Here is a 55610-nt window from a genome sequence, read left to right as displayed (position 1 = left end):
TCGAGATTGTAGACCAGCATCATCACGCGTGAGCCCTCGCCGCCGAAATCCCAGCCCAGCGACGGGCCTTGCCAGAACACTTTGTGATCGCCGGCATTCTTGGTGTAGAGCGTGCCCTCGCCATAGGTCAGGCCGCCGATCAGCGCACCGGATCCCTCTTCGCCGAGCAGATAGCCATTGGGCAGACCGTAGGAGGCGAAAATCTTCTCCACCACGGTGGCCAACCCGCCCGACGTCGCGCCGAAGAACTTGTGGCCGGAATCGACAATTTCCTGAGCGGTGTACTCCTGGGCCCGCAAGGGCGATGTCGTGAAAACGAGAACGCCCATGAGCGTGATCGCCATTGAAAGGACGCGGAGAAGACTCCGGTCATAGAATCGGGAAAACATGCTTCCAATCTCCGTCATGAAGCACTTTCGCCGACGCCTCGCATCCGTACGGCTCTTTAGGCGGCCGTTAAGGATGACTGTTAGGGGCAAACTATGCCGTAATCCTTTTTCAACCATTAAACTTCCACAGGAAGATGGCGGTTCGAAGGCTGTTTAGGGATCGCTACGGGCTGGCAGCCTGCCCGAACACGCCATTTGCCCCGACGACAATTTTCGATTTGTTGCTGTACGTACGAGTGCTGTGTATTCAGAAGGCCTCGGGTTGGAACGTGATTCGTGCGGGCAGGCGCGATGACAGGTCGCCCGGTCACGACTAGTGGAATTTGCAGGGATTTTCACCGATGGCCGATCTGTTCACCCTCTCCGCTCCCGATCTGGCGGCGCTTTTGTGTAGCCGTGTCTGCCACGACATCATCTCGCCGGTCGGCGCGATCAACAACGGGCTTGAACTGCTCGACGAGGGTGGGGCCGACGAAGACGCCATGCGGCTCATCCGCCAAAGTGCAAGGAACGCTTCCGCTCGGTTGCAGTTCGCCAGGATCGCCTTCGGCGCCGCCGGCTCGGCCGGCATGATGATCGATACCGGAGATGCCGAGGCCGTCGCCATCGCCTTTCTGAAGAACGAAAAGCCGGAATTGGTCTGGAACGGAATCCGCGCGCTGCTCCCCAAGAACAAGGTCAAGCTGCTGCTCAACCTGCTCCTGGTCGCCAATGCCGCCATTCCGCGCGGCGGAAAACTAGTCGCGACCCTCGAGAATCTCGAAACCGAGCCACGTTTTTCGCTTTCGGCAAGCGGGCCGATGCTGCGTGTGCCGCCGAAATTCCTCGAACTGCATTCCGGCCACAAGCCGGAGGAGCCGATCGACGCGCATTCGGTGCAGCCCTACTACACGCTGCTGCTGGCCCGCGAGGCCAACATGACGATTTCGATCCATGCGACGGCTGAAGAAATCGTCCTTTCAGCGGCCTGAGATCGGCGCTGGCAGCGCGACTGAACAAAGTATTTCAATCTGAAATATTTCATTGACGCCCCAATCGGGGTGCGATGAACTTTGCCCGCCCGGCAAACACGCAAGCATCCGCAAGGAAAAGCCCGCCGAACGGGATCTTTGCAAAAATTTTACCTAACGGCTTTTCGGCTTCTTTACCAGATCGGCCTAGGCTACGCCTCAGATGCCCGCACGACCGGATTGCCCAAGGGCAAAGAGGATCCCGGAAATGAAACGCTGCATGTTCGTCGACGGTTCAAGCGTCATCAGGAAGGTTGCAAAACGCATCCTGGGCGGTTCCGACATGATGGTCATCGAGGCAGCCAGTGGGCTTGACGCACTGGAGATGTGCGCCGCAGACATGCCCGACATCATCGTCGTCGACGGCGCCCTTCCGGACGTGCAGGCGGTCGACCTCATCCGCCGCGTGCGCGCCATGGAAAGCCCGATCAGGCCGCAGATCCTGATCTCGCTGGTCGAGCTCGATATCGCCTCGATCATGCGGGCCAAGCGCGCCGGCGCCCAGGGCTATCTGTTGAAGCCCTTCAATCGCCCGCAATTGCTCGAACGCTTTCGCGCCTTGAAGATCGCACCTGATTCGGCGCTGACGAGCAGTTCCAGGAAAAGTGCCTGACGGTGCCGCTTGGAATTGCGTAGAACCGGATAGTTACCAGCCCATCACGCAAAAAACCCGGCCGTAGCCGGGTTTTTGTTGAAAGAAATTCGGACGGTGCTCGTCGCTCAGGCGCTGACGCGGATGTCTTCCGGTTCGCGCAGCACATAGCCGCGGCCCCAGACGGTCTCGATGTAGTTCTGGCCACCGGACGCGGCGTCAAGCTTCTTGCGCAGCTTGCAGATGAAGACGTCGATGATCTTCAGTTCCGGCTCGTCCATGCCGCCGTAGAGGTGGTTGAGGAACATTTCCTTGGTCAGCGTGGTGCCCTTGCGCAGCGAGAGCAGCTCCAGCATCTGATATTCCTTGCCGGTGAGGTGCACGCGCTGGCCACCGACCTCGACGGTCTTGGCATCGAGGTTGACCACCAGGTCGCCCGTGGTGATGACCGACTGGGCGTGGCCCTTCGAGCGGCGCACGATGGCATGAATGCGCGCCACCAGCTCGTCCTTGTGGAACGGCTTGGTCATGTAGTCGTCAGCGCCGAAGCCGAGGCCACGTACCTTGTCCTCGATGCCGGCCATGCCGGAGAGGATGAGGATGGGCGTCTTTACCTTGGAGAGGCGAAGCGTTCTCAAGACCTCGTAGCCGGACATGTCGGGCAGGTTGAGGTCGAGAAGGATGATGTCGTAGTCGTAGAGTTTGCCCAGATCGACACCCTCTTCACCGAGGTCCGTCGTATAGACGTTGAAGCTTTCCGATTTCAGCATCAACTCGATGCTTTGTGCGGTTGCACTGTCATCTTCTATCAGCAGAACACGCATTTCATTCCCCTTTTCTGCTGCCGGACCATTTCACGACCCGTCCTGCCCCGGAGCAGTGGTTGCCTTGTAGAGAGGCTGCCATCGAATGGTTAACAAAACCTAATTTCCCGTCCAATACGGTATCAGATTTTTTAACCCCTTTCTACACCCTCTTGAATCTAATAACGAATCACAGGCCAAAATTCCTAATGCGACACATTAATAACCTGGACTAAGTGACTCCAGGGACTCATCGACGCGGCTTCGCTTCGGCGGCTGGAATTTTTACCCGGCCTTAAGCCCTGACCCGTATGATTAACAATGCCCGTAAACGAATGGTTACCGTCCGCAAAAAACTTTAGGGTTTTGTTTCCTATAGTGCGGGGAAAGCCGGTGGATACGGGCAGCGCTTGGGCCTTTCCAAGGGGTTTGGACGATATGTGCGGGTGTGCGTTTCCGGGAGTACCGAATCATGAAGTCACGTGAAAACCTCGTACGGCTGAAACAGTTTCAGGTGAATGAGAAGCGTCGCCAGCTGCTGCAGCTCGACATGATGATCGCCGAGTTCGAACGCATGGCGGTCGAACTGGAGCTTCAGATCACTGCCGAGGAAAAGAAAGCCGGCATCACCGATATCAACCATTTCGCCTATCCGACCTTCGCCAAGGCGGCGCGCCTGCGCCGCGACAATCTCAGGAACTCGCAAGGCGATCTCGCCCATCAGCGAAGCGCCGCCGAATCATTACTCGGCGAAGCTGAAGCGGAGCTTTCCAAGGCCGAGATGCTGGAATCGCGCGATACCAAGATTCGCGAGACCGAAACCGGTGGCCGCAGCGCCATGATCGGCTGAACCGGCCGACATCGACACTATTCGGCGCGCGCACAGGCGCGCAACCTGTCGGGCGACGGCCTGAATCCCGCGCCGGCGGCCGCCGCGAAAACGCTGGTGGCACGCAAGACCTAAGCCGCCCAGTCCCCCTCATTTCCGGCCATCGCCCTCGCCCGGGCATCCTTGATATCGGGCGCATGCTGCTCCGCCCATGACCTGATCTGGGTAAGCAGTCCCGCTAGGTTCTGGCCGAGCTCGATCAGTTCATATTCGACGCGTGGCGGAATGACCGGATAGACCTCTCGCCGCACCAGGCCATCACGTTCCAGCACGCGCAAGGTCCCGACGCAGTCCAGGGTCGAACGCATGTCGGTCGTGCCCGACCGCGAAGCCTGCTTGAACTCGCCGGGTTGATCGACGCGCAAAAGCTTGCCGTTCCGCTTGACCAGGCGAGAGCCGCTCACGCCTTTCTCGCCACTAAGCCGATCGGCAAGGTAGTGACGGATCTGAGCGATGACACCGAAAGCAAAGGGCGCGGCATGCCGCGCCCTTTGATTGTGATGAAACCGGCCTAGTGCCGGTATTGCTGGATACGCGTGGTGCGCAGCCCGGCAAGGCCGTATTCGTCGATCGACGCTTGCCAGGACAGGAATTCCTCCGTGGTCAGCTTGTAGCGCTGGCATGCCTCTTCAAGGCTCAAAAGTCCGCCGCGCACCGCTGCAACCACTTCCGCCTTGCGCCGGATAACCCAGCGACGCGTGTTCGTCGGCGGCAGATCGGCAATCGTGAGAGGGCTGCCGTCAGGCCCGATAACATATTTGACTCTAGGTCTAACCAGATCGGTCATCGTACTCTCTACAAAAAACTCAAAGACCCAATCCCCGCCACGTTACCGCCACAGCTTTAAAAATTGCCTAAGCAGACCCTAATGACTAGGTAAGGATCGTGAACGCCGCGTTAGTCTTTTGGCGGGCATTTGAAATATCCGGCTGGAAGCCCTGTCTTAGCCCGGAGAAATGTATCCGTTGACAGCGTCCGCGACGCGCAACCAGTCGCCCTGCAAGCTGGCGCAGCAGGAAAGCTTGACCTATATTCTCGACATTGGCATTCAGACGCCGCGTTAGAACGAAAGCACCATGAACAGCCTCGACCTTCCCGGACGCCCCGAAAACACCCGCATCGTCGTCGCCATGTCGGGCGGCGTCGATTCATCCGTGGTCGCCGGCCTGCTGAAGCGTGAGGGCTACGATGTCGTCGGCGTCACCTTGCAGCTCTATGATCATGGTGCGGCAACGCATCGAGCCGGATCATGCTGCGCCGGCCAGGACATCGACGATGCCCGCCGCGTCTCCGAGACGCTGGGCATTCCCCACTATGTGCTCGATTATGAGGAGCGGTTCCGCAAGGCGGTTATCGACCCCTTCGCCGAGAGCTATGTCGCCGGCGAAACGCCCATTCCTTGCGTTTCCTGCAACCAGACGGTCAAGTTCGCCGATCTCCTGGCCACGGCCAAGGATCTCGGCGCCGATGCGCTCGCCACCGGCCACTACATCCGCTCCGGCGCCAATGGTGGCCACCGCGCCCTCTACAGGCCGGTCGACGCCGACCGTGACCAGAGCTATTTCCTGTTCGCCACCACGCAGGCGCAGATCGACTATCTGCGCTTTCCGCTTGGCGGCCTGTCGAAGCCACAGGTTCGCGCCATCGCCGAGGAGATGGGGTTGACGGTCGCCGCCAAGCAGGACAGCCAGGACATCTGCTTCGTGCCGCAGGGCAAATATTCCGACATCATCGCCAAGCTGAAGCCGGCCGCCGCCAACCCAGGCGACATCGTCCATATCGACGGCCGCGTGCTCGGCCGCCACGAGGGCATTCTGCGCTACACGATCGGCCAGCGCCGTGGCATCGGCATCGCGTCCGGCGAGCCGCTCTATGTCGTCCATCTCGACGCCGAGCGCGCCCGTGTCGTGGTCGGCCCGCGCGAGGCGCTGGAGACGCACAAGATCTATCTGCGCAACATGAACTGGCTGGGAGACGGCGCCCTCGCCGATGTGCCCGCCGGCGGCATCGAGCTGTTCGCCAAGGTGCGCTCGACAAGGCCGCCACGGCCGGCCGTTCTGCGCCACGAGGCTGGCGTGACGTCGGTGGAACTGGCTGATGGCGAGTCGGGCATCGCACCCGGACAGGCCTGCGTGCTCTATTCCGACGACGGCAACGAGGCCCGTGTCTTCGGCGGCGGCTTCATCGGGCGCTCCGAGCGCGGCGCCGAGGCCGAAGCGATGCTGAGCCGGCTGGCCGCGAAGCCGTCGCAGGTTCCCGCCGAGTAGCTCTCGCTCCCCGTCGCACCAGCTGTCAGCGTCCGTGAGCACCGGAAGCGCAGAAAACGCCATCAGATGGCCGTCAGAGTAGAATTTCCAAACAGTGTCAGGATTTGGTGTGGGTGACGGTGCCGGCCGTCAGGATGCGCAGCACCCTGATCGCTTCCTCGCCGCTGGTGCGCGGTTCGGCGCGCGTCTCGATACACTGGATGAAATGCTCCAGCTCGCGCGTCAGCGGCATGCCCTGGGCAACCGCGACATAGGACGGCTCGTTGGTGGTGAACGCCCACTGGCCGCTGTCCTGCCACACCGCGTGGCGGTAGACGGCAAGCTTGCGCTCCCATGGCTCGACATCGTCGAACACCGCCATCGCCTTGGTGCCGACCACCGTCAGCCGCCGCTCGCGATACGGGTTGAGCCGCGACGTGAAAAGATGGCTCCGCAGCCCGTTGGGAAAGCGCATGTGCAGATGCGCGAAATCGCTGAGATTGTCGAGGAGTGCCGCCCCCTCGCCGCGCACCTCGATCGGCTCGGTGCCGGTGATGGCCAGGATCATCGACAGATCGTGCGGCGCCAGGTCCCATAGCGCATCGTTCTCGGTATGGAACTTGCCGAGCCCCAGCCGGTGCGAATGGATGTAGCGGACCTCGCCGAGCTCGCCCTTGTCGATCAGCCCTTTCAGCGTCTCGAAGGCGGGATGGAAGCGCAGGACATGGCCGACCATGAACACGCGGCCATTGTCCTTGGCCGCCTGCACCGAGCGCTCGGCATCCGGCACCGTCAGCGCGATCGGCTTTTCTACCAGCACGTCCTTGCCGTTCTCGACGGCGCGCACGGCAAGATCGGCATGGAACTGCGGCGGCAAGGCCATGATGATGGCGTCGATGTCGTCGCGGACGAACAGCTGGTCCGGCTCGATCGCCAGGCAGTCCTGTTCGCTGGCGAAACCTTCGGCGCGGGCACGATTGGTGTCGGAAACCGCGTGCAATGCGCCGAGCGCCTTGAGGGTGCGGATGTGGTTGGAGCCCCAGTATCCGCAACCGAGGACTGCAATGCGCGGCTTCATCTGTTTCAAACTCTAAAAACTCGTGGCCGAGACATAGCGACGTGCCCCGTCGAACTCAACCCCAGCGGCTGCAACCAGGCTGTTCGCGGCAAAGCTTTTCGCCAATGGGAATATGCGCCGATATCGAATGCATCGAAGCTTGACAGGCTCGCCCTCCCAACCTTATATCCGCGCGACCTTGGCGAACGCCTAGAAATGCCTTTCGATTTGAGGCGGATTTCGGGCCTGTCGCCGCCCTGGCGGGGTAGCTCAGTTGGTTAGAGCACGGGAATCATAATCCTGGGGTCGGGGGTTCAAGTCCCTCTCCCGCTACCACCTTTCCCCCACTCCTTTGACACCGGTGGGGAAGGCACCCTCTCCCAAGAGTGCCGTTAGCCTCCCAGCGATTTCGACTTCGATCCCGCCGATCCTTGATGGATCTCGAAACACCGTGACAGGTTCGCCAATGCGGCTACAAGAACCCGTTCCACTTCTCGCGGCAGATATCCGAACAGTTCGGCATGTCGCCGCGCGGCGTGCGCGCTAACAAAGGCTACAGGCTGACCAGCGACATAGCCGAAGGCGCGGCCGACACCGCCTATGGGATGGCCTTGCCGGACTCAAACTCGATCCTGACGGAGTGAGCGGCCCCTGGCATGCTCCTACTTGGCCAGGCGCGCGGCGTGCCACTTCAAATGGTCGCCCATGAAGGTCGAGATGAAATTGTAGGAATGATCGTAGCCTTCCTGCATGCGCAAGGTCAGCGCGATGCCGGACTTCTTGCAGGCGTCGTCCAGAAGCCATGGCCGCAGGCCGTCCTTGAGGAAGCCGTCGGCGGTGCCCTGATCGACCAGGAATTCGCCGAAGCGGTGCCCGTCTTCGATCAACGCCGTGGCGTCGTAGGCGCGCCAGGATTTCTCGTCCTTGCCGAGATATTTTTCCAGGGCCGGCCGCGACCAGTCTGCCGTCATCGGCTGAACGATCGGTGAGAAGGCCGAGCAGCTCCTGAAGTGCTCGGAGTTCTTCAGCGCGATGGTCAGCGCACCATGCCCACCCATGGAATGGCCAAAAATCGACTGGCGCGCCATGTCGGCGGGGAACCGACCGGCGATCAGGGCCGGCAGCTCGTCGACGATATAGGAGTACATCCGGTAGTTCCTGGCGAAGGGCTCCTGCGTCGCGTCGACATAGAAGCCGGCGCCCGAGCCGAACTGCCAATTGTCCTTTTCGTCGGCGACACCCTCGCCGCGTGGGCTGGTGTCGGGGCAGACCACGATCAGGCCGAGCTCGGCCGCCAGGCGCCGGTATTCGCCCTTGTCCTGACATTGGCATGGGTGCAGGTGAGGCCCGACAGATACCAAAGCACCGGCACCGGGCCATCCTTGGCCTGCGGCGGCACGAAGACGGCAAAGGTCATGTCGCAGGCGCAGGCTTCGGAGGCGTGCGCATAAACACCTTGCACACCGCCATGCGACTTGGACGTGGAAACGACTTTCATCTGCTCTGCCTTCTCGTCAGGAAATCCCGGCCCGGCATAGCGGCCGGATGCATCGCTCGCAACCGCGTGTCGCACAAACAGTCCCGGCGCCGTTATCGAGGTGCACCCCGATAACGCCGCCGGGAGACGCCAGGCTTTGGGAACACGTTGACCTGGCCGGGAGGCTGGAGGCCAACGAAAAGCCAGACGTTCCGTGGCCGGCAATTTTTGGCTGGATCGCGCTGGCGCTGGTGGTCTTCGCCACATGGCGGCCGCTGCGCATCCTGCTTGGCGCCTGGCTGTTCGGCGGCATCACGATCCTGCAGCTGCAGGGCCAGGCTTTGGGATTGGAAGTGCCGTCGGAGTTGCTGTCGGCCCTGCCCTACCTGGCGACCATCATCGTGTTGGTGCTCATCTCACGGAATCGCCAGATGCTGGCGCTGCACTTCCCGGCATCGCTTGCAAAGCCCTTCCGCCCTGCCGGTTAGTCCGGCGGAAGGCAGGTACCTGCCCGGCGTCGATCCCAGCGAAAAAGGGGGATCGCGCCGGGGCAAGGTCTCGCCGGCCTACTGAAGCTTTGCCTGCAGCGCGTTGACGTCGTCGGTGGTCATCTCACCGTCGGTGGTCACCTTTCCGTCAACGATCTTCCACAGCCGGAACGGGCCGGTGATGTCGCCAAATTTGTCGAAGGCGACAGGGCCGATGACGCCTTCGTAACGGATCGGCTTGCCGTCCTTGATCAGGCCGAGCGCCTTGGCGAATTCTTCCTTGCCGGCATAGATCGGCGTGCCGGCCGGATCGACCGCCTTGTACATGGCGTCCTTGATCTTGGCCGGGTCCTCGGACCCGGCAATCGCGATGGCGAGCCCGACAATGGCGCCGGCATCATAGGAGCGGTCGGCCGCGGGATTTGACGGCTCGATGCCGGAAAACGCCTTGTAGTTCTTCATGAAGTAGTCGGTGGAAGCCGTCGGGCTGGTGCCGGAGGACGTGCCATAGGCATCCTTCAGATAGTCGGCGCCGACTGACTCGATGAAGTCAGGGCTGTTCATGCCGTCATTGAGCAGGAATTTCTGCACGCCGCCTTGCGAAATCCAGGTGCGGGCGATGGTAGCGCCATCGACTGGCGTGCTGACTAGATAGAGCCCATCGGGCTCTCCCCCCATCGCCGCCGTCACCTCCGAGGCATAGCTCGACTGCTTCTCATTATAGGGCGTATCGGAAACGATGGTGCCGCCGAGCGCCTTATAGGCGCGCGAGAACTCAGTCACCATGTTGACGCCGAAATCGTTGTTGACGTGGATGATCGACAGCTTCTTGAAGCCCCTGTCGATGGCGTATTTGGCGGCAGCCACGCCCTGCAGCGCGTCCGAGGTGATGGTGCGGAAGAAGATGCCGTTGGTCTTGCCCTCGCGGCCGAGTGCGGTCAGCGTCGGCGAGGATGAAGCGGGCGACACCTGGACGATCTTGGCCGGTGCCGTAACCGACGTAAGGATCGGGATCGACACCGATGAGATGATACCGCCGATGATGACCGGCACCTTCTTGACCTGCACCAGCTGGGTTGCGGCGTCGACCGCGATGTTGCCCTGGCTCTGGCTGTCGCGCGTATCGGTGACGAGGTCGCAGCCGCGCACGCCACCGGCTTCGTTGATGTCGCGGAAGGCCATTTCGACCGACTTGGCGCCAGCCTGGCCGTATTCGCCGGCCGGGCCGGTCAGTTCCATGACAAGGCCGACGGTGATCTTGCAGTCGGCGGCGTGTGCAGCACCTGCCATCGTCACGAGAGCAAGCGCGGTGGTGAGTTGTAGCATCGTCTTTCTCATTGTTGTTCCCCTTGAGTTACACGAACTGGTTTGACGTCTGGAAAGTGTCAGTGTTCCGGCACCTGCAGCCAGGTTTCATGCAGATGTCGCCATTCGACGCCGTTGGGCGCCGATGTACTGGTGGTGAAGACGGCACTCGACTGGCGACGACTGCGCTTGCCGCCGCGCAGCTGCGCCTCGACGTAGAGGACGACGATCGTATCGGCGGTCTGCCAACCGGGCCGGATATCCTCGATCGAGATGGCAAAGCCGTCGTCGCAGGTGGCGCGGCTGGAGCGGACGTGATCGACGACCGCATCACGATCAAGGACATGGCCGTCCGGCGGAACCATGCTGAAGCCGTCACCCATGGCGGTTTCGAAGCGACGGAAATCGACTTTGTCGGCGCGCGCGGCGACGAACCAGTCGACGAAGAACCGATGCAGATCCATGACCTCGGCACTGGCCCTTGAAAACAGCGTCGTGTTGATGGCGCTCATGTCCGGCCTGCATTCAGATTGTAGTGCATGATCGAGCCGTGGCGGCCATGGCGGTCACGCTCCAGCGTGTAGACGTCGCCCTCGGGGCCGTGGCTTTGCGCGATCACGGCGGCGATCTTGGCCCGGTCTCCGGCATCAAGTTCGACGGCCATGATTTTCGCATTGGCCAGCGCATGGGCCTGGTTGCGGGCGCCGACAATGACGGCCGCCACTTGCGGTTGCTCCAGCACCCAGGCGCTGGCGATGGTGGCGACGTCGACTCCGTGGCGGTCGCCGACAGCCTTCAGTGCCCAAAGCAGCTGCTGGAACAGGTCCCAGCCGCCGAAATCGTCGATGATCAGCTTGTATTTGACCAGCGAGCGGTTTTCGAGCGGTGTAGCGGGTTCGGCCACGCCGAGCCATTTGTCGCTGAGGAAGCCACCGGCCACCGAGCCGTAGCAGAGGAAGCTGACGCCGTTTTTCGCGGCGAGTGCGGCAAGGCTGTTCGCAGGGCGTTGGTCAAGCACTGAATATTGCAGTTGCTGGCTGACCAGCGGGATGCCGGCGGCCAGGATTTCGGCAAGCCGAGGCGTGTCGAAATTGGTGGTGCCGAGATTGCGCACCTTGCCCTCGAGCCGAAGCTCGTTGAGCCAGCCCATCGCCTCGACATAGCCGGCCATCGCATAATCCCACCAGTGGAACTGCACGAGGTCGAGCCGCTCGGTCTTCAGCCGCCGCAGCGACTGGTCGACAATGCCTCTGATGTAATCGCGGCTGATGGTGGCCAGCCGCTCGAGGTCGGGCACCAGCTTGGTGTGCACCTTCATTTTGGCCGCGGCATCGAGGCCGCGTTCGTTCGCCAGCCGCAGGCGTGCCGCGCCGATCAGTTCCTCTACGCCGGTGTAGATGTCGGCACAATCATAGGTCCAGATGCCGGCATCGAAGGTGGCGATCAGGTCGGTCACCGCTTGGCTGCGATCGATGGCGCCATGGCCGCCGGCCAGTTGCCAGCCTCCGCGGATGACGCGCGAGATGGTGTAGCCGGGGCCGAGCTCGAAGGTCTTGGCGGTCATCTCTCGTCATTCTCCTCCGGCAGCGGCACGGCCGTGGTTTCGGCATGGCTGAACCGCCGCTTGGCCAACCTGACGATCCGCAGCCGGCTGGCGCAATTGGGATCGGGACAGGCGATCTCGGCGTCCGATGTCATCCAGTCGTTGCGGTCTGTCGAGCGCTGCTTTGCAGGCAGCAGCGGCAACACGGCGGCAAGCGAGTAGATCGAAAACCCCTGCCCGGCAGGCATCGACAGCATCTCACCCCTGAGCTCGAAATAATCGCCGGCCTTGGCGCCGCAATAGATCGGCTTGCCGTCGGGGATGACCGCCTCGACGCGAAGATCGAAAAGCTCGAAACTGTCGTCAGCCATTTGAGGCCTCCACCAGGCTGAAGGTGATGTCGCAGGCGCCGTTGCGGCGGATCACCCCGCATGCGGCGGCGAACTGATCGCGCTCCTCGGCAACCACCTGCGCCACCACGCTGCCGGCCAGCCAACCGATCGGGAACAGTAGCCGCGCCCCTTGCCCGTAGAACAGGCCGATGTCGAAAATGGCATTGGGATTGCCGCCCCACATGCGCTGCGGCACGTAGGATAGCCCGATATCGCCGGGCTGCGGCGTCAGCGTCGCGTTTTCCGCCGGCAACGGCCTGGCATAGGTTTGGCCTTCAAGATCGGCGGCGGGAACCGGACAGGAAATCTCAGGTCCCGTCCACATGGCGTGGATGCCGGGGACCACGCGTGGCGTAGCTAGATATGCCGTGAGAAAGGCAGCGTTTTCTGGTGCCTTCTCTGGCAGCAACAGCGCCGTGACGGAGAGCTTCGAGCGCGGTTCGCTGATCCTGATGGAGGTCATGTCTGGTCTCTCGCGGCGGCGGTTTGCAGCTTGCTGCGCAGGAAGGTGAAGGGCCGGCTGATGTCGGCGACCAGCGCTTCGCGCGCCGCCTGCGCGTCCTGTGTGGCCAGCGCCTCGACGATGCGGCGGTGATACTGCGCGGTGTCGACCTCGCCGGCTTCCGAGAAGGCGTATATGGCGACGCGAATGCAAGGCCCCGATTGCAGCCACAGGCTCTCGATCATCGGGATCAGAACGGCCGAGCCGCAGGAGCGATAGATCTCGAAGTGAAAACTCTGGTTGAGCGTCACTTCGCGGTCGACATCCTTCTTGTGTTTCAGCGCCCGCATCTCGTCCCATTCGGCCAGAATGGTCTCGATGGTCGCGATCTGGCGCGACCCCATGCGCGCGGCGGCAAGCGCGATCGCTTCGCCCTCGATCAGGATGCGGGCCCGCAAGAGATCGTCGAGGCGTTCCAGCGTGATCGGCGGCACGCGCACAGACCGGTTGGGCAGCGCCTCCAGGGCCTTTTCGGTGATCAGCCGTCCCAGCGCCTCGCGTACCGGCATGGTCGAGGTGACCAGCGCATCCGCAAGGCCACGGATCGTCAGCACCTGGCTCGGCTCGAACAGGCCGCCGATCAAGGCGCGCCGCAATTCGGAATAGACGCGATCCTGCACCGTTTCGCGGCCGACCGGCGCAAGCTGGGCGGCGATCGCCTCGTTGTTCTTTTCGATGGCAGCCTTTTGCATGGAATTCCGTCGTTGGCGGGTTTTCGGCTTGCGGTCGGAATTAAAGCCGAATAGCGTGATCAAAGCAAGTGTGATCACAAATCAAAAATCAGGAGGCGACGATGATCGTCTTCGACCCGAGGGTTTGATGAGCGAGGCAGCGGAAAGGCAGGGGAAGGAGACCCGTGCGCCGGTTCTGACGGCACGCAATGTCGTCAGGCGTTTCGGCGGCCTTGTCGCCGTCAACGATGTCTCGTTCGATGTCAAAGCGGGCGAAATCCTTGGCCTGATCGGACCGAACGGCGCCGGCAAGACGACAATGTTCGACCTACTCGCCGGCAGCATCCTGCCCACCGGCGGCGAGATTCTTCTCAATGGCGTGCGCGTCTCCGGCGAGGCCGCCCATCTGCGCATCGGCCGCGGCCTTGGCCGCACCTTCCAGATTCCGCGCCCGCTACCCAATCTGACGCTGATCGAAAACATCATGCTTGCGGCACAGGGCCAGGCCGGCGAAAGGCTGCTCGCCAATTTCGTCACGCCATGGCGGGTGGCGGCGCAGGAAAGAGCCGCCCGGACAAAGGCGCTCGAACTGCTGGAACTCGTCACGCTCACCCATCTCGCCCATGAGCCGGCACGCGTGCTGTCCGGCGGCCAGCGCAAGCTGCTCGAGCTCGCCCGCGTCATGATGGCCAACCCGGCGATCATCCTGCTCGACGAACCGGCAGCCGGCGTCAACGCGACGCTGCTCGAAGTCATCATCGACCGCATCCGCGAGATCAACGCGCTCGGCATCACCTTCCTGCTGATCGAGCACAACATCGACATGGTGACGCGGCTCTGCCATCGCGTCCTCGTCATGGCGAGCGGCCAGTTGCTGAGCGAAGGCACAGCCGAGGAGGTCGCCCGCGATCCGCGCGTCATCGAGGCCTATCTCGGAGGCACCGCATGAGCGAGACCGTCCTCGACGTCCGCAATCTCGAAGCCGGTTATGAACCTGGCGTGCCGATCGTGCGTGGCGCCTCGATCACGGTCAGAAAAGGTGAGATCGTCGTCGTCCTCGGTCCCAACGGCGCTGGCAAGTCGAGCTTCATCAAGGCGATCGCCGGCCTTGTCCCGATCACCGGCGGCACGGTGTTCCTGGACGGCAAGGACATCACCGCCGCGCCGGCCCACACCATGGTGCGGCTTGGCCTCGCCTTCGTGCCGCAGACCGAGAACATCTTTCCGCTGATGTCGGTCGAGGACAATCTCAGGGTCGCTTGCGGCATTCTCGATCGCCGCGATATCCCCGGTCGCATCGAGGAGATGTACGCCGCCTTCCCCGACCTCGTCCGCCAGCGGCGCACGGCAGCCGGCAATCTGTCGGGAGGCCAGCGGCAGATGCTTGCCGTCGCACGGGCGCTGATCGTCCACCCCAAGGTGCTGGTGCTCGACGAACCGTCGGCCGGCCTGTCGCCAAAGTTCGTCTCGATGGTGTTCGAGATGCTGGCCGGCATCCGCAAGTCCGGCGTCACAATCCTGCTGGTCGAGCAGAACGCTAAGGCAGCGCTTGCCATCGGTGACCGTGCCTACGTGCTGGTCGAAGGCAAGGACCGGCACCAGGGCATCGCCTCCGAACTGTGGAACGACCCGATCGTCGCCGAACTCTATCTCGGTCAGCGCCCCCAGCATCGGAAGGGAGGCATGGCATGAGCCTGCAATTCATCGTCGACGGATTGCTGACGGGCTCGATGATCGGCCTCGGCGCCATCGGCGTGACGCTCACCTATTCGATCCTGCGCTTCTCGAACTTCGCGCATGGCGACTTCATGGCCTGGGGCACCTATGCGACATTGGCCGTCGTCAGCACCATCGGCGCGACATTCGGCAAGGTAGCCCCGATCGCGCCGCTGTCCTTCGGTTGGCCGCTTCTTGTTGCGCTGGTCGTCGGCATGGTATTCACCGCTTTGCTGGCGCTGCTGCTCGACAAGGTGCTGTTTTCGCGGCTGCGGTCGCAAGGCCAGGCGATCATCGTGGTGATGGCGAGTTTCGGCGCCTCGATGGCGCTCAGGAGCCTGCTCGAATTCACTTTCACCTCGCGGCCGACCTATTTCAGCCGGGCGATCCAGATCGCCATGCCGGTCGGCTTCGGGATCCGCGTCACACCTGACCAGATCGCCCTGTTGCTGCTGACCGCCATACTCGTGCTCGGCGTGCATCTGCTGATGACACGCACGCAGACCGGCCGCTCCATGCAGGCGCTGAGCCAGAACGCGGCACTGGCCCGCATCGTCGGCATCGACGTCGCCAGCGTGGTCTGTGTCACCTGGATCGTCGGCGGCGCATTGGCCTGCGTGGCCGGCGTGATGATCGGCATCCTGGTGCAGATCCGCCCGTTCATGGGCTTCGACATGCTGCTGCCGATGTTCGCAGCCGCCATTTTGGGCGGCATCGGCAGCATCCCAGGTGCGGTGCTCGGTGGCCTGATCATCGGGCTCGCCGAAGCCGGCGCGGTGCAACTGATCGGCGCCGAATGGCGCGCCGCCGTTTCCTTCATCATCTTGATGGCGGTGCTGTTCGTGCGGCCGATCGGCCTTTTCGGAGTTCGGGAGAGATGATCGATCTCATCGGCTATGGCGCCTTCTTTCTGACCACGGCGCTGATCTTCTCGCTGGTCACGCTGGGGCTCAATTTGCAATGGGGACTGACCGGCCTGTTCAATGTCGGCCTCGCTGGTTTTGTCGCCATCGGCGCCTATACCTCGGCGCTGCTGACGACCCCGGACGACCCCGCAAGGCTGGGCGGCTTCGGCCTGCCGATCCTCATCGGCTGGGCGGGTGCCATGGTGGTTGGCGGCATTGCCGCGGCACTTACCGGCATGGCCACACTGCGCCTCCGATCCGATTATCTGGCGATCACCACATTCGGCGTCGCCGTGGTCGTGCAACTGGTTGCGCTCAACGCGCAGAAGCTGACCGGCGGCCCGTTCGGCATAGGCTTCATCCCGCGCCCGTTCGGCAGCCTTGCGGAGACGCCGCTGCTGTTCAATCTGTCGAACCTTGCCGTTGTTTGCGCTGTGGCGCTGGTCGCCTATCTCGCCTTGGAACATCTGTCGCGCAGCCCCTGGGGCCGTGTGCTGAAGGCATTGCGGGAGGATGAGCGGGCGGCGATATCGCTCGGCAAGAGCGCGCGCTTCTACCGCGTCCAGGCCTTTGCCGTCGGCGGCGCCATCATGGCTCTGGCCGGTGCGCTGCAGGCGCACTTCACCGGCTTCATCGCGCCGGACAATTACCTGCCGATCCTGACCTTTCAGGTCTGGGTGATGCTGATTGTCGGCGGCTCTGGCAGCAATCTTGGCGCCGTCATCGGCAGCATACTGGTCTGGGCGATCTGGGCAGGGTCGGGCACGCTGACCAGCATGCTGTTTGCGCCCGAGCAGCAGGCACGCGCCGCCTCGCTGCAGATCGTCGCGATCGGCGTCATGCTCTGCGTCATTCTGCTGATCCGGCCAAATGGATTGTTCGGCGACATGCCGCGGCGACCACGCCTGGGCAAGCGGGCGAAGGCGGTCGCGGCCAAGAGCGGTTCCGGGTCATGAACGCAGTGGTCCGGCAAGAGGCGCATGACGCTTCGCTCTGGCACGCCGTCAGCCGCAACCGCCGCGACCGGCCGGCGCTGCAAGGGGGCTTGGATGTCGACTTAGCCATCGTCGGCGGCGGCTTTGTCGGCCTCTCAACGGCACTGCACGCAGCTGGGAGAGGATTGTCCGTCGCCGTCCTCGAAGCCGAAATCATCGCCTGGGGCGCGACCGGGCGGAACGCCGGTTTCGTCGTGCCGAACTTCGCCAAGATGGACCCGGACAGCATCCTTGCACATCTCGGCCCCGAGCGCGGCGAACGTCTGATCGATTTTGCCGCCGGCAGCGCCGACCTCGTATTCGAGCTGATCCGGCGGCACGGCATCGATTGCGACGCCGTGCGGAACGGATGGATCCAGCCGGCGCATTCGCCCGCCGCCTTCGAGAAGGTCAAATCGCGAGCCGGGCAATGGGCACGGCGCGGCCGGCCGGCTGTCATGCTGGATCGGCACGACGTCGAGGCTCTGACGGGCGCGCGCGGCTATGTCGGCGGCTGGATGGACCGTTCGGCCGGCGTACTCAATCCGGTAGCCTACGCACGAGGTTTGGCCGATGCGGCGGAGAAGGCCGGCGCACGCATCTTCGAACGGACGCGCGTCACATCGATCGATCGCGCGGCCGATGGTTGGTCACTGAAAACGCCCTCGGGTGCGGTGCGTGCGGCCAAGGTACTGGTCGCCACCAACGCCTATGGCGGACCGCTCAGCCCGACGCTGCGGCGAACTTATTTTCCGCTGAAGATCTTCCAGATCGCGACCGCGCCGCTGCCGCGCGACATCCGCAGCCGCCTCCTGCCCGGCGGGCAAGGCGTCGGCGACACCAGACGCAATCTTTTCACCTTCCGCTTCGACGCCGACAACCGGCTGATCAGCGGCGGCATGCATATTTTCGAGCCCGGCGCTGATGCGCGGGTGCCGCAAGCGATCCGGCGGCGCCTTGCCCGGCATCTCGACCTGCCCGACCTGCCGGCGCTTGCCTTTAGCTGGTCGGGGATAGCAGCCGTTGATCCAGATTTCCTGCCGCGCCTCGTCGACCTCGGGGCAGGCTTGATCGCCGGCTTTGCCTGCAATGGGCGCGGCATCGCTATGACCACGGCGATGGGCAAGGTGCTGGCGGACTGGGCAAGCGGGGCGAATGCCCGAGACTTGCCGCTTCCCTTCGGTCCGCCGTCGCCGATCCCGCTGCACAGCGTGGTCCGCTATGCGCCGAACATGCTGCTCCCCTGGAGCATGCTGCGCGACCGGCTCGACCATGCAAGCAAAGGTTAGTTCGGTAGCGGGCCGGGGAAAAGTGCTGCCGCCAAAGCGCATGGAAGGTGCGTGTGACGCCTGTATCAACAGCAACAATCCCACTCGAGTTTTTTTCACCCGGGCAGCTAAAGCAAAGGCCGAGCGGGACAGCATTGAAGCGCACATTGCCGCCGAAACCACTCTGTCGCGGCTGGTTTCTCGCCTTGGAGCAGACGACAAGCGCTCATCTCCGCTCGATGTTAATCAGTCGAAGAACCCGGCATCCTCCGCCAGCAAATATTTCTTGGCGCCTTGGGCGTCGATGTCTAGGCCGAGCCCAGGGGCTTCGAGCACATCGATCATCGAATCCTTAACGATCTGCTTGGGCAGGCCGATGACGATGTCGTTCCACCAGGGGTCCGAGGCGCTGGGATATTCGAACGCCACGTAGTTGGCGGGCAAGGTGGCACAGACATTGATCAGCGCGCCGAGGCCGAGGAGCCCGTTCGCAGTGCCGTGCGGCGCCATCAGGATCGAGTGCATGTAAGCGTGCTCGGCGACCCATTTGAGTTCGGCAATGCCGCCAATGTCGGCAGGATCGGGGCCGATCACGCGCACCGCTTGCGTCTCGATCAACTCCTTGAAATTGTGCCTGAGGTAGATCTGCTCGCCGGTATGGATTGGCGTCGAGGTGGAGGTGGTCAGCTCCCTATAGGCCTGCGGATTGACCCACGGCACATAGTCGCCGGTCAACATGTCCTCGAGCCACATCAGATTGTACTTCTCGACCGCGCGAGCGAATTTGATCGCATCGGGCAGCATCCAGCCCGGGCCGCAGTCGAGTGCCAGGCTGACCTTGTCGCCCAGCACTTCCTTCATCGCGATCACGCAGTCGAGCATGTGGTTGAAACCACGCTCGCTGATCACGCCCTGATCCATGGCGCCGTGATAGCCGGCCTTCTTCTGCGTCACGCCGTAATGGAAATCCTCGATGGTGTCCTTCATGTTGGAATGGAACGAGATGCCTTGCTTGACCATGAAGAAGTTCTGCGGCTGCTCCATCATCCATTTGACGTCAGCGGCGTAGTCCTCCGGCCGGTCGCCTGTGCGCTTCTGGCGGATCGAGCCATTGTAGACGCGCACCTTGTCGCGCACCTTGCCACCGAGCAGCTTGTATGCCGGCACGCCCGCGGCCTTGCCGGCGATATCCCAAAGCGCATGTTCGATCGCACTGACCGCCGCGCCATAGGGCTTGAAAGAGCCGCGTTGGCGGATCTTCAACATGACCCGCTCGACGTCGGTCGGATCCTCACCGATCAGCGCCTCGCGGAAATGCAGCACCCAAGGCTTGAGGTAGGTCTTGGTGAACTCGACTTCTCCCAGGCCATAGAGGCCTTCGTCGGTGACGACGCGAACGATGGGATGCTTGCCGATGACGGCACAGCGGAGGTCCGTGATCTTCATCTTCGGTTCTTTCTTCAGCTCCAGGTACGATCCCAGGAATATTCGTCGTCCCAGCGATCCGTGGGCAGCCAGACGCCGGTGACACCCGGCTGCAAGTGTTGGCTGATGACTTCATCGACCACGTCGTCGATGCCCAGCCCCGGCCTGTCCGGAACAGTGATGAAGCCGTCCTTCACCAGAGGCTTGGGAGGACCGGTGACGATGTCGTCCCACCAGTCCACTTCGACGCTGTGAAACTCGAGTGCCATGAAGTTTTCCGTCGCCACGGCGACATGCGCGGCGGCCATCGCGGCGATTGGGCTCTCCGCCATGTGGATGGCCATGGCGACGCCCCGGTCCTGGGCAGCGTCGCCGATCTTCTTGGTCTCAAGAATGCCACCCGAGGTGAGGAGGTCCGGGTGGATGACCGAGATGCCCGAGTTGAGCAACGGCTCGAAGCCTTCCTTGAGATAGATGTCCTCACCCGTGCAGATCGGCACGGACGTTGCTTCCTGCAGCCGCTGATACTGCTCGGTGTATTGCCACGGGATCACGTCTTCGAGCCAGGCCGGCGCATATTTCTCGATGCGCCGGGCAAGACGGATGCCGTCCTGCAGCGAGATGTGGCCGACATGGTCGATGGCGAGCGGAATCTCGTAGCCGATGACCTCGCGAACCTCGTGGATATATTGATCGAGCAGGTCGATGCCCTTTTCGGTAAAGTGCAGGCCGGTGAAGGGGTGGGGCACGTTCTGTGCCTCATAGGCGGCATTGCGCGCCCGGCGTTCGTCCAGCGTCTTCCCCCAACCGCGACCGACATGCGTGCGGAAACCGTCGAGCACGCCGGCCGGCGCGACCACCGCGCCCGGGATGTGGGAGATCTGCGCCAGCCCGAGGTCCATCTTGAGGAAGGTGAAACCGAGATCCATCCGCGCCTTGAGCCGCTTGCCGGTCTCGGCGCCGCTGGGCTTCTCGGCGTCGGTATCGCAATAGACACGCACCTTGTCGCGAAAACGTCCCCCAAGCATCTGGTAGATCGGCACGCCATAGGCCTTGCCGGCGAGGTCCCAGAGGGCGATTTCGACCGCCGAGACGCCGCCGCCCTGCCGGCCGTGCGCGCCGAACTGCTTGATCCGGCGAAACAGGCGATCGATGTCGCAAGGGTTCTCGCCGAGCAGCCGGCTCTTCAGCATCAGCGCGTAGGTCGCGCTGGCGCCATCGCGCACTTCGCCAAGCCCGACGATGCCCTGGTTGGTGTAGATCTTGAGCAGCGCCGAGGTGAACGGCGCGCCGACAATCTCGGCCACCCGCATGTCGGTGATGCGAAGCTCGGACGGCTTCGAGTTGGTGTTGACCCGGTTGAGGGCCTCGTCGGCTCCGTCCGTCTTTGGCATGACTTATCCTCGTTCTGGTCGGCGAGGCCTGGCGCCCCGCATGCTGGCGATGGCGTTGCTAGCCCAGTTCGATCTCATGGGCTTGCAGGTAGTCGCGGTTCATCTCGATGCCGAGGCCCGGCGTCGACCTCAGCTTGAGGCTGCCGTTCGAAACATCGAGCGGCCTGTCGATGAGATGATCGTACTTGCCCAAATTCCACTCCGAGGTTTCGAGTTTGTAGAAATTGGGAACGGTCATCATCACTTGCGCTCCCGCGACCACGTTGATCGGTCCCGCGGCGTCATGTGGCGAGACCGGGATGTAGTAGGCTTCGCATAGGGCGGAAATCTTCTTGAGCTCGGTAATGCCGCCGGTCCAGGTGACGTCAGGCATGATGTAGTCGGCGAGCTTGTTCTCGAGTACCGGCACGAAATCCCACTTTGTGTGGCCGCGCTCGCCCCAAGAAATGGCGGCACTGACCTTGTCGCGCACCTGTTTGAGGGCGTTAAGGCTCTCGGGCGGGCAAGGCTCCTCGAACCAGTCGATCTGGCCGGCTTCCTCGAGGCTGCGACAGAGGCGAATGGCGGTCGGAACGTCGAAGCGGCCATGCGCATCGATGAGGATGTCGACGTCAGGGCCCGCCGTTTCGCGGATCAGAGCCGTGAGTTCGGCGGCCTCGCGCTCGTCCTTGCGCGTCATGCTGCCATCGAGGTAGCCGTTCCGCTGTTCGCGCGACATGCCGTCGGCATCGCGACCCTGGTGAGGGAAAGGATCGAACTTGAGAGCAGTGTGTCCGGACTCGACGATATCCAGGATTTCGCGGACCACAGCATCCTTGCTGGTGAATTTGGCCTGGTTGGGATGGGTATAGAGCGCGATTTCATCGCGGACCGGTCCGCCCAACAGTTCGTAGACCGGCTTGCCCAAGACTTTGCCCCTGAGATCCCAGAGGGCTATGTCGATCGCGCTCACGCATTCGACCGCGGCGCCGCGGCTGCCCATATAGGTGAAGCTGCGGAAGATCTTGTGCCAGAGATACTCGATGCGCGCCGGATCCTCGCCTGTCACCGCGGCTCCGATCTGTCGAAGGATCGTGCAGAGGGCGCGGTTGGCGAGCCTGGTGGTGGTGGTGATCTCTCCCCAGCCGCTCACCCCCTCGTCTGTCGTCACCTCGACGAACAGGAATTCCCCCCAATAGGAAGCATCGGACTTGATCAGCCACGGCCGAACGCTCGTGATTTTCATTTCAACTACCTCAGTGTCAGTGATGGCCAGCCACGATGCTCCAGACTCGACCCCTCGTCCTATCCGGCCCGAGCGGCGCTGCGCGCACGCATCTGTTCGAGAACATGGCGGCCGGAACCCTCGACATGGCGGGAAATGAGTTCGGCTGCCTTGTCGGCTTCCCCCGCCTTGATGAGCGCAATGAGTTCGCGGTGCTCGCGAATGATCGCGGCACGCCGCGCGAGCGTGAAATTGAAGCGCCGGCTCACCGCCCGCAGCACTTCGCGATGCTTCCACCAAAGCTCGGCGGCATGGCGGTTATAGTGCCGCTGGTACATCACCGTGTGGAAGGCGGTATCCAGTTCACTGTGCCTGAACGTGTCGGCGAAGTTGTTTTCTTCAATCAAGCCCTGGATACGTTCGAGTTCGGCAATGTCCTCGCCGGTAGCCATACCCACAAACCATCGCGTCAAGGCGGGCTCGATCAGGACTCCGATCTCATAGATATCGCGGACGAAATCCTGATCGATGGGTCTTACGCGAGCCCCGCGGTTGGGCGAGAAGATGACGAAGCCCTCGCCCCGCAACAACTGCAGGGCCTCGCGCACCGGGTTCGTCGAAGTGCCGTGGCGGCGGGCGAGATCGGTGACGACAAGCCGTTCGTTGGCGGCGAGCCGTCCCTCAATGATGTCTTCCCTGATCAGTTCGTAAAGCGAGGCGCCCTCGCTGGAGGCTCCGATGGCGTCGATCCCCGGAGGTGGCTTTGCTTTAAAATCGTCTGTTTCGGCCAAGGCCGGCTCCCCCAATCAATACACAGTCTGTCCGATATCACGCACGGTTCGCATAAACAATGTACGATCTGATGCGTTGACAGGCAATTCATGATCTGAAAACGTACCAAGTGATCGAGAGGATACACCGTACTGAAAGAACCATCCTCGCGATCGCAGGGCGGAGAATCAGGGAGGATACCTATGACGAGGATTATGCTCGGCAGTGCGGTCCTGCGTGGCACTGTCGTCGGTGTCTTGGCTGCATCGCTTATGTCGACATCGGCGCTGGGTGCGCCGCCGGTCGACCTGAGCAAGTGGTCGCCCGAATATGTGCGCTCCATCGCGGGAACACAGGATTTCGACACGGCCGGCGATTGCGCCAAGGTCACCCCGCTCGATTACAAGGGGCGACTGACTTTCTGGTATCAGGGCGTGTTCGAGGGCGATCCCGACCTCCTGCGCCAGTACTACAAGGATTTCTTCGAGACTTTCCGCAAGACCTATCCGAACATCCAGCTCGAGGAACAAGCCCTCACCTATAACGATCTTCTCGACAAGTTCCGCACGGCGCTCCTGGGCAATGCCGCACCGATGGCGGTGCGCTTGCAAATCCTCGGCGGTACCGAATTCGCCTCGAAGGGCTATCTGCAGCCGCTCAAACCCGAGGATGTGGGGTATTCGACCGAGGATTTCTGGCCGGGCGCCATGAAGGCCGTAACCTGGGATGGGGTGACTTACGGCGTACCGACGAACAATGAGACGATGGCGTTCATCTGGAATGCCGACATCTTCAAGCGTGCCGGCCTCGATCCGGACAAGGCTCCGGCAACGTGGGACGACGTTGTCAAGTATTCCAAGCAGATACACGACAAGCTCGGCATTGCCGGCTACGGCCTCGTGGCTCGCAAGAATGCCGGCAATACGCCCTATCGCTTCATGCCGCAGTTGTGGGCCTATGGCGGCGGCGTCTTCGACGAAGCCACCGCGAACCCGACATATAAAGAGGTGGAGCTCGACAGCCCGCAGAGCAAGGCGGCGCTGCAAGCCTCATACGACATGTATGTCCGCGACAAGTCGGTTCCGGTTTCGGCACTCACCAACCAGCAGGCCGACAACCAGCCTCTGTTCGTCGCCGGACAGTTGGGCATGATGATCTCGCACCCGTCAGACTACAACGTGATGCTCGACCTGCAGGCCAAGGCAACCGGCACCGACAAGGACAAGGCGCAGACCGTCATCGACAACATGCGCTACGGTCTGGTTCCGACTGGTCCCGACGGCAAGCGCGCCGTCGTGTTCGGCGGCTCGAACATTCACATCCTGAAGCCCGAATATGTAGAGGGCGGCAAGGTGGACGAGCCGGCCGCGAAGGCGATGATCTGCATGTGGGCGAGCCCTGAATGGTCACTGAAGATGGCCTATGCCGGCTCGAACCCCGGCAACCTCAATGGCTTCAAGACAAAATGGATGAAGGAACGTCTGGACCACATCAAGTTCCTCGACGTCACGACATCGATGCTGCCCTACGGCATCCCCTTCCCGGCGCTGCCGGAGTCTCCCGAGATCATGAACATCATCATCCCGGACATGCTGCAGAATGCCCTGACCGGAGCGATGACCGTTGATCAGGCAGCGGACGACGCAGCCAAGAAGGTGAAAGACCTGATGGGCGGACTCTAGTCCGACCTGACCTGCGATCCACCGGCTACGCCGAGAGTGCAGCCGGTCCTTCCGAAGAACAAGGGCAGCCACAGTGACGATCGTGACCGGCAAGGCCGAGGCTCGCGGAAGATTGCAACCCGGCAGGTCCGGCATGCTGCGGAATATCTGGGCGCATCGCGCCGACTACGCATACGTGCTCCCCGCGATCGCCGTGATGCTCATCGTCATCGCCTATCCGATCTATTACACGGTCGAGCTGTCGTTCTATAAAACGCCGCCTGGCCTGCAACTGCGTGACAAGACCTTCATCGGCTTCGACAACTACACGACCATCCTCACCAGCGAGGTGTTCTGGAAGGTCACCTGGAACACCCTGATCTGGACATTTGGGTCGACTTTCATCTCCTTTGTCCTGGGGTTCGCCACAGCGCTGGCGCTGCACCGCGACTTTGTCGGTCGTGGCGTCCTGCGCGCCATCCTGATCATTCCCTGGGTCATCAGCGCGGTCGCCGCCTCCTACATCTGGAAGTGGATCTACCATTCGGACTTCGGCATCATCGGCGCGGTGCTGGTCGGCCTCGGATTGGCCGACCGGCCGCCGAATTTCATCGACAACGTCAGCACGGTGCTTCCCTCCCTGATCGTCGTCAATATCTGGCGCGAGTTTCCGTTCGCCATGATCATGATGATGGCCGGCCTGCAGACTGTCCCCGACCAGTTGTTGCGCGCCGCGAAAGTCGACGGGGCCAATGCATGGCAGCGCTTCTGGCACGTCACCTTCCCGCACTTACGCAACGTCTCGGTGGTGACGATCCTGCTGCTCGCGGTGGCCAACTTCAATTCCTTCATCATCCCCTGGATCATGACTGGCGGCGGGCCGTCGAACGCCTCGCATATCTGGATAACCCACATTTACGAACTCGCTTTCGGCCGGCAACGCTGGGGCGTGGCATCCGCCTATTCGGTGCTCCTGTTCCTCATCCTGATGGCGCTGGGCTACTTCTACGTTCGTGCACTGAGCGGCAACGAGCGGAAAGAGGGGCGCGCATGAGCACGATCGCCGAGACCGGCTCTCGACGCCAGACCCGTAGCAGCATGCGCGTCGACGGGTGGCGCTGGGCCGGACGTATCTTCCTCTTGTTGATGCTGCTCTACACAGCGGTGCCGATGATTTGGATGCTGATCACCTCGATCAAGTCGGGCTTCGCGGCGACCCAATTCCCGCCGCAATGGTGGCCTGACGAGCCTACGCTTGCCAGCTACCGGAAGCTGCTCGATCCGCAGAATAGCGTCGGCCAGGACTTCCTGCGCTTCTTCTGGAACAGCCTGTTCGTGTCGACCGCCACGACAATCCTTTCGGTGATCGTGGCTGTTCCCGCGGCTTATGCATTTTCGCGCTTCACTTTCCCAGGCCGGAACTTCCTGTTCTTCGCCGTGCTGCTGCGCAACATGTTCCCGGCGGTGATCTTTCTCGTGCCGCTCTTCATCCTGATGCGCGCGATCGGGCTGGTGAACACGCATGGCTCGCTGATCCTGACCTATCTCACTTTCGGCCTGCCCCTGGCGATCTGGCTGCTCAAGGGCTTCTACGACAATATCCCGGTGCAGCTCGAGCAGGCGGCGCGCATCGACGGCGCAACGCGGTTCCAGGCCTTTATCATGATCGTCATGCCGCTCTCGACGCCAGGAATCATCGCCACGGCGATCTATTCCTTCATCGGCGCGTGGAACGAGTACATCTACGCCTACACGTTCCTGTCCAAGAACGACCAGTTGACCCTGCCGGTCGGCATCCAGCGCTTCTTCTCTGAAAATACGACGGACTTTCCGGGCCTGATGGCGGCGAGCTTCATGATGAGCGTGCCCGTCGTGGTGCTGTTCCTCGTCCTGCAACGATACTTCGTACGCGCCCTTACAGAAGGCGCGGTCAAGCATTAAGGAGTTGCCGATGGCCCACGTGGTCCTCAAAGATCTCGTCAAGACCTATGGCAGCTTCAAAGCCGTCAACGACGTTTCGCTGACGGTGAATGATGGCGAGTTCGTTGCGCTCGTCGGCCCTTCAGGCTGCGGCAAGACAACCACGCTCAATCTCGTCGCGGGGCTGACCTCGATCACATCGGGCGACATCGTCATTGGGGACCGGGTGGTCAACGACCTCGACCCCAAGGACAGGGACATCGCAATGGTGTTCCAGAACTACGCGCTCTATCCGCAAAAGTCGGTCTATATGAATCTCGCTTTCCCGTTGCAGATGCGCAGACTGCCCAGGGACGAGATCGACAAGAAGGTCAAGGAAGCGGCGCGGGTGCTTGACATGACGCACCTGCTCGAGCGCAAGCCGCGCGAACTTTCGGGCGGCCAGCAGCAGCGCGTCGCCCTGGGCCGCGCCCTTGTACGCGACCCCGCCGTGTTTCTCATGGACGAGCCGCTCTCCAACCTCGACGCCAAACTGCGCGTGCAGATGCGGTCGGAGATCAAGCGATTCCACCAGGACCTCAAGGCGACGATCATCTATGTGACACACGACCAGCTCGAAGCCGTGACCATGGCCGACAAGATGGCGGTGATGAACGGCGGCTTCCTGCAGCAATACGATTCACCGGCACAGGTCTTTGCCCATCCGGTGAACATGTTCGTCGCCAGCTTCATCGGCAGTCCGGCGATGAGCCTCATTCCGCTGGAGATATCGACAGCAAACGGCGGCACCGTGTTGACCAGCGCGGAGGGCTGGAGCCTCGGGCTCTCGCCGCGCAACGTCCAGAAGGTCACGAAGGCAACGACCAAAAAGATCGTGCTCGGCGCACGCCACTCGACGATCAAGCTGCACAAGAGTGCCGTGCCGGGCAGCATCCCGGCCAAGGTCTACACGGTGGAGCCAACCGGAGACGTCACCTTCGTGCAGGCGTTTCTCTCCGGTGCCATCGTCAACGTCAGCGTGCCACCGAACATTGCGGTGACGCCCGACGAGCGGATCTGGCTCGAGTTCGACCAGGAGCGGATGCATCTGTTCGACGGCGAAACCGAAATGGCCCTCGAGGCCAGCTGAGCGGGCGGATGCGTGTGGAACGTGGGTGGATGACTACGAAGCTTAAGATCACCGCGATCAAGCCCTATCCGGTGTGGGTGGGAACGCGCAACCAGATGCTGGTCAAGGTCGAGACCGACCACGGCATCTTCGGCTGGGGCGAGAGCGGCCTGAGCGGCCGCGAGAAGGCCGTGGCCGGCGCGGTCGAGCACTATCGCGAGTTTCTCGTCGGCCGCGACCCCATGCAGACCGGGCGGATCTGGCAGGAGGTTTACCGCAGCCAGTATTTCGAAGGCGGGCGCGTTCTGCAGGCGGCGATATCAGCCATCGACATCGCCCTTCACGACATCAAGGGCAAGGCGCTGGGGATACCGGTCTACGAGCTGCTGGGCGGCAAGCAGCGCGACCGGATCCCCACTTTCGCCTCGACCGGAGACGAGGCCGAGGGCGACGTGGCCATCGAACGGGCCCGCGAACTGCACGCACAGGGCTGGCAGGCAATCCGCTTCTTTCCCGTCGGGCAAAACAGCAAGGATGTCTTCGAGCCGCGCGAGTCGATCGGCGCTACAGCGACGATGCTGAACAAGGCGCGCCGGGCGCTGGGCGACGAGGTCGTCCTCGGCATCGATTATCACCATCGGCTATCGGTGGCGGAGGCGGCGAGCTTCTGCAGCAAGCTCGACCGCGGCGTGCTCGATTTCCTCGAGGAGCCGATACGCGACGAGACGCCGGAAGCCTACGAATCCCTGCGCAAGATGACCGACATCCCCTTCGCCATCGGCGAGGAATTTGCCAGCAAGTGGCAGTTTCTGCCCTATATCGAGCGCGGTATCCACCAGTTCAACCGGCTCGATATCTGCAATGTCGGCGGCTTCACGGAAGCGATGAAAGTCGCCGGTTGGAGCGAGGCGCACTATGTGGACCTGATGCCACACAATCCGCTTGGCCCGGTGTGCACGGCCGCGACCGTGCATCTCGCCGCCGCGGTACCAAACTTTTCGTGGCTCGAGACCAGGGCGCCCGAAGCAGAGCTGGGCTTCGACAATTCCGAATTCTTTCCGGTGCAACCACGGCTCGACGGCTCCGATTATCCCGTCAGCGATCTGCCGGGGCTCGGCGTCGAGGTCAACGAAGAGGCGGTCCAGGCGCAAAGCTTCCGTTTCTGGGAAGCGCCCCACCTCAAGCGCCGCGATGGTTCTGTCACGAACTGGTAGTTCCCTTCAATCGGAGTCCACAATGACGCATATTTCCGACATCACGCGGCCGCCCAAGGATCTGATTGACGCGCTGAAGGGGATCGGCGCCGCGACGGTTGCCGGCACGCTTGGCCATATGGGCTTCCGCAATCCGCACATGGTCGGCCCGGTGGCCCAGAACCACGGCAAGTCGATCGTCGGGCCGGCGCTGACGCTGCAGTTCATGCCACAGCGGCCGGACCTCTTCACCGAGGGAGAGTATGCCGATCCGGAGAAGCAGCTGCACCGGCACGTGCTCTACCACGCGCAAGAGGGCGATGTGGTGGTGGTCGACGCGCGCGGCGACATGAGTTCGGGCGTCTTCGGCGATATGATGTCGACGTACTTCAAAGGCAGAGGCGGCGCGGGTATCGTCATCGACGGGTGCATGCGCGATCGGCCCAATGTCGAAAAGCTCGATCTGGCCCTATGGCTGCGCGGCTGGACGCCCAACTACCATGTGCAAACCAGCATCTATCCCAACGCCGTCAACGTTCCGATCGCCTGCGGCGGTGTCACGGTGATCCCCGGCGACATCATCGTCGCCGACGACGACGGGGTGGTCGTGCTTCCCGTCGCGATGGCCGCGAAGGTGATCGAGGAATCACAGAAGCATCACGACTGGGAGGAGTTCTCACGCATGAAGCTGATGGAGGGCGGGCCGTTGCAACGCTATTATCCGCTGCATCCAAGTGCGAACGATGAGTATGAGGCCTGGCGGGCAGCCAACCCGAAATTTTGATAGACGGACGCTAGGATCACCTGCCCGTCGCCATCTGGTTGGTCTGCACACCACTGCATCCGCGACATATTCCTCCGCGCGGCCCACAAAGCCACCGATACCGCCATGCCGGTCCGGCAAGGCCAGCCTTGCGCGACAATCAGATCGGGACGCCAGCGGGCCAGTTCTGCCGCTTTTCACTTTGATCGGCCATGTCTTTGCCGCACGCGACAAAGCGGCGCCAGCCGCCGAATGAGGAGATGTCGGAGGCACCGTCCAAGCCCGCGCTTTCGACCAGAAAGCCCTTGGCAGGGGTGCCGTCCTCAAGTTCGACCGTGCCGATGCCGAGCGGAGCCGGAATAGCGGCGACGAAATGGCCGAAGGCCTCCGGCCCAAGTCGCCAGACCTCGACGTCGATCCGCATGCCGCCGTCGGCAACGCGGATCAGGCCGGGCTTGGGCACGGACTGGCCGGCCAACGCATAGAGCTTGTAAGCGGCGGCGGTCCTGGTCGCTCGCAGGAATTGCGCGCCGAGCTGGTTGAGCTGGCCGTTGAGCGGCATGCCCGACAGATGCGCACCGACGACCACCAGGTCGATCATGCCATCGCAGGGCCGCACGGCGGCCGGCCGCGGGCCGGGCTGCGGCCAGCCCGTTGCGCCGAGTGGGAGGCCGCTCTGCCCATGCAGGTCCCGGGCGAGCATTGTCGTCAGCGCATCGCGGCCAGCGGGCGCCAGCAAGGTGACGCTCATCGGCAGACCGTCTCTGCGCCTGCCAGTCGGCACGGCGATGCCGCACATATCGAGCAGGTTGACGAAGTTGGTGTAGGTGCCAAGCCGGCTGTTGGTCGCGACCGGATCGGCGAGCACCGCGGCTGTAGTGTAATGCGTCGGCGCGGTCGGCACGCAGAAGAGGTCGACCGAGGCGACGACCGGGGCGAGCTTCGCCTTGTAGGCCTGCAAGGCATAGAGGCCGCGAAAGGCGTCCGCCGCCGACAGACTTCTGGCGCCGCCGATGATCTTGCGCGTCACCGGATGCATGGCGGCCTCGTTGGCGTCCATGAAGTCGCCGATCGCCGCGTAGCGCTCGGCGACCCAGGCGCCTTCGTAGAGAAGATTGGCGGTGGCGTAGAAATCGCCGAACGGAATTTCGACCAGCCGGCAGCCGAGCGTTTCCAGAAGGCCAAGTGCTGCCTCGAAGCCGGCCGGCATCGAGGCGTCGTCGAAGAACTTCAGGTCGCTCTTCGCCGGCACCCCGACGCTCAGCACCGGTGGCCGCGCGGCAAGCGCCGGCGCGTTGATCGCGCGCGAATAGGCGTCGGCCGGGTCCTCCGCCGCCGCGACGCCGAACACCGCATAGGCGTCGTCAACGGTGAGTGCGAACACGGAGACGCAGTCAAGTGTGCGGCAGGCTGGCACCACGCCGGCGGCCGAGAGCGCGCCGACGGTCGGCTTGAGCCCGACGATGTTGTTGAGGCCGGCGGGGATACGGCCGGAGCCGGCCGTGTCGGTGCCCAGCGCGAAGGAGACAATGCCCCGCGCCGTCGCCACCGCCGACCCGGACGAGGAGCCGCCCGGCACGAGACTGGCATCGACGGCGTTCCTTGGGATCGGGTAAGGCGTGCGGACACCGACGAGGCCGGTGGCGAACTGGTCGAGATTGGTTTTGCCCACCACCAGCGCGCCGGCGGCCTTCAACCGGGCGACCACCGTGGCGTCCTTCTCCGGCATATAGGCATATTCGGCGCAGGCTGCCGTCGTTGGCATGCCGGCGACATCGATGTTGTCCTTGACCGCGAACGGCACGCCCCACAGCGGCTTGGCAACCGGATCGAACGGTCCAAGCTTTTGCGACTGCGCCAGCATCTCCTCCCTTCCGGCGAGATGGATGAAGATGCCGGGATCGTCAGCCGCCACGATACGGGCATGCGCCGCATCAATCATATCCGCGACAGTCACACCGCCGGCATAGGCCGCGTGCAGGCTGATGATATCGAAGCGGATCTCGCTCATATGGCCTCCCCCAGAATAATTACCGGCAGGTCCCACTGGATCAGCACGACGCAGCCGTCCTTCGTCCACACCGAATGCTCGGTCCCGGCCGGGTTCAAGATAACGCTGCCGGCCGGATAATCGCCGTTCTCGTCGCTCTGTGTGCCCTCGAGCACGACGATGGTTTCCAGTCCGACATGGCGATGGCGGGGCACGCCGGCGCCGGGCCGGTAATTGAGGATCGCGACCGAGGGTTCCACCGGTCCGCCCTTCAACAGCCAGTGAACTGTGATACCGTCGCGAAAAGGCTCGAACGCCAGGTCGCGCCAGCCGGCACCGACGAGGCCGGCAAAACTCAGATTAACCATTCGCGATTCCCTGCAGCACCCGGTCGGTCGTCGCCGTCCAGCCGACAATGGCACCTTGGGCGCGGATCATGGCGATGGCCGCTGCCTTGAACTCGGGGAAATAGCTTTCCGTCGCATCTTCGGCGAGCAGGCACTCATAGCCGCGATCGTTAGCCTCGCGCATCGTCGTCTGCACGCAGACTTCGGTGGTGACGCCGGCGAAAACCAGCTGCTGCGCGCCAAGCCGCTTCAGATCGTCACCGAATCTGGTCGCGTAGAAGGCGCCCTTGCCCGGCTTCTCGATGACGATCTCGCCCGGCAGCGGCGCCAGTTCGGCGATGATCGCGGTGCCCGGCTCGCCCGATATCAGCACGCGACCCATCGGCCCGACATCGCCGATACGGATCGACGGATTGCCGCGGTTGCGCTTGGCCGGCGGCAGGTCGGAGAGGTCGGCGCGGTGGCACTCCATCGTGTGGATCACAGGCACGCCGGCGGCGCGGAACCCCTCGATCAGCCTCTTCACTGTCGGCACGATCGCCTGGATGCGGCTGACATCGTTGCCGAGGCTGGCGCCAAAGCCGCCGGGCTCGGCGAAATCGCGCTGCATGTCGATGACGACCAGCGCCATCGTGTCGGGCTTGAACGCAAAGGCGAACGGCTGCGCGTCGATTTGCGCCATCAGTGATGTCCCGCCATATGCTCGCCGATGGTCTGTACGCTCGCCCCGGCGATCGGCGTCTCATAGACCAGCGCGCCGTCCGACATGACGAAAATGCGGTCGGACAATTCCAAGAGCTCGTCGAGGTCTTCCGACATCAACAGCACGGCCGCACCCGCGTTGCGCGCCTTCATGATGCGAGCGCGGGTTTCGGCCACCGCCGAGAAATCGAGGCCGAAGCAAGGATTGGAGACGATCAGCAGGTCGACTTCGCCGGTCAGCTCGCGCGCCAGCACCGCGCGCTGCACATTGCCGCCCGACAGCGAGGCGATGGGCGAGGACAGCGAGGCGGTCTTGACCTTGAACTGCTCGACCAGGCGGGCGCCGAAGGCGCGAATGGCGCTGGCGCTAATCCAGTTCACCGGCCTGCCATTGCCATCCATGTCGAAGGTGCGGAAGGAGATGTTTTCGGCCACCGTCATTTTCGGCGCGCAGGCATTCTTCAGCGGTTCCTCGGGAATGAGGCGCACATTGAGCGCCCGCGCCTCGGCGCGCGTCGCCGCATAGGCTAAGCCACGCACCAGCACCTCGCCGGCCTCGCGCGGCCGTTGGCCGGCCAAAACTTCCAGGAATTCCTTCTGACCGTTGCCCGAAATGCCGGCGATGCCGACGATCTCACCCGAGCGCACGCCGAGGTCCAGGATGCTGATCGACTTCAGACCGGTGCGGTCCGGCGCCTTCAGCGATCTGACATTGAGCACAATCTCAGCATCGGGCTTCGGCGTTGCGCGACTGTCGAGCGCGGCGATCGGCTGGTCTCCGACCATCATCGCCGCCATCGCCTTGTGGTCGAGATCGGCGACGCGGCCGGTCCCGGTAAGCTTGCCCTTGCGCAGCACGCTGACATCGTCGGCGAAGGCGGTCACCTCATGGAACTTGTGCGAGATCATCAGCACGGTGAGGTCACCCGCCTTGGTCATGGCGCGGACCAGCCCCAGCACCTCCTGCGCTTCGCCCGGCGTCAGCACCGAAGTCGGTTCGTCCAGCACCAGGAAGGAGCGGCCGAGATAGAGCTGTTTGATGATTTCGAGCTTTTGCTTCTCGCCGGCGGCAAGCTCCGCCACCTTGACGTCCAGCGGCAGCTTGAACGGCATGCGCTCCATGAATACGGCAAGATCGCCCCGCTCCTTGCGCCAGTCGACGATGCCGGGCACCTTTTCGCGCGAGATGACGAGGTTCTCCGCTCCGGTCAGCGACGGCACCAGCGTGAAATGCTGGTAGACCATGCCGAGCCCTAGCGCCGAGGCATCCCTGGGGCTGGCAATCTTGACCTCCCGGCCGTCGACCAAAATGTCGCCGGAGGTCGGGTGATAAAAACCCATCATGCACTTGACCAGCGTCGACTTGCCGGCGCCGTTCTCGCCGAGCAGCGCGTGGAAGGAACCTGCCGACACCTTCACCGATACGGCGTCCAGCGCCGTGAAGCCGCCGAAGCGCATGGTCATGCCGATGGTTTCGACGCCGACGGCCTTTCTGACGCTGCCACTCATAGCGCCCTCCTCACGGCAGCTGCGCGACGAGCGCCTTCGAATTCGACACAGTGCCGAAGACGCCGCCCTGCATCTTGATCATCTTGATCGCCGCCATATGGTTGCCGTGGTCGGTCGCCCCGCAGCAATCCTCCAGCATCATGCATTCATAGCCGCGGTCATTGGCCTCGCGCATGGTGGTGTGCACGCAGACATCCGTGGTGATACCGGTGAGCACGATGTTTTCGATCCCGCGCTGGTTGAGGATCAGTTCCAGGTCGGTGGCGCAGAACGAGCCCTTGCCCGGCTTGTCGATTATCGGCTCGCCCTCGATCGGATAGAGGTCGGGGATGATGTCCCAGCCCGGCTCGCCGCGCACCAGGATGCGCCCGCACGGACCTGGGTCGCCGATGCCGGCATTGATGCGGCGCGAGCGCCAGCGCTTGTTGGCCGGTAGGTCGGCGAGATCGGGCCGATGTCCCTCGCGCGTGTGGATGATGGTGTAGCCCTTGGCCCGCATCACCGAGAGCACGGCCTTGATCGGTTCGATCGGCGCCCGCACCAGCGACAGGTCGTAGCCCATATGGTCGACATAGCCGCCCGGCCCGCAGAAATCGGTCTGCATGTCGATGATGATCAGCGCCGTGTTGTCGGGCCGCAGATCGCCATTGTAGGGCCACGGATAGGGCTCTGCGTCGATCGTGTGCTGGGTGATTTCGGCTCTGGCGTTCACAGGCAAAACTCCAGTCATTTTGTGATCGACAGTTCGCCCGGCGCACCGGCAAGCGAGCGTGTCGGCGACGAGGTGGCGATCATGATGATGAGGGTGAGGATATAGGGGGCGGCATAGAACAGATAGTAGCCCTGCGTCACGCCGACCGATTGCAGCGCCGGGCCGAGCGCGCCCGCCCCGCCGAACAGAAGGGCGGCGGCAAAACAGCCGAGCGGGTTCCAGCGCGCGAAGATGACCAGCGCCACCGCCATCAGGCCCTGGCCCGAGGAAATGCGTTCGGTCCAGCTGCCAGGATAGTAGAGTGACAGATAGGCGCCACCGATGCCGGCCAGGGCACCACCAACGCCGGTGGCCAGCAGCCGCACCGTATCGGGGTCGAGGCCCATGGCGCGGGCCGCGTCCGAACTGTCGCCGACGACGCGCACGATCAGCCCGGCGCGCGTGTTGCGGAACGCCCACCACAGGATGACCGACAGCACCGCCCCGATGAGGAACAGCACGTTCACGTCGAGCGCCGCCTGCACCTGCGGAATGTCGGACCAGCCGCCGAAGGGAATGGCCGGCAGATTGGGCGCCTTCGGCTTGATGAACGGCTTGCCGAAGAAGAAGGCGAGACCTGAGCCGAACAGCATCAGCGCGATGCCGATGGCGATGTCGTTGACCTTCGGGAATTTGCAGATCCAGCCATGGAACAGGCCGAAGCACAGGCCCGCGCCGGCGGCGGCGATCAGGCCGAGCCAGGGCGAGTTGGTCATCACCGCGACCGCATAGGCCGCCATGGCGCCGAAGACGAGCGTGCCTTCGAGCCCGAGATTAATGCGGCCGGAACGCTCGGTGATCGCCTCGCCCAGCGAGACGAAGATGAAGGGCGTCGAGACGCGGATGGCGCCGCCCAGAATGGCCAGAGGCACGCCCCAGAGCCCGACCTCGGTCGCGTCCATCAGGCAGTCCCCCTCGAGAGATCGGGCCTCTTCCAAAGATCGGGATTGAAGGCCTTGAAGCGGCCGTAAAGGGTTTCGCTGAACAGGATGACGATGAAGATCATGCCCTGCAGCACCAGAACGGTGGCGTCGGGCAGGTCCATGCGGCGCTGGATCAGCCCGCCCGAGGCATCGATGCCGCCAAGCAGGATAGCGACCGGAATGATGGCCAGCGGATTGTGGCGGGCGAGGAAGGCCACGAGAATGCCGGTGTAACCGTAGCCGGCGGCGAGCGAGGCGTTGGCGCTGCCTTGCACGGCGGCGACTTCCAGCATGCCCGCCAGCCCCGCGAAGCCGCCGGCAAGTGCGGTGAACCCGACGATAAGTGGTCCGACGGCCAGCCCTTGCACTTGCGCTGCCCGCACATTGCCGCCGGCGATGCGCGCGGCAAAGCCCCAGCGGGTCTTTTCGATGACCACCCAAGAGAGGATGCAGGCGACGACGCCGACAACCAGTCCCCAATGCACGTCCATGCCCGGAATATTGCCGATGCGGTAGATGTCCGCCAACGGCTGGGTCGACGGCTTGTTGAGCGAGGCCGGATCGCGCAGCGGCCCTTCCACCAGCTGGTTCATCAGCGCGATGGCGATGTAGGCCATCAGCAGGCTGGAGATCGTTTCGTTCACGGCCCGGTAGTGGCGTAGCGCGCCGACGGCACCGATCCAGATGCCGCCGGCGGCCATGCCCGCCACGCCCATGGCAAGAATGACGATGAAGGAAGGCGCGCCGCTGAGCGCCACGCCGATGGCCGCGGCACCGACGCCGCCGAGCACGATCGCGCCCTCGCCGCCGATGACGACGAGGCCCAGCCGCGCCGGCAATGCCACGCAAAGCGCCGCCAGCAACAGCGGTGCGGCCCGCGACAGCGAGTTCTGGATCGAGAACCACGAGCCGAAGCCGCCGCGCCACATGGTCTCGTAGAGCAGGACCGGCGACTTGCCGACCAGGGCGATGAACAGGCTGAACAGCGCCATGCCGACGATCAGCGCCGCGAGCGGAATGACGAACGTCTCTGCCCGCCGCGCGATCCATTCCAGCGCCGCCGGATAGCCCCTGGCGCCTAACAGCGTCGGCATGCCGGCCCCTGTCACCGTATCCGTCATCGCCCCATCCCCCTCAGATCAGGCGGTCGAGCCGACGACGCCCTCGACCAGATAGTCCATGCTTTCAAGCTCGATCGCGGTTTCCGGGAACGCCTGGCCCTCAGTGGCGACGACAGCGCCCTTGTTGCTCTTCAGCGGGCCCTTGATGACGGAGAAACCGCCCTTCATCATTTCGGCCAGCGTGGCATCGAACTGCTTGTGCGCCGCCTCGCCGACGGCGGGGCCGAGCGGGCTCATCTTGACGAAGCCGTCGGCCAGTCCGCCGCGGGTGAAGTTGGGCAGCGGCGTGCCGGCGACCAGGTCGTCGACGAACATCTTGTAGACCTTGGCCCAGTTCCATTCGGCGCCGGTCAGGTATTTCTCGGGCGCCAGCGGGCTCTGGTTGGCGTGGTAGCCGCAGACGAAGGCTCCGCGTCCGGCCGCCGTCTCGACCACCACTTTCGGGCTGTCGACATGGCAGGTGATGACATCGGCGCCCTGGTCGACCAGGGCGTTGGTTGCTTCCGCCTCCTTGACCGCCAGCGACCACTCGCCCGTGAAGATGACCTGGCAGGTGATGGCCGGATCGACCGAACGCGCGCCGAGCAGGAAGGAGTTGATGTTAAGCAGCACTTGCGGAATGGGTTTGGCCGCGACGAAACCGAGCTTCTTGGTCTTCGAGGTGTGGCCGGCGACGACGCCGTTGAGATACTGGCCCATGCCGATGTAACCAAAATAGGAACCGGCGTTCATCGGATGCTTGGTCTTGTCCCACATGCCGCCGCAATGGCGGAACTGGACGTCGGGGAACTTCTTGCACATGGCCAGCATGTGCGGATCGAAATAGCCGAACGAGGTCGGGAAGATTAGCGAGGCGCCGTCGAGGTTGATCATCGATTCCATCGTCTTCTGGACATCGACCGTCTCCGGCACGTTCTCCTCCTCGACGACGGTGATACCCTCGATGCCCTTCAACGCTGCGGCACCCTCGGCATGCGCCTGGTTGTACCCGTAGTCGTCCTTCGGCCCGACATAGATGAAGCCGACGGTGGCGGCAGCGGCGAATGCCTTGCTGACGGGAAAGGCTGCGGAGGCAAGCCCTAATGCTGCTCCAGCGGCGGAGGTCTTGAGCAACTGGCGACGGCTAAGCATGAATCTGTCGGTCATCTCTCTTATGCTCCCCTGTAGGACCCTTTCCGGGTCGGTTAACGCCCTCTCAAGAAAAGTGCATGCAATCGTCATGCCAATTCGAGTGTCGTAATTTCACAATAAAATCAATGATCGTCGTGAGGAACCATGCACAAGCGAAAGGCAATTGCATGCACTTTTTGCCTTGAAAACAGACAATTTGACAGGCAGATTAAAACACAGGCATAGAGGGTCCGGCCGAGTCGGGATGGTGCCGTTCGGCCGCAGGATTCAGGGATCCTGGAACACCGAAGCAGGGGAGGCGAAGCAGTTTTGTCGGGAAAGCGCAGCTTGATCCGGGCGGGCACGACCGTCGATCAGATGGTGAGGGCGATCGGCGACCGCATCGTCACCGGCGTGCTGCGTCCCGGCGAAAAACTCGACGAGGTCTCGCTTGCCGCCCGCTTCGAGGTTTCACGCACGCCGGTGCGCGAGGCGCTTGGCCAACTCAGCGCCATGGGCCTCGTCGAGCGGCGGCCCAACAGGGGCGCCATCGTCGCCGTCGTCACGCAGGAGCACCTCGCCTCGATGTTCGAAAGCATGGCCGAGCTGGAAGGCATATGCGCGCGCTTCTGCGCCGAGCGCATGACCGGCAACGAGCGCCGCGCGCTCGAGACCGAGCATCAGGCGTCGGCGCGGCTGGTGCGGCTGGGTGCCGAGGAAGACTATGAGTACTTCAACACCGAATTCCACAGCCGGCTCTATCGCGGTGCCCACAGCACGCACATCTACGAGTTGACTGCGACGACGCGCAGCCGGCTGGCCCCCTTTCGCCGCGCCCAGTTCCGGCTGGCCGGACGCCTGGCGAAATCCTGGCAGGAGCATGACGCCATCGTCACCGCGATCTTGCGTGGCGATGGCGCTGCTGCCGGCAAAGCCGCCAGGGAACACGTGTCCATCGTCAGCGAAGCGAGCGCCGTGTTTGTCGTTGACGACCATGCGCGAGCCGCGCCGCTACACTCTTAAAGACCTCTCGAGAAGAAACGGTTCCACCCGCCACTGCGCGCTCATGGCATCGTAGCAGCGTATTCGAATCAGGTTGAGGCACCCCCCTGAAAACGGTGCTGTCATGCCCAGCACCGCAAGAAATATCGCGGGGTTTCTGAATGTGGGGAAAGGCGGTAGCGCTCTCCCGCTACCAGTCTCACCAAACTGCGATTAGAAGTCATTTGGCCCAAGCTGGCTATCTCCGTGCAAACGGTGCCGACCAATGCGCGGCACATCCATGCCGATGGGCAGGCCCTTCGAAATGTAATCGTCATCCTCGGCGGCCATAGCGGCTGTTCTGGCCAGCGTGCCCACCAGGATAGTGTTGCGCCGCCTCGACCTCAGCGAGAGACGTCTCGTGGAAACCGACCTGCGCGGAAATGTCATGTCGCCAGCAAGGAAGCACCACCTCCGCGACCAGATACCGACGACGTTTCAGCGACAACTAAAGGAACCGAACGGCGATCGCTGAATTTTGCTTCAAGCGGATATATCGAAGGGACCGCGTTTCTGGAGCTCCTGCATGAACGACATAAGCGCCGAAATCTCTGAAAAACAGAGCGACATTCGGGCAAAAGGGCCAATCCAGCGATTCCTGCGCACGATCGGACCCGGTTTCATCACAGGCGCTTCGGACGACGATCCTTCCGGCATCGGTACGTACAGCCAGGCGGGCGCCCAGCTGGGATTCAATGTCGGCTGGACCATGGTCTTCACTTTTCCGCTCATGGCCGCGATCCAGGAAATAGCGGCGCGGATAGGCCGGACGACAGGTCGAGGTATCTCCGGCAATCTCTCCCGACACTACCCGTCTTCCCTGATGTATTTTGTAGCCTTGCTGTTGTTCGCCGCCAACGTGATCAACATCGGGGCGGACCTGAGCGCGATGGCTGACGCGCTGCGACTGCTGGTGGGCGGCCCAAGCTCGCTTTACGTCGTTGCATTCGGCGTGGCGTGCGTTTTGGCGATCGTCTTTCTCGACTACAACCGGTACGTCATGGTCCTGAAATGGACAACGCTGAGCCTCTTTGCCTACGTGGTCGCCGCGTTTCTGGCTGATATCCCATGGGGCGAGGCCCTGAAGGGGGTCGTTCTTCCGCACATGGAATGGAACCGTGCGTTCTTCACGACGCTTCTGGCCATACTCGGCACCACGATTTCTCCCTACCTGTTCTTCTGGCAAGCGTCGCAGGAGGTCGAAGAGGAAACGATCGACCCGAAGGCCAAGCCGCTGAAGTGGGCACCGTGGCAGGCGTCGGGTGCGTTCCAGCGCATTCGCGCCGACACTTTGGTGGGCATGGCTTTTTCGAACCTGATAGCCATCGCAATCATCGTCACAACCGCCGCCACGCTGCACAAGGCCGGAGTGACTGACATCAATTCCTCCACCGATGCGGCCAAGGCGCTGGAGCCGGTCGCGGGCAAATTCGCCTTTGCAATCTTTGCAATGGGGATCATCGGCACCGGCCTTCTCGCGGTGCCGGTTCTCGCAGGCTCGGCCGCATTCGCCGTGGGCGAGGCAAGCCGCTGGCCAGTGGGACTGGAGCGCAAGCCGAAGGAAGCGATGGCATTCTATGCGACCTTGGCCGCCGCCGTGGTGCTGGGAATGGGGATCATGCTCACGCCGATCGATCCCATCAAGGCGCTTTACTGGAGCGCTGTCATCAACGGCATATGCGCCGTCCCCGTCATGGTCGTCATGATGCTGATGACCGGGCGCTCCGACATCATGGGCGAATTCCCCATTGAGGGTTGGCTACGCTTTCTTGGATGGCTCGCGACGACAGCAATGGGACTGTCCGTGGTCGGCCTCGCGCTGCAATGGGCCTTTTGAAATGGCCCGATCGGAATGGCGAGTGGCTTATCCCCGCCTTCGGGCCCATCGGCTAGCTGTTCGGCGCCAAAGTGATCAAAGCCCGCATGCTTCAACCGACAGTTTTTTCCACAGTTGGTTGGCGAGGGAAAAGGCGGCCGACCCTCTGGCGGGGATCGCGAAGCAGACTTCGAACGTTGTGGTGATCGCCACTTGCAGCGTGCGCCCCAGGGAAAAGGGGCTCAGGTAGGCTCGGCACCCTTGTTGCCTCCTGAGGACGCCACATTTTGGGGGCGCGCAGTTCCGGCTATGCATGTCGCCCAAAAGTGACCTCGGTTTTGGGAAGACGACATGCATAAAGACAAAGACCTAAAGCGCGTCGCATGAATCCGTTTCGACGTGACGCGCTTTAGGTGGAGGCGGCAAGAAGGTGGGATAGCCGTTTCGCTCCATTTGCAACAACTGCAGTAACGGTTGATTCAACCATTGCTGGTATTTTTCAGGCTAGAGTGTGGTGGCGGCTCCGACAGTGCGGCGGGGGCTGTGTTGCCGGAGCCGCCTGCGCAGTCCGGTTGGGGTTAGACCGCGCTGTCTCAGAATAGGACAGCGCGGTCAACGATCCGTTAATTGCGTAACAGCGACTTTCACTCCGAACCGCACCGGGCTGCGATTTCCAGCCGGGGTCTGTCCGCTCGGCTCAGCCTGTCGAACGAGTGTTGAAGGCGCCGCCTTCGTTCGAGTCGATCCACATTGCTTTGGGCGGGGAGCCATCCCCTCGCACACCACCGGCTGTGATTGTCGATTTGTCGATTGCCCCTACAGCATGTCGCGGCGAATAGAATTCGCCCGACCTGCCGTAAGCTTCTGATTTTATGAATGTCGTTATCCGGAACCGAGGACACTTCCGGGCGACATGCATTAGTGCCTGATCATCCCGGCGTCGACATTCAGCGTCTGGCCGGTGATCCAGCGGGCGTCCTCGCTCGCCAGGAACGACACGACATCGGCGATGTGTTCGGGTTGGCCCTTGCCCTTCATCGCCTGCAGCATCTCGACGAAGCCGAACGCCTCGTTGTGCGGGCTCGCCTTGACGCCATCGCTCTCGATCAGGCCCGGCGTCACCGCGTTCGCGGTGATGTTGTACTTGCCAAGCTCGGTCGCCAGCGCCCGGGTGAAGCCGATGACGCCGCCCTTGGCCGCGACATAGGCCGCCATGTTCGGTGTACCGGCGAAGAAGGTATTGGAGGCGATGCTGATCACGCGTCCGGCCTTGCCCGCCGCCCGCATCTGGTCCGTCGCCGCGCGGGTGACAATGAAGGTCCCTGTCAGGTTGACGTCGATGATCTTGCGCCAATGGTCGAGGTCGACATCGTCCCAGGCGACGAACGGCACGATGCTGGCATTGTTGACCAGGATGTCGACGCCGCCGGTGAGCGCCTGTATTTCCGCAAACAGCGCCTTGACCGAAGCCGGATCCGCAATATCGGCGGCGACAGCCTTCGCCTTGCCGCCGATCGCGGCGGCCGCGACCTTCGCGCCCTCGGCATTGATGTCGCTGACGATGACGGTCGCGCCGTCGGCCGCCAGCCGTGCCGCGATCGCCTTACCGATGCCCTGTGCGGCGCCCGTCACCAGCGCCGTCTTTCCCGCAAGCCGTTCAGTCATGAAATATCTCCCTCGATGCGTAATCTTATGATGTCTGTTCAGGCGTCGGCGTCGATCACGGCCAGCGCCGCGTCGATGCCCTTGCCGACCGCAAGCTTCTGGCCTGCCGCATTCATGGCGCCGCCAAGCGCCGTCAGCGCCGCGATCGCATAGATCGGCTGCGCCGTCGGACCCATGTGACCGATGCGCGTCAGCCTGCCCAAGGTTTCGCCGCGACCCGACGAAAACACCACGCCGTAGCGAGCGCGGGCTGCCTGGCGAACTGCTTTCTCGTCGACACCTTCGGGCGTGCGAACAGCGGTCGTGGTCGGCGACGCGATCTTGTCGTTGGCGGCCCAGATCGACAGGCCCATGGCCGTGACTCCCGCTCGCATGGCCCGTGCCGTCAGCGCGTGACGTGCCCACACTGCTTCCGGCCCCTCGTTGAGATAGAGGTCGAGCGCCACATCGAGCCCGTTGATCTCCGAGACCGAGGGCGTGAATGGGAACGGCTTCTCGCGCGACCAGGCGTTTTCCCAGTCGACAATGCTCAGCATCGACGCGCGTGGCGCCAGGGGATTGGCCTTCATCTTGGCCCAGGCCCTCTCGCTGACGCCCATCATCGTCAGGCCTGGAGGCGCTCCCAGGCATTTGTTCGGGCCCGTGACATAGATGTCGGCCTTGCAGTCCTCCGGATGCGTCTTCATGCCACCGAAAGACGAGACGGCATCGACGATCAGGTAGCTGCCATGCGCCGACACCAGCGCGCCGATGGCATCGATCGGGTTGATCGTGCCCGACGGGGTGTCGTGATGGCAGACGGAGACGACAGTGATTTCCGGATGCGCCTTCAGCATGTCGGCAACTGCCTGCAGCTCGACCGCCTCGTTGTAGCGCACTTCGATTTCGAGCAGATGCGGCGAATAGCGTTTCGCCCAATAGCCGAAGCCCTTGCCGTAGACACCGGAGGCGAGGTTGAGCACGACATCGTCGGGCGTGATCAGCGACGCTGCCGCCGCCTCCAGCCCCAGCACCGGCTCGCCGTGCAGGATGACAGGCTTGTTGGAAAGCCGCATCGCCTTTTGGGCCTTGTCGACGACCTTTTCGTAGAAGAGCTGGAAGGCCGGGTCGTAATCGTAGAGCACGGTGCGGCCGAGGCCACGCAGCACCTCGGCGTAGGCATTCACCGGTCCCGCGGTCAGGGTGATGACCGGATCGGCGTGTTCGAGATAGCGCATGGTCTTGTCTCCGGATTGGCGGCAATCAGCCGTAGAACTGCGTGCCGGTTTTGTAGGTCTTGAAGTTGTCCATGTCGTGCGAGTACATCAGCTCGGCGCCGTGATCCTCGGCAAGTTTCTTCACCTTGCGCATCGAATTGACGCCCGCGACCGGGTCGATATGAAAGGCGGCCTGGCATAGGGTTTCCAGGCTCTTCTGCGTGTAGGCGGCGTCGATCGTGAACATGATCGGCTTGCGCTTGGGAAACTCGACCAAGAGACTGTAATGGCCGATCGAATGGCCGGGGGTCGAGATCAGCCTGACGCCTTTGGCAAGCTCGACATCGCCGTCTATTCCCTCGAACGTCGAGTTGGCGCGCGTCGTACCCGCCAGCAGCTGCGCGGTCACGCCGCGCGCTTCGGCGGCCTCGGCCGAGAAGCTCAGGTCCGAGTAACCCAGATGTTCGAACGGCTGCGGATTGCAGGCCTGCGGTACCTCCGTGCGGTGGCAGATCTTCTTGGCGTGCGGAAAATACTTGTTGCCGCCGCAATGGTCGAAATGGAAGTGCGAGTTGACGACGACGTCGATGTCCTTCGGCTCAAGCCCGAGCAACGCCAGCGCGCCCGGAATTGTCTGGTGCTTTTCCTGGATCGGCTTCTCGAAGGGCAGCACCTTCATGACGTGGTCGTAGTCGTAGCCGGTGTCGATGAGGAAGCGGCCCTCGGCATGCTCGATCAGGATCGAATAGACGGGGAAGCGCACTTCGCCGCCCGGGCCGCGATTCCAGAACACATGATAGCCGTCGAGGACGAGCGAGCCGCCGTCGAGCAGGTAGACCTTGGTATCCGACATTGTTGCCTCCGTTTCTGGCGCGGGTCCCATCCGCGCATCTGGTTTCTGTCAGCGCGCGCCGCGCTCGTATGGAATGCCCAGTGCTGCCGGCAGGCTGGCTCGCCGGCCGAACAGCACCAGCATGATCATCACCGCCAGGAACGGCAGCATCTGGATGACGTCGGTCGGGATGTTGATGCCCGCCACCTGCATGGCCGTGGTGAGCGACAGGCAGACACCGAACAAAAGCGCGCCGAACAGTACCCAGACCGGACGCCCGCGCGCCAGCATGGCCAGCACGATGCCGAGGAAGCCGGCGCCGTTGGTGATGAACGGTATGAACAGCCCCGCCCCGACATTGGCGAGATACGCGCCGCCGAGCCCGGCCAGCGCGCCGGTCGTCAGCACGGCGATGGTGCGGGTCCTGATGACGTCGATACCGGCAACGTCGAGCGCGGCCGGCTTATCGCCGGCGGCCTGTAGGTTGAGGCCGAGTTGCGTGCGCCGGTAGAGGTAGCTCATGCCGAACACTAGGGCGACCGCCAGATAGACGATCAAATGGTGCTTGAAGAAGGCCGGGCCGATCACCGGAATGTTCGACAGCAGCGGAATGACGGTTGCGTCCGCCGCCGGCAGGCGAGGATAGCTGCGCGAGAACTGGAAATGGTGAAGCAGCGCCGTCAGGCCTTCGAGACCAAGCGTCAGTGCGATGCCGATGACGATCTGGTTCAGCCCGATGCGCACGCAAAGCAGTGCCATGACCAGCGCCACAGCGATGCCGCCGGCAGCGCCGGTGAGGAAGCCCAGCCACAGCGATCCCGAATAGAATGCGCCGACGAAGCCGAGATAGGCGCCGGCCAGCATCATGCCTTCGATGCCGATGTTGAGCACGCCGGCCTTTTCCGACATCTGTTCCCCGAGGCCGGCAAGCAGCAGCGGAATGGCGGCGGTGACGGCGCCAAACAGCAACGCGCTGAGAAAGACTTCGCTGAAGAGCCCGGTCATGCCCTAAGCCTTTCTCGACTGATGATAGCGGTGGTCGACATACTCGGCCAAGGCGAGCACGATCAGCACGATGGAGACCAGCACTAGGGTGAAGTGATTGGGCACGCCAAGCCGCCGCGCCGCGCTCTCGCCGCCGATCGACAGCACCGAAAGCAGGAATACGAAGCCTATCGCGGCAAAGCCGTTCATGCGGGCGAGAAAGACGGCCGGAATGACCGCCAGCCCATAGGCGGGGTTCCAGTCGGCGCGAACATTGCCTTGCACGCCGATGATGTCGACAGCGCCGGCAAGGCCCGCGAGCCCGGCGGAAATGGCAAAGACGGCAATCGTCAGGCCGGGCACGCCCAACCCCGCATGAACCGCGGCGCGCGGATTGGCGCCGACAATCCGCAATTTCAGCCCGAATGCCGTTCGTGTCATCACCAGATGGACGATGATGATCGCTGCCAGGCCGAGCAGCAGGCCACTGGTGATGGTGGTTTCAAACAGGCGCGGCAGCCGGTCTTCCACCGGCAGCGTGCGGGTCTGCGGCACGGTGGTGCCGGGATCGCGGAACACCAGCTTGACCAGCACATTGGCGAACGAGGTGCCGAGGAACGTCATCATCAGCGTGGTGATGATCTCGTTGACACCCTGATAGGCGCGCAGCAGCGCCGGCACCAGCGACCAGATCATGGCCACCACCATGGCGATCAGGAAGGAACAGAAGAGCGCCAGCCAGGACGGCATGACCTGCACCAGAACGGGAGCGCTGGCGGCGGCCGTGACGGCGCCAAGCAGGAACTGGCCGTCGCCGCCCAGGTTCCACATGCCGGCGCGAAAGGCGACGATCAAGCCGGCGGCGAGAAACAGCAGCGGCGCCATGCGCGTCAGCGTCTGCTGGATGCCAAGCGGCGAGAACAGGCCTTTCTCCAGCACGTAGCCATAATAGGCGAGCGGGTCGACACCGACGGCAAGCAGGATACAACCAGCGATGACGAGAGCGGCAAGGATCGGACCAAGGGTCATCAGCAGCCGGTGCATCACGTCGCGCCGCGTAGCGCCGGCGCTCGTGACATCGAGTGCGGTGGCGCCGGCAGCGGGTGCGGTGTCGATGCTCATGCGGCAAGTCCGATCATCAGGCGGCCGACCCTGGTGCGGGCGTCGTCGGCATTCGCGACGGTGCCGACCAGCGAGCCATTGGCAATGACGGCGATACGATCGCACATGCTCAGCAGTTCCTCGAGGTCGGTGGAGATCAACAGCACGGCGAGGCCACGCGCCGCCGTGTCGCGGATGCGCTGGCGCGAGGCCAGCGTATTGGCGAGATCGAGCCCATAGGTTGGCTTGTTGAAGATCACCACCTTCGCGCCTTCGGCCAGTTCCCGCGCCAGCAGCACCTTCTGGATGTTGCCCCCCGAAAGCCGCGCAACGGGCGTCTTCAGGCTTGGTGTGCGCACATCGTACTCGCGCACGAGCTCGGCGGCGCGCCTGTCGATCTCGGCGCGTTGCTCGACGCCGCTGCGCCAGAAGGGCGCCGCCCCGACCTGCTTGAGGAAGAAGTTGATGGAGACTGGGAACATGCCCACCGTACCTTCGCCCAGCCGGTCGTCGGTCAGGTAGCGAAGGCCGCGCTGGCGGCGTTCGCCGACGCTCAGGGCCTCGATGGCGGTGCCCGCCAGCCGGACCAAGCCGCCTGTCGCCACGCGCTGGCCGGCCAAGGCCTCAGCCAGTTGCTTCTGGCCGTTGCCATCAATTCCCGCGATGCCGAGTATCTCGCCTGGACGGATGTCGAAGGAGATCGACGACAGGCCGGGCGCGTTGTCGGTCGGCGCGACCGTGAGACCCGCGACCTGAAGCAGGGGCGCGGCTTGCGCATCGACTGCGCGGGCCGGGCGTTCGACCGCTTCGGGATCGTCCTTCTGCTTGCCGAACATCAACTCCACGATCTCGGAAATGATCTCCTGTTCGCCGAGCGCGGCAAACCGCTCGGGCGGTATCTCTCTAACCTTGCGGCCAAGCTTGAGAACCGAGATGCGGTCGCCGAAGGCGGCTGCCTCCTTGAGCTTGTGGGTGATGAAGACGATCGCCAATCCTTGCTCGACGAGGCGGCGCATCAGCGCACCAAGTTCCTCGATGCCCTTCGGCGTCAGCATCGAGGTGGATTCGTCGAGGATCAGCAGCCGGCTGTTGCGCACCATGGCGCGCAGGATTTCGACCTGCTGCTGCTCACCCAGCGAAAGTTCCGAAACCTTGGCATGCAGTTTCACCGTGATGCCGAGGCTCCCGGTGATCTCGGCCACGCGGGCCTCGAGCTCATCAGTCCTGGGGCGCTGCCACCAGGACCCGCCAAGAAGCAGGTTCTCGGCGACCGTCAGGGTGGGCACCAGCATCATGTGCTGGAACACCGTTCCGATGCCAAGCGCCAGCGCATGGCGCGGCGACGTGATCGGCGTCGGTCTGCCGTCGACAAGGATGCGCCCCTCGTCCGGCTGCTGCAGGCCGGACAGCATGCCGATCAAGGTGGATTTTCCCGCGCCGTTCTCACCGAGCAGCACATGCACCTCGCCAGGGCGGATCGACAGGTCGATGCTGTCGTTGGCGACAATGCCGGGAAAGCGTTTGGTCACGCCTTCAAGCGCGACGATGTCGCGGCTGTCGACGGGCGATGAAGAAAGATTGCTCATGAAAGCCCAGCACTGGAAACGGGAATGATCCGGAGGAGCGAACCGATCGCCCCTCCGGCAGCCGACTTTTGATCGCCTTACTGGGCGACGCTTGTCATCAGCGCCCTGACGGCGGCCGCGTCATAGACCGGATCGACCTTGATCTTGCCGGAAATGACGTCCTCGCGCAGCGCCTGGATTTCACCCCAGACCTTGTCGGGGATGGCGGCGGTCTTCAGCAGCTTCACCGAATCGTCCTTGAGGCCGATCGAATAGTGCTTGGTACCGAACGTATCGGCCTTCAGGTCGGCGATCATCGCAGCGTAGACCGGTTCGATGTTCCACACCACCGACGACAGCAGGAAGCCCTTGTCGATCGGCGACTTGTCGCCGATGACGTCGATGAAATAGACCTTACCACCGTCAGCCGCCTTGGTCCTCTCGACCGCCTGCAGCATGCCGAAACTGGAGCCGTTGCCCTGGCCGAAAATGATGTCGGCGCCCGAGGCGATAACGCTTTCGGTGACGCGCTTGCCGCCGGCGGCATCACTGTAGGCGGCCGGCCCGATCACCGCATAGGTGATCTTGACGTCCGGGTTCTCCGCCTTCACGCCCTGCGCGAACGCCGCCGACTGCGAGTTCCACGATGGCGGTTCGCCGGAGACGACGATGCCGACAGATTTCGAGCGCGACATCTTGGCGGCGAGACGGCCGGCCAGATAGGCGCCCTGATGACCGCTCAGTGTGTAGTCGGCGACGAGGCCCTTCTCAAGACCGTTCGGCGTGTCGACGATCGCCACCGGAACCTTCAGTTCCTTGGCGATTTCGGGCGCCGAGGTGTTGTAGCCGCTGGCGTGGGCGATCAGCAGGCTGGCGCCGTCGGACGCGAGCTCGCGCAGTGTCGGACGGACATCGCCATAGCCGAGACCCTGGGCCACGACCACCTCGACACCGGCTGCCTTGCCGGCTGCCTTGGCGGCGTCGATGCCCTGCTGGTTCCAGCCATAGTCCGTGCCTTCTTCGGGCGTCAGTATGGCGATCGACTTGATTTCGCCGGCAAACGCGCCGCCCATCAAGACGCCACACAGTATAAATGCACTTACGCTGCTCTTAAGGATCTTTAACATGTTACCCTCTCTGTTTGATTTCCCAATCATATTTTTGTTGTTATTGCGCATGAGCGAGATAGACTGCCTGAGAAAACTACCCATGGAGCTCAGGCAAAGTGAAAATCCGTTATGTCCTCCCCGTGATGTTGGCGTTCACATCCCTCGCCGACGCGGTTGAGTTGCACCAGGTGATTGTCCGCAAGGGCACTGAGGGGCTCGCCATGGTGCCATTGACGATTTCGAATGCGGGCAAGGAAGGCGTGTCCTGCAACGCCGACTTTGCCCACTGGTATTCAGAAGGGATCGCGACGATAGAACCGGGCAAGAGCGCTCGCGTCGAACTCTGGTTCGACCCCAAGACCGCCACCTTCACCATCCTCAACGACAAACACGAGAACCTGCCGGTCGAGCGGCTATGGTGCGGTCTGTCGGGCCGCGCATATGCCACCCGCGTGCAGATCACTCTCGACCGTGCCGATGCGGCGAAAGGCGAGCGCACCTTGTCTTGCGGCCTGGAGCAGGACAGTCTGGTCTGCCGGTAGGCGCTCATCGACTTGCCCGCCCCAACACCGCACGCCTCTTACTTGTTGGCCAGGAACGTGTCGGTGAAGACATCGCCCGCCGACAGGGCCACCTTGAGCACGCCCTGATCGGTGAGCGTCTTCAGCGTTTCCTCCCACTGCGTCTTCGTCATCCAGCCGAGGCCGTGTTCCTTGGTGTCCGGGCTGGTGAAGGTCGACGCGATATCGGCGTTGATCTGCGCCAGCAGCACATCCTTCTTGTCCGCGTAACCAGGGGCGGCCTTGGCCGTGATCTCGGCGGCCTCTTCGGGGTGCGCCACCACGTAGTCGAAGGCCTCCCTGTATGCCTTGACGAAGCGGGCGACGACGTCCGGCTTGTCCTTGATCATCTTCTCCGAAGTGAACAGGCCGGAGCCATAAGCCTTCCAGCCATGGTCCGCGCCCATCATGATGCTGAGCGACCCGGGACCGCCTGCCTTGGCCTCCAGTTCGGGAACCTCGGCGTCGACATAGCCGACCACCGTCTGGACCCGGCCGAGAAGCAGATAGCTTTCATAGGGCGGCGAGACGCTGTTCAGCGTCATGTCCTTCTCGGTCAGGCCATTGGCCGCCAGGAAGCCCTTGAAGAAGATGTAGGTCGAGCCCGCCGGATGAATGCCGATGGTCAGTCCCTTGAGATCAGCCGGCTTGGTGAGCTTCACCGTCTTGGCGAGCGACATGATCGCCAGCGGCGAGTGCTGGTTGACGGCGGCCACCGCCACCACGGGAACGTTCTGCGAGCGCGCGACGGCGAGCGTGGGGAGATCGCCGAAACCGAAATCCGCGTTCTCATTGCCCACCAACCGCATAGCATCCGGCGAACCCGAACCCTTGCGGATTTCGGCGACGTCGATGTCGTTCTTGGCGAAGAAGCCTTTTTCCTTGCCGACGAAGAACATGGCGTGGTTGCCGCGCACCACCCAGTCGAGCTGGACAGTGACCCTGTCCGCCGCCAGCGCCATGCCGGGGAAGCCAAGGGCGCCGGCAAACGCCGCAAGCGTGGCTACCTTGATAAGTGAGCGTCTCAGCATTTTTGTTCCCTTTATTGTCGGTGGTTGATCGAGAGGCCTAGGCCTGGCTGAATTTGGGTGCCCAAGGCACCACGATGCGTTCGAGGATTTCGGCCGCGTAGTAGAAGGCTATGCCGAGCACGGAGACGAGCAGCAGCGCCGCGAAGACCAGCGCAGTGTCGAGCTGGGTCGAGGCGAACTGGATGACGTAGCCCAGCCCGTCCGAGGCCCCGGCGAATTCGCCGACGATGGCGCCGATCACGCTCAGCGTGGCCGCGATCTTGGTCCCCGCCATCAGGTTCGGCAGCGAATGCGGAACGCGGATCCTGAACAGGATCTGCGTCGGGCTCGCGCCGACCGAATTCATCAACGACAGCAGCGAGCGGTCGACCGACTGCATGCCGGCCAGCATCGACAACGTCACCGGGAAGAAGGCGATGACCAGGATCAGGCCGATCTTGGGCGCGAGCCCATAGCCGAACCAGAGAATGAAGATCGGCGCCAGCGCCACTTTGGGTACGTTCTGGAACAGCACCACCAGCGGATAAAGCGCTCGCCCCAGCCAGTCGAAGCGCACAATGACCAGCGCAATGGCAACGCCGACCACGACGGAGACAAGGAACCCGAACAGGATCTCGCCTGCCGTCACCAATGTCGCCTGCATCAGCGTTGCCCATTGCGCGACCAGCGACTGCGCGATCTCGGACGGGGCGGGAATAATGAAGGCGGAGATGGCGAAAATCCGCACCACGGCTTCCCACACGACGATCGTCGCCAGCAGAAGTATGACCGCCGGGAGCCAGCTGCCGGTCGCGGCCACCCAGCTTGAGCCAAGCCGTGAGTCAGGGACATTTGTGACAGGTTGATCGCTCATGACGCGCCTCCCGGTTGGTGGCTGGCGCGCAGCATCGTGCGCAGTTGAACCACCAGCCTGACGAACTCCGGATCTTCCGTCACCGACAGGTCGCGTGGATAGGGCAGACCAATGTCGAGGCTCTCGGTGATCCGGCCGGGCTTGATCCCCAGCACATGGACATGGCGGGACAGGTGAATGGCCTCGTCGATGGAGTGGGTGACAAGAACGATGGTCTTGCCGGTGCGCTGCCAGATCTCCAGCAGCGACTGACCCATCGAATCGCGGGTAATGGCATCGAGCGCGCCGAACGGCTCGTCCATCAGCAGCACCGCGGGATCGAGCGCCAAGGCCCGCGCGATGGCGACGCGCTGGCGCATGCCGCCCGACAATTCGTTTGGACGCTTGTGGGCGCTGTCGCCAAGCCCCACCAGTTCAAGCATCTCCTGTCCGCGTGCCCGCAAATCCGTGCGCGACAATGACTTGTCGGCGATGCCGAGCAGCATGGATGCATTGTCGACCGCATTCTTCCAGGGAAGCAGGTTGGCGTCCTGGAAGACGAGGCCGATCATGCGCTTGCGCGCCGCCTCGACCGGCGAAAGCCCGGCGATCGAAACGCTGCCGCTTGTCGGATTTACAAGCCCGGCCAGAACCTTGAGCAAGGTGCTCTTGCCGCAACCGGAAGGACCGATGAGAGAAACAAACGATCCCTTCGGTACCGACAGATCTATATTCTGCAGAACCAGTTGCCTGGCCATGACCACCGAAACGCCCTTGGCGGAGATCAGGTCGTCGTGGCGGATATGGGCCGGCCGGCCGCCGGCTGCCCGAATGGTCTCAACACGCATGGCTTGGCCCTCCATGCGGTGCCCCAATCCGACCGGCCTTGTGAGCACGATGTGTCATTGGCTACTCCCGGCCCTCCAGGATGCGTCGCACCGCGACGAGCTTGCGCGCGCGTTCGCCTTGCAGCGCCTTTATCTGCTCGGGCGTGTAGGAGAACATGCCCTCCCCCGACTTGATGCCGAGCTTCGACGCGTTCGTCTTTTCCAGCACCATCGGCGCAACGTCGTCGCGATTGGAGAGATCGGCGTTGAGGAAGGACGAGACGGACTTGTAGATATCGAGGCCCGCCATATCCAGCAGCGCCATCGGCCCGACCACGGCGATCTTGTAGCCGATGCCCCAGGAAACGCAGGTGTCGAGATCTTCCGGCTCGATGACACCGCGCTCGACAAGATCGACCGCCTCGCGCAGCAGCGCATAGAGCACGCGGTTTTCGACGAAGCCCGGAACGTCCTTCTTCACCACCACCGGCAAGAGGCCGATCGAGCGGATCAGGTCGCGGATAACAGCCACGGTCTGCGGCGCCGTCTTCTCGCCGGCGATCACCTCGATCATCGGGATGATGTGCGGCGGGTTCGACCAGTGCATGCCCACCATCCGCTCGGGATGCGAGATATGCGCTTGCAGCTTGGTGATCGGGATGCCCGAGGTGTCGGATGCGACGATCGTGTCCGATGCTATGAGGCTGTCGATCGTGCGATAGACATCGGCCTTGATCGAGATGTTTTCAGGAACGTTCTCGATGACGAGATCGGCACCGGATACCGCGTCGCCGATGTCATCCGTGAAGCGAACCGTTCCGGCACCCGCCGGCGGGGCCGCGATACCCAGGGCATCGAGCACGGACCCGGCCGTGCTCAGCATTGACCCTGCGCGCTCGATAGCTGCCGGGGCAACATCGTAGGCGGTCACCTGCAAGCCACCCCTGGCGAGCCGGGCGGCCATGCCTGGTCCCATCGTACCCAGACCGATGATGGCGATACGCTGGATCATCACGCTGCCCTGCTTTCCGTTGCTGCTTTTGATGCCGCGATGAGGTCGGCGGCCTTCTCGGCAATCATGATGACCGCCGCGTTGATGTTTCCGCAGACCAGGTCGGGCATGACGGACGCGTCCACCACCCTCAGCCCGTCGACGCCGCGAAGTCGCAATTGCGGGTCGACGACGGAGGCCGCGTCGGCGCCCATCCGGCAGGTCCCTGCCGGATGGTGCACGGTGATCGAGGTCTTGCGGATATGCTCGTCGATCTCGTCGTCGCTCTGGCAATTCGGGCCGGGAAAGAACTCCGCCTCGATAAAGGGCCGCATGGAAGGCTGCGCCGCGAGATCCCTGGCCACCCGGAAACCGGCGCGAAGGGACTCCCAGTCCTTCGGCGAGGCGAGGAAATTCTGGTGGATCAGCGGTGCCGCGAGAGGATCGGCCGAGGCCAGTTTCACCTCACCCCGGCTTTCAGGCTGCGTCGCCACGATCCGCGTGGCGAAACCGTCCGGGAACGGCGCCTTGAACGGCTTGAGGTACGGCCACGCGGCGAGCGGAGCCGCCGTGAACAGCAGTTGCACATCCGGCAACGGCCGCGCCGGACCGCTTTTCAGGAAGGCGACAACCCCGCCGGGGACATCGCCGGAAAAACCCCGTCCCGTGAAGTAGGTCTTGGCGAAATCCAACCCGATCCGATCGGCACGCATGTTGCGAAGGAAAGGGCCGCCCGGAGCCCGGCGTCGGTACATGAGGATGACCGAGACGTGATCCTGCAGGTTCTTGCCGACCGCCGGCAGGTCGACCCGCGTCTGGATACCGTGCGTCGCGAGCTCCTCCGGCGCCCCGATGCCGGACAGCATCAGGAGTTGCGGCGTGTTGATGACGCCGCCCGAGAGCAGGACCTCCTTGCGGGCGACGACCGTCCGTTCGCCGCCGCCATGGTTCACAACCACCCCGGTGGCGCGCCTGCCCTCCAGGGTGATCTTCGTCGCCGTCGCTCCGGTCAGGACGGTCAAATTGGGCCGCTTCAAGACCGGCCGCAGATAGGCGGACGCGGTCGAGCTGCGCCGACCTTTCGAAATCGTCATCTGGAGGCGACCGAATCCTTCCTGCCGCTCACCATTGTAGTCGTCCGTTTGTGGATACCCTGCCTCCACGCTGGCTTGCGCGAAGGCGTCGATCAGCGTGTCCTTGTAGCGGCACAACTGGGTGCTGACCGGACCCTTGCCACCACGAAAGTGGTTCGCGCCCCCTTCCCAGCTTTCCTGCTTCCGGAAATAAGGCAGGACCTTCTCGTACGACCAGTCTTGGAGCCCGCTGGCCGCCCAACGGTCGTAATCGCCGCGATTTCCCCGCACATAGGCCATGGCGTTGGTCGACGACGACCCGCCGATCACCTTGCCGCGGGCGCACTCGACCCTGCGTCCGCCGACATTGTCCTCCGGCTCGCAGAAATACATCCAGTCGTGGCGGCGCTCGGTCAGGATTTTTCCCCAGCCAAGCGGTATGTGGATCATGGGGTCGCGGTCCCAGCCGCCGGCCTCGAGCAACAGCACCGAACATGCCGGGTCAGCGCTCAACCGGTTGGCCAGCACGCAGCCGGCCGATCCGGCCCCAACGATGATGTAGTCGTAACTTTCCGCGTGCGGCATGGTGCGTTTCATTGCCTTGATCCGGCGCTCCTGCGCCAGGGAACTATTGAAACTGAGCCTGGACCATCCCGGCCCAGACCCGGATGGACCAGGTATTCCTCAAGGCGGCCGGCACTAGGCCAGGCCGGCCTCTCTCAGACGCTGCGACCAGTGATTCCATCCTCGATCGATCTGGGCACCGACGAGTTTTCCCGCCGTCTTTATCTCGCCCGGCGACAGATATTTGATATTGCCGATCTGCAGGCCGGCCGTGAGCGCTGCCGCTTCCTGCTCGAGATAGAAG

General features: G+C 63.1%; 55 protein-coding genes, 1 tRNA gene and 2 pseudogenes (2 of these 58 running past the window's edge). 21 read left to right on the top strand and 37 right to left on the bottom strand.

Going from position 1 to position 55610, the window contains the following annotated elements; translation table 11 throughout:
• On the bottom strand, positions 1 to 329 hold the 5' portion of the coding sequence (locus C7I87_RS04530; RefSeq protein ID WP_373424628.1) for a DUF1134 domain-containing protein. It extends 193 nt beyond the left edge of the window; 329 of the gene's 522 nt are visible here — the first part of the coding sequence; the start codon lies at positions 327 to 329; its stop codon lies off the left edge, out of view.
• Positions 330 to 730: 401 nt separating this feature from the next.
• On the opposite strand from C7I87_RS04530, the gene chpT reads away from it, so the two are divergent.
• Both chpT and C7I87_RS04520 read left to right on the top strand, forming a co-directional pair.
• On the top strand, positions 731 to 1360 hold the full coding sequence (chpT, locus tag C7I87_RS04525) for a histidine phosphotransferase ChpT (protein WP_149903065.1): 630 nt from the start codon (positions 731 to 733) through the stop codon (positions 1358 to 1360).
• 247 nt (positions 1361 to 1607) lie between these two features.
• Positions 1608 to 2012: a response regulator gene (locus tag C7I87_RS04520; protein WP_149903064.1), complete on the top strand. Its 405-nt coding sequence runs from the start codon at positions 1608 to 1610 to the stop codon at positions 2010 to 2012.
• Positions 2013 to 2119: 107 nt separating this feature from the next.
• On the opposite strand, the gene ctrA is transcribed toward C7I87_RS04520, so the two are convergent.
• Entirely contained in the window at positions 2120 to 2815 is a 696-nt protein-coding gene (gene ctrA / locus C7I87_RS04515) for a response regulator transcription factor CtrA (RefSeq protein ID WP_006203583.1), read from the bottom strand.
• 451 nt (positions 2816 to 3266) lie between these two features.
• On the opposite strand from ctrA, the gene C7I87_RS04510 reads away from it, so the two are divergent.
• On the top strand, positions 3267 to 3644 hold the full coding sequence (locus C7I87_RS04510; protein ID WP_149903063.1) for a flagellar export protein FliJ: 378 nt from the start codon (positions 3267 to 3269) through the stop codon (positions 3642 to 3644).
• Between the two features lie 110 nt (positions 3645 to 3754).
• Here C7I87_RS04510 and C7I87_RS04505 read toward each other — a convergent pair whose 3' ends face one another.
• Positions 3755 to 4087 carry a winged helix-turn-helix transcriptional regulator gene (locus C7I87_RS04505; protein ID WP_246696185.1) on the bottom strand — a complete coding sequence of 111 codons (333 nt, stop codon included), beginning with the start codon at positions 4085 to 4087 and terminating at the stop codon, positions 3755 to 3757.
• A 107-nt stretch (positions 4088 to 4194) separates the two neighbouring features.
• Positions 4195 to 4470 (bottom strand): CtrA inhibitor SciP, encoded by a 276-nt coding sequence (locus C7I87_RS04495; protein WP_006203587.1) that lies wholly within the window; start codon positions 4468 to 4470, stop codon positions 4195 to 4197.
• Between the two features lie 289 nt (positions 4471 to 4759).
• Here C7I87_RS04495 and mnmA point away from each other — a divergent pair, with 289 nt between their 5' ends.
• Entirely contained in the window at positions 4760 to 5950 is a 1191-nt protein-coding gene (mnmA, locus tag C7I87_RS04490) for a tRNA 2-thiouridine(34) synthase MnmA (RefSeq protein ID WP_149903062.1), read from the top strand.
• A gap of 97 nt (positions 5951 to 6047) precedes the next feature.
• On the opposite strand, the gene C7I87_RS04485 is transcribed toward mnmA, so the two are convergent.
• Positions 6048 to 7007 (bottom strand): Gfo/Idh/MocA family protein, encoded by a 960-nt coding sequence (locus tag C7I87_RS04485; protein WP_149903061.1) that lies wholly within the window; start codon positions 7005 to 7007, stop codon positions 6048 to 6050.
• Positions 7008 to 7245: 238 nt separating this feature from the next.
• Between C7I87_RS04485 and C7I87_RS04480 the strand changes: the two genes are divergently transcribed.
• Positions 7246 to 7322: transfer RNA gene (locus C7I87_RS04480), tRNA-Met, on the top strand.
• 185 nt (positions 7323 to 7507) lie between these two features.
• On the top strand, positions 7508 to 7630 hold the full coding sequence (locus C7I87_RS36410; RefSeq protein WP_281409041.1) for a hypothetical protein: 123 nt from the start codon (positions 7508 to 7510) through the stop codon (positions 7628 to 7630).
• An 18-nt stretch (positions 7631 to 7648) separates the two neighbouring features.
• Here C7I87_RS36410 and fghA read toward each other — a convergent pair.
• A pseudogene (gene fghA / locus C7I87_RS04470) lies at positions 7649 to 8484 on the bottom strand (S-formylglutathione hydrolase).
• Positions 8485 to 8693: 209 nt separating this feature from the next.
• Here fghA and C7I87_RS04465 point away from each other — a divergent pair.
• Positions 8694 to 8951, top strand: a pseudogene (locus C7I87_RS04465) (ABC transporter permease); the annotation flags it as partial.
• Between the two features lie 78 nt (positions 8952 to 9029).
• Here the strand turns inward: C7I87_RS04465 and C7I87_RS04460 are convergent.
• From C7I87_RS04460 to C7I87_RS04435, 6 genes are read right to left on the bottom strand one after another with little or no spacing between them, the layout of a single operon-like run.
• Entirely contained in the window at positions 9030 to 10289 is a 1260-nt protein-coding gene (locus C7I87_RS04460) for an ABC transporter substrate-binding protein (protein ID WP_149903060.1), read from the bottom strand.
• Between the two features lie 47 nt (positions 10290 to 10336).
• Positions 10337 to 10768 carry a DUF4440 domain-containing protein gene (locus C7I87_RS04455; RefSeq protein WP_149903059.1) on the bottom strand — a complete coding sequence of 144 codons (432 nt, stop codon included), beginning with the start codon at positions 10766 to 10768 and terminating at the stop codon, positions 10337 to 10339.
• Complete coding sequence (locus C7I87_RS04450) at positions 10765 to 11820, bottom strand: aldo/keto reductase (RefSeq protein WP_149903058.1); 1056 nt, start codon at positions 11818 to 11820, stop codon at positions 10765 to 10767. Before C7I87_RS04450 ends, C7I87_RS04455 begins: the two co-directional genes overlap by 4 nt.
• The gene (locus tag C7I87_RS04445) at positions 11817 to 12170 is read right to left on the bottom strand and encodes a TIGR04076 family protein (protein WP_149903057.1); all 354 of its coding nucleotides are present in this window, start codon (positions 12168 to 12170) and stop codon (positions 11817 to 11819) included. The genes C7I87_RS04450 and C7I87_RS04445 overlap by 4 nt, the downstream gene beginning before the upstream one ends.
• A complete protein-coding gene (locus tag C7I87_RS04440) occupies positions 12163 to 12654 on the bottom strand; it encodes a DUF3830 family protein (RefSeq protein ID WP_149903056.1) in 492 nt (163 codons plus the stop codon). The genes C7I87_RS04445 and C7I87_RS04440 overlap by 8 nt, the downstream gene beginning before the upstream one ends.
• Positions 12651 to 13385 (bottom strand): GntR family transcriptional regulator, encoded by a 735-nt coding sequence (locus tag C7I87_RS04435; protein ID WP_149903055.1) that lies wholly within the window; start codon positions 13383 to 13385, stop codon positions 12651 to 12653. Before C7I87_RS04435 ends, C7I87_RS04440 begins: the two co-directional genes overlap by 4 nt.
• Positions 13386 to 13512: 127 nt before the next feature.
• On the opposite strand from C7I87_RS04435, the gene C7I87_RS04430 reads away from it, so the two are divergent.
• From C7I87_RS04430 to C7I87_RS04410, 5 genes are read left to right on the top strand one after another with little or no spacing between them, the layout of a single operon-like run.
• Positions 13513 to 14313 (top strand): ABC transporter ATP-binding protein, encoded by an 801-nt coding sequence (locus C7I87_RS04430; RefSeq protein WP_149903054.1) that lies wholly within the window; start codon positions 13513 to 13515, stop codon positions 14311 to 14313.
• Positions 14310 to 15056 (top strand): ABC transporter ATP-binding protein, encoded by a 747-nt coding sequence (locus C7I87_RS04425; RefSeq protein ID WP_149903053.1) that lies wholly within the window; start codon positions 14310 to 14312, stop codon positions 15054 to 15056. Before C7I87_RS04430 ends, C7I87_RS04425 begins: the two co-directional genes overlap by 4 nt.
• The gene (locus C7I87_RS04420) at positions 15053 to 15961 is read left to right on the top strand and encodes a branched-chain amino acid ABC transporter permease (RefSeq protein WP_149903052.1); all 909 of its coding nucleotides are present in this window, start codon (positions 15053 to 15055) and stop codon (positions 15959 to 15961) included. Before C7I87_RS04425 ends, C7I87_RS04420 begins: the two co-directional genes overlap by 4 nt.
• Positions 15958 to 16941 (top strand): branched-chain amino acid ABC transporter permease, encoded by a 984-nt coding sequence (locus tag C7I87_RS04415; protein ID WP_188393725.1) that lies wholly within the window; start codon positions 15958 to 15960, stop codon positions 16939 to 16941. Before C7I87_RS04420 ends, C7I87_RS04415 begins: the two co-directional genes overlap by 4 nt.
• The gene (locus C7I87_RS04410; RefSeq protein ID WP_149903051.1) at positions 16938 to 18248 is read left to right on the top strand and encodes an NAD(P)/FAD-dependent oxidoreductase; all 1311 of its coding nucleotides are present in this window, start codon (positions 16938 to 16940) and stop codon (positions 18246 to 18248) included. Before C7I87_RS04415 ends, C7I87_RS04410 begins: the two co-directional genes overlap by 4 nt.
• A gap of 225 nt (positions 18249 to 18473) precedes the next feature.
• Here the strand turns inward: C7I87_RS04410 and C7I87_RS04405 are convergent, their stop codons facing one another.
• From C7I87_RS04405 to C7I87_RS04390, 4 genes are read right to left on the bottom strand one after another with little or no spacing between them, the layout of a single operon-like run.
• Positions 18474 to 19673 carry a mandelate racemase/muconate lactonizing enzyme family protein gene (locus C7I87_RS04405; protein WP_149903050.1) on the bottom strand — a complete coding sequence of 400 codons (1200 nt, stop codon included), beginning with the start codon at positions 19671 to 19673 and terminating at the stop codon, positions 18474 to 18476.
• A 14-nt stretch (positions 19674 to 19687) separates the two neighbouring features.
• The gene (locus C7I87_RS04400) at positions 19688 to 21046 is read right to left on the bottom strand and encodes a mandelate racemase/muconate lactonizing enzyme family protein (protein ID WP_149903049.1); all 1359 of its coding nucleotides are present in this window, start codon (positions 21044 to 21046) and stop codon (positions 19688 to 19690) included.
• A 58-nt stretch (positions 21047 to 21104) separates the two neighbouring features.
• Complete coding sequence (locus C7I87_RS04395) at positions 21105 to 22271, bottom strand: mandelate racemase/muconate lactonizing enzyme family protein (protein WP_149903048.1); 1167 nt, start codon at positions 22269 to 22271, stop codon at positions 21105 to 21107.
• A gap of 59 nt (positions 22272 to 22330) precedes the next feature.
• Positions 22331 to 23041 carry a GntR family transcriptional regulator gene (locus C7I87_RS04390; protein WP_149903047.1) on the bottom strand — a complete coding sequence of 237 codons (711 nt, stop codon included), beginning with the start codon at positions 23039 to 23041 and terminating at the stop codon, positions 22331 to 22333.
• 183 nt (positions 23042 to 23224) lie between these two features.
• Here C7I87_RS04390 and C7I87_RS04385 point away from each other — a divergent pair, with 183 nt between their 5' ends.
• The 6 genes from C7I87_RS04385 to C7I87_RS04360 all read left to right on the top strand — a co-directional run bounded on the left by C7I87_RS04385 (position 23225) and on the right by C7I87_RS04360 (position 29687).
• Positions 23225 to 24703, top strand: coding sequence for an ABC transporter substrate-binding protein (locus tag C7I87_RS04385; RefSeq protein ID WP_149903046.1), 1479 nt, complete (start codon positions 23225 to 23227; stop codon positions 24701 to 24703).
• A gap of 73 nt (positions 24704 to 24776) precedes the next feature.
• Complete coding sequence (locus tag C7I87_RS04380; RefSeq protein WP_149903045.1) at positions 24777 to 25736, top strand: carbohydrate ABC transporter permease; 960 nt, start codon at positions 24777 to 24779, stop codon at positions 25734 to 25736.
• A complete protein-coding gene (locus C7I87_RS04375; RefSeq protein WP_149903044.1) occupies positions 25733 to 26623 on the top strand; it encodes a carbohydrate ABC transporter permease in 891 nt (296 codons plus the stop codon). The genes C7I87_RS04380 and C7I87_RS04375 overlap by 4 nt, the downstream gene beginning before the upstream one ends.
• 10 nt (positions 26624 to 26633) lie before the next feature.
• The gene (locus C7I87_RS04370) at positions 26634 to 27731 is read left to right on the top strand and encodes an ABC transporter ATP-binding protein (protein WP_149903043.1); all 1098 of its coding nucleotides are present in this window, start codon (positions 26634 to 26636) and stop codon (positions 27729 to 27731) included.
• A gap of 29 nt (positions 27732 to 27760) precedes the next feature.
• The gene (locus C7I87_RS04365; RefSeq protein ID WP_149903042.1) at positions 27761 to 28924 is read left to right on the top strand and encodes a mandelate racemase/muconate lactonizing enzyme family protein; all 1164 of its coding nucleotides are present in this window, start codon (positions 27761 to 27763) and stop codon (positions 28922 to 28924) included.
• A 22-nt stretch (positions 28925 to 28946) separates the two neighbouring features.
• Entirely contained in the window at positions 28947 to 29687 is a 741-nt protein-coding gene (locus tag C7I87_RS04360; protein WP_149903041.1) for a ribonuclease activity regulator RraA, read from the top strand.
• Positions 29688 to 29826: 139 nt separating this feature from the next.
• Here C7I87_RS04360 and atzF read toward each other — a convergent pair whose 3' ends face one another.
• The 8 genes from atzF to C7I87_RS04320 are packed head-to-tail and all read right to left on the bottom strand — an operon-like array spanning position 29827 to position 38155.
• Entirely contained in the window at positions 29827 to 31677 is a 1851-nt protein-coding gene (gene atzF / locus C7I87_RS04355) for an allophanate hydrolase (RefSeq protein ID WP_149903040.1), read from the bottom strand.
• Positions 31674 to 32024, bottom strand: coding sequence for a cupin domain-containing protein (locus C7I87_RS04350; RefSeq protein ID WP_149903039.1), 351 nt, complete (start codon positions 32022 to 32024; stop codon positions 31674 to 31676). Before C7I87_RS04350 ends, atzF begins: the two co-directional genes overlap by 4 nt.
• Positions 32017 to 32685: a cysteine hydrolase family protein gene (locus C7I87_RS04345; RefSeq protein WP_149903038.1), complete on the bottom strand. Its 669-nt coding sequence runs from the start codon at positions 32683 to 32685 to the stop codon at positions 32017 to 32019. The genes C7I87_RS04350 and C7I87_RS04345 overlap by 8 nt, the downstream gene beginning before the upstream one ends.
• Positions 32685 to 34214 carry an ABC transporter ATP-binding protein gene (locus tag C7I87_RS04340; RefSeq protein ID WP_149903037.1) on the bottom strand — a complete coding sequence of 510 codons (1530 nt, stop codon included), beginning with the start codon at positions 34212 to 34214 and terminating at the stop codon, positions 32685 to 32687. The genes C7I87_RS04345 and C7I87_RS04340 overlap by 1 nt, the downstream gene beginning before the upstream one ends.
• A gap of 10 nt (positions 34215 to 34224) precedes the next feature.
• Positions 34225 to 34944 (bottom strand): biuret amidohydrolase, encoded by a 720-nt coding sequence (locus tag C7I87_RS04335; protein ID WP_149903036.1) that lies wholly within the window; start codon positions 34942 to 34944, stop codon positions 34225 to 34227.
• Positions 34941 to 35867 carry an ABC transporter permease gene (locus tag C7I87_RS04330; RefSeq protein WP_149903035.1) on the bottom strand — a complete coding sequence of 309 codons (927 nt, stop codon included), beginning with the start codon at positions 35865 to 35867 and terminating at the stop codon, positions 34941 to 34943. The genes C7I87_RS04335 and C7I87_RS04330 overlap by 4 nt, the downstream gene beginning before the upstream one ends.
• Positions 35867 to 36982: an ABC transporter permease gene (locus tag C7I87_RS04325; RefSeq protein ID WP_246696187.1), complete on the bottom strand. Its 1116-nt coding sequence runs from the start codon at positions 36980 to 36982 to the stop codon at positions 35867 to 35869. The genes C7I87_RS04330 and C7I87_RS04325 overlap by 1 nt, the downstream gene beginning before the upstream one ends.
• Before the next feature lie 45 nt (positions 36983 to 37027).
• Positions 37028 to 38155, bottom strand: coding sequence for a BMP family ABC transporter substrate-binding protein (locus C7I87_RS04320; protein ID WP_149903033.1), 1128 nt, complete (start codon positions 38153 to 38155; stop codon positions 37028 to 37030).
• 312 nt (positions 38156 to 38467) lie between these two features.
• Between C7I87_RS04320 and C7I87_RS04315 the strand changes: the two genes are divergently transcribed.
• A complete protein-coding gene (locus C7I87_RS04315) occupies positions 38468 to 39142 on the top strand; it encodes a GntR family transcriptional regulator (protein ID WP_149903032.1) in 675 nt (224 codons plus the stop codon).
• A 544-nt stretch (positions 39143 to 39686) separates the two neighbouring features.
• Positions 39687 to 40997 carry an Nramp family divalent metal transporter gene (locus tag C7I87_RS04310; protein ID WP_149903031.1) on the top strand — a complete coding sequence of 437 codons (1311 nt, stop codon included), beginning with the start codon at positions 39687 to 39689 and terminating at the stop codon, positions 40995 to 40997.
• Positions 40998 to 41894: 897 nt separating this feature from the next.
• Here the strand turns inward: C7I87_RS04310 and C7I87_RS04305 are convergent.
• The 7 genes from C7I87_RS04305 to C7I87_RS04275 form a co-directional block, all read right to left on the bottom strand.
• Positions 41895 to 42641, bottom strand: a complete 747-nt coding sequence (locus C7I87_RS04305) for a pyridoxal 4-dehydrogenase, SDR-type (protein ID WP_149903030.1) — start codon at positions 42639 to 42641, stop codon at positions 41895 to 41897.
• A gap of 38 nt (positions 42642 to 42679) precedes the next feature.
• Positions 42680 to 43858 carry a pyridoxamine--pyruvate transaminase gene (gene ppaT / locus C7I87_RS04300; RefSeq protein WP_149903029.1) on the bottom strand — a complete coding sequence of 393 codons (1179 nt, stop codon included), beginning with the start codon at positions 43856 to 43858 and terminating at the stop codon, positions 42680 to 42682.
• A 25-nt stretch (positions 43859 to 43883) separates the two neighbouring features.
• Positions 43884 to 44690, bottom strand: coding sequence for a 4-pyridoxolactonase (locus C7I87_RS04295; protein ID WP_149903028.1), 807 nt, complete (start codon positions 44688 to 44690; stop codon positions 43884 to 43886).
• Between the two features lie 48 nt (positions 44691 to 44738).
• Positions 44739 to 45674 (bottom strand): putative B6 ABC transporter permease subunit 1, encoded by a 936-nt coding sequence (locus tag C7I87_RS04290; RefSeq protein WP_149903027.1) that lies wholly within the window; start codon positions 45672 to 45674, stop codon positions 44739 to 44741.
• A 3-nt stretch (positions 45675 to 45677) separates the two neighbouring features.
• Entirely contained in the window at positions 45678 to 46775 is a 1098-nt protein-coding gene (locus C7I87_RS04285) for a putative B6 ABC transporter permease subunit 2 (protein ID WP_149903026.1), read from the bottom strand.
• Complete coding sequence (locus C7I87_RS04280) at positions 46772 to 48340, bottom strand: putative B6 ABC transporter ATP-binding protein (protein WP_149903025.1); 1569 nt, start codon at positions 48338 to 48340, stop codon at positions 46772 to 46774. The genes C7I87_RS04285 and C7I87_RS04280 overlap by 4 nt, the downstream gene beginning before the upstream one ends.
• 77 nt (positions 48341 to 48417) lie before the next feature.
• A complete protein-coding gene (locus C7I87_RS04275; protein ID WP_246696184.1) occupies positions 48418 to 49392 on the bottom strand; it encodes a putative B6 ABC transporter substrate-binding protein in 975 nt (324 codons plus the stop codon).
• A gap of 152 nt (positions 49393 to 49544) precedes the next feature.
• On the opposite strand from C7I87_RS04275, the gene C7I87_RS04270 reads away from it, so the two are divergent.
• On the top strand, positions 49545 to 49970 hold the full coding sequence (locus C7I87_RS04270; protein WP_149903023.1) for a hypothetical protein: 426 nt from the start codon (positions 49545 to 49547) through the stop codon (positions 49968 to 49970).
• Positions 49971 to 50008: 38 nt separating this feature from the next.
• Here the strand turns inward: C7I87_RS04270 and C7I87_RS04265 are convergent, their stop codons facing one another.
• The 6 genes from C7I87_RS04265 to C7I87_RS04240 form a co-directional block, all read right to left on the bottom strand.
• Entirely contained in the window at positions 50009 to 51019 is a 1011-nt protein-coding gene (locus C7I87_RS04265) for an ABC transporter substrate-binding protein (protein WP_149903022.1), read from the bottom strand.
• A 37-nt stretch (positions 51020 to 51056) separates the two neighbouring features.
• Positions 51057 to 51872 carry an ABC transporter permease gene (locus tag C7I87_RS04260; protein ID WP_149903021.1) on the bottom strand — a complete coding sequence of 272 codons (816 nt, stop codon included), beginning with the start codon at positions 51870 to 51872 and terminating at the stop codon, positions 51057 to 51059.
• On the bottom strand, positions 51869 to 52699 hold the full coding sequence (locus tag C7I87_RS04255; protein WP_149903020.1) for an ABC transporter ATP-binding protein: 831 nt from the start codon (positions 52697 to 52699) through the stop codon (positions 51869 to 51871). Before C7I87_RS04255 ends, C7I87_RS04260 begins: the two co-directional genes overlap by 4 nt.
• Before the next feature lie 61 nt (positions 52700 to 52760).
• Positions 52761 to 53690, bottom strand: a complete 930-nt coding sequence (fhmpcd1, locus tag C7I87_RS04250) for a 5-formyl-3-hydroxy-2-methylpyridine 4-carboxylate 5-dehydrogenase (protein ID WP_149903019.1) — start codon at positions 53688 to 53690, stop codon at positions 52761 to 52763.
• Positions 53690 to 55327 carry a GMC family oxidoreductase gene (locus tag C7I87_RS04245; protein WP_149903172.1) on the bottom strand — a complete coding sequence of 546 codons (1638 nt, stop codon included), beginning with the start codon at positions 55325 to 55327 and terminating at the stop codon, positions 53690 to 53692. The genes fhmpcd1 and C7I87_RS04245 overlap by 1 nt, the downstream gene beginning before the upstream one ends.
• A 114-nt stretch (positions 55328 to 55441) precedes the next feature.
• Positions 55442 to 55610: the end of a class II aldolase/adducin family protein gene (locus C7I87_RS04240; protein WP_246696183.1), read on the bottom strand. It continues 590 nt past the right edge of the window; the window shows 169 of its 759 coding nt (coding positions 591-759); its start codon lies beyond the right edge, outside the window — the gene reads right to left on this strand; the stop codon is at positions 55442 to 55444.

It is taken from the genome of Mesorhizobium sp. SARCC-RB16n (genome assembly GCF_008520305.1).
Classification (GTDB): domain Bacteria; phylum Pseudomonadota; class Alphaproteobacteria; order Rhizobiales; family Rhizobiaceae; genus Mesorhizobium.
The sequence above is the reverse complement of the archived record's forward strand: the minus strand, read 5'-3'. Positions and strand labels throughout refer to the sequence as shown.

Bases quoted from the DNA above. Each gene is read 5' to 3' on its own strand.
- C7I87_RS04255 (WP_149903020.1), bottom strand. From the start codon at position 52,699: ATGCGTGTTGAGACCATTCGGGCAGCCGGCGGCCGGCCGGCCCATATC.
- C7I87_RS04305 (WP_149903030.1), bottom strand. From the start codon at position 42,641: ATGACTGAACGGCTTGCGGGAAAGACGGCGCTGGTGACGGGCGCCGCA.
- C7I87_RS36410 (WP_281409041.1), top strand. From the start codon at position 7,508: ATGTCGCCGCGCGGCGTGCGCGCTAACAAAGGCTACAGGCTGACCAGC.
- C7I87_RS04450 (WP_149903058.1), bottom strand. From the start codon at position 11,820: ATGACCGCCAAGACCTTCGAGCTCGGCCCCGGCTACACCATCTCGCGC.
- C7I87_RS04260 (WP_149903021.1), bottom strand. From the start codon at position 51,872: ATGAGCGATCAACCTGTCACAAATGTCCCTGACTCACGGCTTGGCTCA.
- C7I87_RS04320 (WP_149903033.1), bottom strand. From the start codon at position 38,155: ATGACCGACAGATTCATGCTTAGCCGTCGCCAGTTGCTCAAGACCTCC.
- C7I87_RS04440 (WP_149903056.1), bottom strand. From the start codon at position 12,654: ATGACCTCCATCAGGATCAGCGAACCGCGCTCGAAGCTCTCCGTCACG.
- fhmpcd1 (WP_149903019.1), bottom strand. From the start codon at position 53,690: ATGATCCAGCGTATCGCCATCATCGGTCTGGGTACGATGGGACCAGGC.
- C7I87_RS04495 (WP_006203587.1), bottom strand. From the start codon at position 4,470: ATGACCGATCTGGTTAGACCTAGAGTCAAATATGTTATCGGGCCTGAC.
- C7I87_RS04370 (WP_149903043.1), top strand. From the start codon at position 26,634: ATGGCCCACGTGGTCCTCAAAGATCTCGTCAAGACCTATGGCAGCTTC.
- C7I87_RS04405 (WP_149903050.1), bottom strand. From the start codon at position 19,673: ATGAAGATCACGGACCTCCGCTGTGCCGTCATCGGCAAGCATCCCATC.
- C7I87_RS04410 (WP_149903051.1), top strand. From the start codon at position 16,938: ATGAACGCAGTGGTCCGGCAAGAGGCGCATGACGCTTCGCTCTGGCAC.
- C7I87_RS04310 (WP_149903031.1), top strand. From the start codon at position 39,687: ATGAACGACATAAGCGCCGAAATCTCTGAAAAACAGAGCGACATTCGG.
- C7I87_RS04340 (WP_149903037.1), bottom strand. From the start codon at position 34,214: ATGAGTGGCAGCGTCAGAAAGGCCGTCGGCGTCGAAACCATCGGCATG.
- C7I87_RS04415 (WP_188393725.1), top strand. From the start codon at position 15,958: ATGATCGATCTCATCGGCTATGGCGCCTTCTTTCTGACCACGGCGCTG.
- C7I87_RS04295 (WP_149903028.1), bottom strand. From the start codon at position 44,690: ATGTCGGATACCAAGGTCTACCTGCTCGACGGCGGCTCGCTCGTCCTC.
- C7I87_RS04395 (WP_149903048.1), bottom strand. From the start codon at position 22,271: ATGAAAATCACGAGCGTTCGGCCGTGGCTGATCAAGTCCGATGCTTCC.
- C7I87_RS04425 (WP_149903053.1), top strand. From the start codon at position 14,310: ATGAGCGAGACCGTCCTCGACGTCCGCAATCTCGAAGCCGGTTATGAA.
- C7I87_RS04285 (WP_149903026.1), bottom strand. From the start codon at position 46,775: ATGAGCATCGACACCGCACCCGCTGCCGGCGCCACCGCACTCGATGTC.
- C7I87_RS04400 (WP_149903049.1), bottom strand. From the start codon at position 21,046: ATGCCAAAGACGGACGGAGCCGACGAGGCCCTCAACCGGGTCAACACC.
- chpT (WP_149903065.1), top strand. From the start codon at position 731: ATGGCCGATCTGTTCACCCTCTCCGCTCCCGATCTGGCGGCGCTTTTG.
- ctrA (WP_006203583.1), bottom strand. From the start codon at position 2,815: ATGCGTGTTCTGCTGATAGAAGATGACAGTGCAACCGCACAAAGCATC.
- C7I87_RS04280 (WP_149903025.1), bottom strand. From the start codon at position 48,340: ATGAGCAATCTTTCTTCATCGCCCGTCGACAGCCGCGACATCGTCGCG.
- C7I87_RS04445 (WP_149903057.1), bottom strand. From the start codon at position 12,170: ATGGCTGACGACAGTTTCGAGCTTTTCGATCTTCGCGTCGAGGCGGTC.
- C7I87_RS04360 (WP_149903041.1), top strand. From the start codon at position 28,947: ATGACGCATATTTCCGACATCACGCGGCCGCCCAAGGATCTGATTGAC.
- C7I87_RS04510 (WP_149903063.1), top strand. From the start codon at position 3,267: ATGAAGTCACGTGAAAACCTCGTACGGCTGAAACAGTTTCAGGTGAAT.
- C7I87_RS04290 (WP_149903027.1), bottom strand. From the start codon at position 45,674: ATGACCGGGCTCTTCAGCGAAGTCTTTCTCAGCGCGTTGCTGTTTGGC.
- C7I87_RS04275 (WP_246696184.1), bottom strand. From the start codon at position 49,392: ATGGGCGGCGCGTTTGCCGGCGAAATCAAGTCGATCGCCATACTGACG.
- C7I87_RS04325 (WP_246696187.1), bottom strand. From the start codon at position 36,982: ATGCCGACGCTGTTAGGCGCCAGGGGCTATCCGGCGGCGCTGGAATGG.
- C7I87_RS04335 (WP_149903036.1), bottom strand. From the start codon at position 34,944: ATGACTGGAGTTTTGCCTGTGAACGCCAGAGCCGAAATCACCCAGCAC.
- C7I87_RS04265 (WP_149903022.1), bottom strand. From the start codon at position 51,019: ATGCTGAGACGCTCACTTATCAAGGTAGCCACGCTTGCGGCGTTTGCC.
- C7I87_RS04485 (WP_149903061.1), bottom strand. From the start codon at position 7,007: ATGAAGCCGCGCATTGCAGTCCTCGGTTGCGGATACTGGGGCTCCAAC.
- C7I87_RS04245 (WP_149903172.1), bottom strand. From the start codon at position 55,327: ATGCCGCACGCGGAAAGTTACGACTACATCATCGTTGGGGCCGGATCG.
- C7I87_RS04435 (WP_149903055.1), bottom strand. From the start codon at position 13,385: ATGCAAAAGGCTGCCATCGAAAAGAACAACGAGGCGATCGCCGCCCAG.
- C7I87_RS04330 (WP_149903035.1), bottom strand. From the start codon at position 35,867: ATGGACGCGACCGAGGTCGGGCTCTGGGGCGTGCCTCTGGCCATTCTG.
- C7I87_RS04375 (WP_149903044.1), top strand. From the start codon at position 25,733: ATGAGCACGATCGCCGAGACCGGCTCTCGACGCCAGACCCGTAGCAGC.
- C7I87_RS04460 (WP_149903060.1), bottom strand. From the start codon at position 10,289: ATGAGAAAGACGATGCTACAACTCACCACCGCGCTTGCTCTCGTGACG.
- C7I87_RS04350 (WP_149903039.1), bottom strand. From the start codon at position 32,024: ATGGTTAATCTGAGTTTTGCCGGCCTCGTCGGTGCCGGCTGGCGCGAC.
- atzF (WP_149903040.1), bottom strand. From the start codon at position 31,677: ATGAGCGAGATCCGCTTCGATATCATCAGCCTGCACGCGGCCTATGCC.
- ppaT (WP_149903029.1), bottom strand. From the start codon at position 43,858: ATGCGCTATCTCGAACACGCCGATCCGGTCATCACCCTGACCGCGGGA.
- C7I87_RS04365 (WP_149903042.1), top strand. From the start codon at position 27,761: ATGACTACGAAGCTTAAGATCACCGCGATCAAGCCCTATCCGGTGTGG.
- C7I87_RS04520 (WP_149903064.1), top strand. From the start codon at position 1,608: ATGAAACGCTGCATGTTCGTCGACGGTTCAAGCGTCATCAGGAAGGTT.
- C7I87_RS04345 (WP_149903038.1), bottom strand. From the start codon at position 32,685: ATGGCGCAAATCGACGCGCAGCCGTTCGCCTTTGCGTTCAAGCCCGAC.
- C7I87_RS04420 (WP_149903052.1), top strand. From the start codon at position 15,053: ATGAGCCTGCAATTCATCGTCGACGGATTGCTGACGGGCTCGATGATC.
- C7I87_RS04455 (WP_149903059.1), bottom strand. From the start codon at position 10,768: ATGAGCGCCATCAACACGACGCTGTTTTCAAGGGCCAGTGCCGAGGTC.
- mnmA (WP_149903062.1), top strand. From the start codon at position 4,760: ATGAACAGCCTCGACCTTCCCGGACGCCCCGAAAACACCCGCATCGTC.
- C7I87_RS04430 (WP_149903054.1), top strand. From the start codon at position 13,513: ATGAGCGAGGCAGCGGAAAGGCAGGGGAAGGAGACCCGTGCGCCGGTT.
- C7I87_RS04385 (WP_149903046.1), top strand. From the start codon at position 23,225: ATGACGAGGATTATGCTCGGCAGTGCGGTCCTGCGTGGCACTGTCGTC.